The organism is Saccharopolyspora sp. NPDC002578 (genome assembly GCF_053592695.1).
In genome coordinates this window covers 1-50,464 of the sequence record NZ_JBSFWJ010000049.1, presented here as the reverse complement: position 1 = coordinate 50,464, position 50,464 = coordinate 1, and the positions used below count along the sequence as shown (strand labels likewise).

General features: G+C 72.8%; 41 protein-coding genes. 23 read left to right on the top strand and 18 right to left on the bottom strand.

What is annotated here, in order from left to right:
- Nucleotides 1–267: 267 nt before the first annotated feature.
- From ACWD38_RS21580 to ACWD38_RS21565, 4 genes are all read right to left on the bottom strand, one after another.
- Nucleotides 268–537, bottom strand: a complete 270-nt coding sequence (locus tag ACWD38_RS21580; protein WP_221315931.1) for a lasso peptide biosynthesis PqqD family chaperone — start codon at nt 535–537, stop codon at nt 268–270.
- Nucleotides 515–2,359, bottom strand: a complete 1,845-nt coding sequence (locus tag ACWD38_RS21575) for an asparagine synthase-related protein (protein WP_450124765.1) — start codon at nt 2,357–2,359, stop codon at nt 515–517. Before ACWD38_RS21575 ends, ACWD38_RS21580 begins: the two co-directional genes overlap by 23 nt.
- Nucleotides 2,360–2,361: 2 nt before the next feature.
- Nucleotides 2,362–2,493, bottom strand: coding sequence for a hypothetical protein (locus ACWD38_RS21570; RefSeq protein WP_450124764.1), 132 nt, complete (start codon nt 2,491–2,493; stop codon nt 2,362–2,364).
- Nucleotides 2,494–2,695: 202 nt separating this feature from the next.
- Nucleotides 2,696–3,478 (bottom strand): thioesterase family protein, encoded by a 783-nt coding sequence (locus ACWD38_RS21565; protein WP_450124763.1) that lies wholly within the window; start codon nt 3,476–3,478, stop codon nt 2,696–2,698.
- 192 nt (nt 3,479–3,670) lie between these two features.
- Here ACWD38_RS21565 and ACWD38_RS21560 point away from each other — a divergent pair, with 192 nt between their 5' ends.
- Nucleotides 3,671–4,105 carry a DoxX family protein gene (locus ACWD38_RS21560; RefSeq protein WP_184482378.1) on the top strand — a complete coding sequence of 145 codons (435 nt, stop codon included), beginning with the start codon at nt 3,671–3,673 and terminating at the stop codon, nt 4,103–4,105.
- A gap of 337 nt (nt 4,106–4,442) precedes the next feature.
- Here the strand turns inward: ACWD38_RS21560 and ACWD38_RS21555 are convergent, their stop codons facing one another.
- From ACWD38_RS21555 to ACWD38_RS21545, 3 genes are all read right to left on the bottom strand, one after another.
- The gene (locus tag ACWD38_RS21555) at nt 4,443–5,156 is read right to left on the bottom strand and encodes a TIGR03089 family protein (protein ID WP_184482375.1); all 714 of its coding nucleotides are present in this window, start codon (nt 5,154–5,156) and stop codon (nt 4,443–4,445) included.
- Nucleotides 5,157–5,310: 154 nt separating this feature from the next.
- Nucleotides 5,311–6,546: an LCP family protein gene (locus tag ACWD38_RS21550; protein ID WP_450124762.1), complete on the bottom strand. Its 1,236-nt coding sequence runs from the start codon at nt 6,544–6,546 to the stop codon at nt 5,311–5,313.
- Nucleotides 6,547–6,693: 147 nt separating this feature from the next.
- On the bottom strand, nt 6,694–8,142 hold the full coding sequence (locus ACWD38_RS21545) for an LCP family protein (RefSeq protein ID WP_450124761.1): 1,449 nt from the start codon (nt 8,140–8,142) through the stop codon (nt 6,694–6,696).
- Nucleotides 8,143–8,746: 604 nt separating this feature from the next.
- Between ACWD38_RS21545 and rfbB the strand changes: the two genes are divergently transcribed.
- The 6 genes from rfbB to ACWD38_RS21515 all read left to right on the top strand — a co-directional run bounded on the left by rfbB (nt 8,747) and on the right by ACWD38_RS21515 (nt 17,717).
- Nucleotides 8,747–9,736, top strand: a complete 990-nt coding sequence (gene rfbB, locus ACWD38_RS21540; protein ID WP_450124760.1) for a dTDP-glucose 4,6-dehydratase — start codon at nt 8,747–8,749, stop codon at nt 9,734–9,736.
- Nucleotides 9,733–10,665: a dTDP-4-dehydrorhamnose reductase gene (rfbD, locus tag ACWD38_RS21535; RefSeq protein WP_450124759.1), complete on the top strand. Its 933-nt coding sequence runs from the start codon at nt 9,733–9,735 to the stop codon at nt 10,663–10,665. The genes rfbB and rfbD overlap by 4 nt, the downstream gene beginning before the upstream one ends.
- A gap of 428 nt (nt 10,666–11,093) precedes the next feature.
- Complete coding sequence (lanKC, locus tag ACWD38_RS21530) at nt 11,094–13,655, top strand: class III lanthionine synthetase LanKC (RefSeq protein ID WP_450124758.1); 2,562 nt, start codon at nt 11,094–11,096, stop codon at nt 13,653–13,655.
- Nucleotides 13,656–13,742: 87 nt separating this feature from the next.
- Nucleotides 13,743–13,889: a SapB/AmfS family lanthipeptide gene (locus ACWD38_RS21525; RefSeq protein WP_184482360.1), complete on the top strand. Its 147-nt coding sequence runs from the start codon at nt 13,743–13,745 to the stop codon at nt 13,887–13,889.
- A 463-nt stretch (nt 13,890–14,352) separates the two neighbouring features.
- Nucleotides 14,353–16,017 (top strand): ABC transporter ATP-binding protein, encoded by a 1,665-nt coding sequence (locus ACWD38_RS21520; RefSeq protein WP_450124757.1) that lies wholly within the window; start codon nt 14,353–14,355, stop codon nt 16,015–16,017.
- Nucleotides 16,014–17,717 (top strand): ABC transporter ATP-binding protein, encoded by a 1,704-nt coding sequence (locus ACWD38_RS21515; protein ID WP_450124756.1) that lies wholly within the window; start codon nt 16,014–16,016, stop codon nt 17,715–17,717. The genes ACWD38_RS21520 and ACWD38_RS21515 overlap by 4 nt, the downstream gene beginning before the upstream one ends.
- A 164-nt stretch (nt 17,718–17,881) precedes the next feature.
- On the opposite strand, the gene sigK is transcribed toward ACWD38_RS21515, so the two are convergent.
- The 5 genes from sigK to ACWD38_RS21490 form a co-directional block, all read right to left on the bottom strand.
- Nucleotides 17,882–18,460, bottom strand: a complete 579-nt coding sequence (sigK, locus tag ACWD38_RS21510) for an ECF RNA polymerase sigma factor SigK (protein ID WP_450124755.1) — start codon at nt 18,458–18,460, stop codon at nt 17,882–17,884.
- A 194-nt stretch (nt 18,461–18,654) separates the two neighbouring features.
- Complete coding sequence (locus tag ACWD38_RS21505; RefSeq protein WP_184482348.1) at nt 18,655–19,527, bottom strand: hypothetical protein; 873 nt, start codon at nt 19,525–19,527, stop codon at nt 18,655–18,657.
- Nucleotides 19,528–20,025: 498 nt separating this feature from the next.
- Complete coding sequence (locus tag ACWD38_RS21500) at nt 20,026–21,081, bottom strand: glycosyltransferase (protein ID WP_184482345.1); 1,056 nt, start codon at nt 21,079–21,081, stop codon at nt 20,026–20,028.
- The gene (locus ACWD38_RS21495; RefSeq protein ID WP_450124754.1) at nt 21,078–23,591 is read right to left on the bottom strand and encodes a glycosyltransferase; all 2,514 of its coding nucleotides are present in this window, start codon (nt 23,589–23,591) and stop codon (nt 21,078–21,080) included. The genes ACWD38_RS21500 and ACWD38_RS21495 overlap by 4 nt, the downstream gene beginning before the upstream one ends.
- Nucleotides 23,592–24,136: 545 nt before the next feature.
- The gene (locus tag ACWD38_RS21490; RefSeq protein ID WP_184482339.1) at nt 24,137–25,072 is read right to left on the bottom strand and encodes a glycosyltransferase family 2 protein; all 936 of its coding nucleotides are present in this window, start codon (nt 25,070–25,072) and stop codon (nt 24,137–24,139) included.
- A 692-nt stretch (nt 25,073–25,764) separates the two neighbouring features.
- Between ACWD38_RS21490 and ACWD38_RS21485 the strand changes: the two genes are divergently transcribed.
- From ACWD38_RS21485 to ACWD38_RS21475, 3 genes are all read left to right on the top strand, one after another.
- Nucleotides 25,765–26,868: a glycosyltransferase gene (locus ACWD38_RS21485; RefSeq protein WP_184482336.1), complete on the top strand. Its 1,104-nt coding sequence runs from the start codon at nt 25,765–25,767 to the stop codon at nt 26,866–26,868.
- Nucleotides 26,869–26,944: 76 nt separating this feature from the next.
- The gene (locus ACWD38_RS21480) at nt 26,945–28,075 is read left to right on the top strand and encodes a glycosyltransferase family 4 protein (RefSeq protein WP_184485731.1); all 1,131 of its coding nucleotides are present in this window, start codon (nt 26,945–26,947) and stop codon (nt 28,073–28,075) included.
- Nucleotides 28,076–28,128: 53 nt separating this feature from the next.
- Nucleotides 28,129–29,004, top strand: coding sequence for a glycosyltransferase (locus ACWD38_RS21475; RefSeq protein WP_184482333.1), 876 nt, complete (start codon nt 28,129–28,131; stop codon nt 29,002–29,004).
- Between the two features lie 98 nt (nt 29,005–29,102).
- Here ACWD38_RS21475 and ACWD38_RS21470 read toward each other — a convergent pair whose 3' ends face one another.
- Nucleotides 29,103–29,564, bottom strand: coding sequence for a hypothetical protein (locus tag ACWD38_RS21470; RefSeq protein ID WP_450124753.1), 462 nt, complete (start codon nt 29,562–29,564; stop codon nt 29,103–29,105).
- An 820-nt stretch (nt 29,565–30,384) separates the two neighbouring features.
- Between ACWD38_RS21470 and ACWD38_RS21465 the strand changes: the two genes are divergently transcribed.
- From ACWD38_RS21465 to ACWD38_RS21450, 4 genes are all read left to right on the top strand, one after another.
- Nucleotides 30,385–31,491: a mannose-1-phosphate guanylyltransferase gene (locus ACWD38_RS21465; protein WP_184482328.1), complete on the top strand. Its 1,107-nt coding sequence runs from the start codon at nt 30,385–30,387 to the stop codon at nt 31,489–31,491.
- A gap of 7 nt (nt 31,492–31,498) precedes the next feature.
- Nucleotides 31,499–32,401 carry a DNA-3-methyladenine glycosylase family protein gene (locus ACWD38_RS21460; protein WP_184482326.1) on the top strand — a complete coding sequence of 301 codons (903 nt, stop codon included), beginning with the start codon at nt 31,499–31,501 and terminating at the stop codon, nt 32,399–32,401.
- Nucleotides 32,402–32,441: 40 nt separating this feature from the next.
- The gene (locus ACWD38_RS21455) at nt 32,442–32,675 is read left to right on the top strand and encodes a FitA-like ribbon-helix-helix domain-containing protein (RefSeq protein ID WP_184482324.1); all 234 of its coding nucleotides are present in this window, start codon (nt 32,442–32,444) and stop codon (nt 32,673–32,675) included.
- A gap of 148 nt (nt 32,676–32,823) precedes the next feature.
- On the top strand, nt 32,824–33,093 hold the full coding sequence (locus tag ACWD38_RS21450) for a PIN domain-containing protein (RefSeq protein WP_184482322.1): 270 nt from the start codon (nt 32,824–32,826) through the stop codon (nt 33,091–33,093).
- Nucleotides 33,094–33,103: 10 nt separating this feature from the next.
- Here ACWD38_RS21450 and ACWD38_RS21445 read toward each other — a convergent pair whose 3' ends face one another.
- The 4 genes from ACWD38_RS21445 to ACWD38_RS21430 all read right to left on the bottom strand — a co-directional run bounded on the left by ACWD38_RS21445 (nt 33,104) and on the right by ACWD38_RS21430 (nt 36,974).
- Nucleotides 33,104–33,688: an NUDIX hydrolase gene (locus ACWD38_RS21445; RefSeq protein ID WP_425503576.1), complete on the bottom strand. Its 585-nt coding sequence runs from the start codon at nt 33,686–33,688 to the stop codon at nt 33,104–33,106.
- A gap of 85 nt (nt 33,689–33,773) precedes the next feature.
- Entirely contained in the window at nt 33,774–35,117 is a 1,344-nt protein-coding gene (locus ACWD38_RS21440; protein ID WP_184482320.1) for a coenzyme F420-0:L-glutamate ligase, read from the bottom strand.
- Complete coding sequence (gene cofD, locus ACWD38_RS21435) at nt 35,114–36,121, bottom strand: 2-phospho-L-lactate transferase (RefSeq protein ID WP_184482317.1); 1,008 nt, start codon at nt 36,119–36,121, stop codon at nt 35,114–35,116. Before cofD ends, ACWD38_RS21440 begins: the two co-directional genes overlap by 4 nt.
- Before the next feature lie 67 nt (nt 36,122–36,188).
- Nucleotides 36,189–36,974 carry a site-2 protease family protein gene (locus ACWD38_RS21430; RefSeq protein WP_450124752.1) on the bottom strand — a complete coding sequence of 262 codons (786 nt, stop codon included), beginning with the start codon at nt 36,972–36,974 and terminating at the stop codon, nt 36,189–36,191.
- Between the two features lie 602 nt (nt 36,975–37,576).
- Between ACWD38_RS21430 and ACWD38_RS21425 the strand changes: the two genes are divergently transcribed.
- On the top strand, nt 37,577–37,873 hold the full coding sequence (locus ACWD38_RS21425) for a WhiB family transcriptional regulator (RefSeq protein WP_243795517.1): 297 nt from the start codon (nt 37,577–37,579) through the stop codon (nt 37,871–37,873).
- A gap of 222 nt (nt 37,874–38,095) precedes the next feature.
- Nucleotides 38,096–41,659: a glycosyltransferase gene (locus ACWD38_RS21420; RefSeq protein ID WP_450124751.1), complete on the top strand. Its 3,564-nt coding sequence runs from the start codon at nt 38,096–38,098 to the stop codon at nt 41,657–41,659.
- A gap of 430 nt (nt 41,660–42,089) precedes the next feature.
- Here ACWD38_RS21420 and ACWD38_RS21415 read toward each other — a convergent pair whose 3' ends face one another.
- On the bottom strand, nt 42,090–42,563 hold the full coding sequence (locus ACWD38_RS21415; RefSeq protein ID WP_184482313.1) for a metallopeptidase family protein: 474 nt from the start codon (nt 42,561–42,563) through the stop codon (nt 42,090–42,092).
- A 253-nt stretch (nt 42,564–42,816) separates the two neighbouring features.
- Here ACWD38_RS21415 and ACWD38_RS21410 point away from each other — a divergent pair, with 253 nt between their 5' ends.
- The 7 genes from ACWD38_RS21410 to ACWD38_RS21380 all read left to right on the top strand — a co-directional run bounded on the left by ACWD38_RS21410 (nt 42,817) and on the right by ACWD38_RS21380 (nt 50,296).
- Entirely contained in the window at nt 42,817–43,167 is a 351-nt protein-coding gene (locus tag ACWD38_RS21410; protein WP_184485725.1) for a DUF3499 family protein, read from the top strand.
- Between the two features lie 118 nt (nt 43,168–43,285).
- Complete coding sequence (locus tag ACWD38_RS21405) at nt 43,286–44,635, top strand: phosphomannomutase/phosphoglucomutase (protein WP_184482311.1); 1,350 nt, start codon at nt 43,286–43,288, stop codon at nt 44,633–44,635.
- A 52-nt stretch (nt 44,636–44,687) separates the two neighbouring features.
- Nucleotides 44,688–44,906 carry a Trm112 family protein gene (locus ACWD38_RS21400; RefSeq protein WP_184482309.1) on the top strand — a complete coding sequence of 73 codons (219 nt, stop codon included), beginning with the start codon at nt 44,688–44,690 and terminating at the stop codon, nt 44,904–44,906.
- A gap of 6 nt (nt 44,907–44,912) precedes the next feature.
- On the top strand, nt 44,913–45,986 hold the full coding sequence (locus ACWD38_RS21395) for a hypothetical protein (RefSeq protein ID WP_450124750.1): 1,074 nt from the start codon (nt 44,913–44,915) through the stop codon (nt 45,984–45,986).
- 198 nt (nt 45,987–46,184) lie between these two features.
- On the top strand, nt 46,185–47,423 hold the full coding sequence (gene manA / locus ACWD38_RS21390) for a mannose-6-phosphate isomerase, class I (RefSeq protein ID WP_184482305.1): 1,239 nt from the start codon (nt 46,185–46,187) through the stop codon (nt 47,421–47,423).
- 125 nt (nt 47,424–47,548) lie between these two features.
- Nucleotides 47,549–48,502, top strand: coding sequence for a cation diffusion facilitator family transporter (locus ACWD38_RS21385; protein WP_184482303.1), 954 nt, complete (start codon nt 47,549–47,551; stop codon nt 48,500–48,502).
- Nucleotides 48,503–48,781: 279 nt separating this feature from the next.
- Nucleotides 48,782–50,296: an amino acid permease gene (locus ACWD38_RS21380; RefSeq protein ID WP_184482301.1), complete on the top strand. Its 1,515-nt coding sequence runs from the start codon at nt 48,782–48,784 to the stop codon at nt 50,294–50,296.
- Nucleotides 50,297–50,464 lie beyond the last annotated feature (168 nt).

Genomic DNA, 50,464 nt, shown 5'->3' with positions numbered 1-50,464 from the left:
TCCTCGCTGCGGGATCTTTTTTCCAAGTGGCTCCGCCACGAGGAAAAAAGCTGTCCTCGCGAGGAAGCCGCTGAGAACCCGCCGGTGGTCGGCTTGCTCAAGCTGGTCACTGCTCAGCGGCTTCGCCGCTGACAGGACAACGACCAACGACGTCGCTCAAGACAGGCAGTGCGGTCCCGTCTTCGGTCTCGGCCCGTGCAGCACGCGCTGGACGGGAGCCCGACGACCAGGTGAGCGCCCGTGTTCGCGGGCGCTCACCCGGCCCCGTCAGCCCTGGCCGGTGGATTCCAGCAGGGTGGCGGTGCGCAGCCGTTCGACGATCGCGGTCACGTCGTGCCTGGCGACGTGGGCCGGGATGCGGTGCCGATCGGCGAGTTCGCTGGCGATGCGGTCGGCGTCCTGGCCGATCAGCACGCCGCGCAGCACCTGAGTGCCGGTCCGGTTGAGCCGCCAGCGGCGGCCGGTGCGTTCGTCGAGCAGCACGGTCCCGTCGGTGACGTCGGTGGGGTCGACGTCAGGACGCAGTCGCAGGTGCATCGGTCCTCCCAGCGGAGCCTCGGGTGACACCGCGCAACCAGGTCTCGCAGCCCAGCAGGTGCTCCAGGGCGACCAGGGTGCTCGGTTCGACGTGCGGCGCCAGCAGGTGCCTGCGCAGCACACCGGTGTCGATGAGGCCGTGCACCGCGAGTTCGGAGTCGGCGAACAGCGCCAGGATCGCGTTGCGGTTGCGGCGGAAACCGATGTGCACGTCCGCGCCGACCCCCGATTCCGGTGCGCCCGCCTTCGCCGAGCGGTGCAGCACCGCGTCCGGTGCGGTGCCGCGCACGGCCTCGGCCAGCAGTGGCTTGTACCGCCAGGGTGACGCCCGCTCGTCGGGGCGTACGGCGATCGCCGCCTCCACCACCCGGTCGTCGTAGTACGGCAGTTCCAGCCGCACCCCGGATTCCGCGTAGCACCGGGCGAGCTGGCGGTGCGCGGGTGCCGCCGTGCGCAGCGCCGCCAGCAGCTGGTGCTGCCCGCGATGCGCGGACAGCGGTTCGGCGGCCAGCGCCGCGCCGCGCAACGCCGAACGGGCCGCGGCGACGGTCTCCGCGCTCGCCCAGGGGGCCGCGCGCAGCGGTACAGCTCCCCAGTCGAGCGCGGGCGGCAGCGCCGCGCGCGGCGCTGCGGTGAGGTGGTCGGCCTGCTCCCGCCACCAGTGCGACACGTCGTGCGCGGCGAACAGCGCCGACACCGTCGGCAGCAGCGGCCAGCGGTGCCGCGCGCGATAACCGCGCAGCTGCCGAATCGTTTTCACCGGCCGGTTCCGCAGCAGCGAATGCAGATATCCGGGCGGCCCGTGGAAAAGTTCGTCGCCGCCGAAACCGGCGAGCTGGCGGTGCACGCCGTGCTCGGCCAAGAACTCCCCGGACCGGTGAATTCGGGCGAGGCCGCGGAAAAGCGGCGACGGCTGCTCCTGGTCCATCGCGATGCCGGGGTCGTCGAATGCGGACGGCATCTCCCGGGGCTCCAGCACGAGGTGTTCGGCGGCGGTCAATTGTTCGGCGGATTCGGCGGCGAGCCTGCCGTGCTCGTTTTCGGCGTCGGATTCCCGGCGGTTCAACGTGACCAGTTCCGGATTCCGCTCGGCGGCGAGGAAGCACAGCGAGGTCGAATCCATTCCGCCGGAGAGATCCGCGCCGGAACGGCCCTCGGCGCGGTGGCCCACCGCCGCGTCGAGCGCCTCCCTGGTGATCCGCGCGCCGCGCCGCAGCGGGACGTCCGGTTCCGGCGGGCGCCACCAGAGCACCTGGTGCGCGCGGTCGGCCTCGATCCGCAGGTACGAACCGGGCGGCACGGCCCGCACCCCGGACCACGCGGTGCGCTCGTCCAGCGGTGGCCCGACGGGGCCGGCTGCCACCCGCAGCGCCAGCGCGTGCTCGTCGATGCCCGTGCCGGCCAGCTCCGCGAGCAGGTCGGCGCGGTCACCGGCGATCGGCACGCCGTCGACCCGGGTGTGGAACACCTGCCGCAGCCCGGAGATCCCGCCCTGCACGCGCACGGCACCGCCGACCGAGGCGGCGAGGTGCACGCCGCCCGGCAGCCGGTGCAGCACCGAGTCCAGGTCGGTGATCGAACGCAGCCCGCGCACGAGGGCCGCGAGCCTGGTGGCGTCGATCGGGCAGTGCCCCAGCAGCGCCACCCGGACCGGGCCGAGCGACGCGGGCACCAGGTCGTCGAGGGGGAAATGGCCTACCAGCCACGGATTTCCCGAGTCGTGCGGGAGCACGATGCGGCCTTGCGGGGAGAATCGGTCGACCACCTTGTGCAGGCCCGGCACGTCGGGCAGGGTGATCCACCCTGATTGATGGTGGCGCATGCTCATTCCATTCTTGGGTCGGTTCGGTTCACCGAGCACGTCGGGAATGAATTAACCGAGGAGCTCTCGGGTAATTCCACGATTTCCACCAGGGTGGGCGTTTCGTAGTTCTCCGAGGTGAGCTGCTCGTCCATCAATGCCTCCGCAGCGGGTTCGTCGGCATGGATTCATGCCGACGATCACACTGCTAGGTGGCCGAAGGGGGCACAATGCCTCCGGCTCCAGGATGACCCCATTCGGTGAAATAAGTACTAGTCACGTAACGAATGCGCGGGGTGAAATGCGATCTGCAACGGGAGGACCGTCTCGTTCCCGGATCGCGCGGGCCGTGCGAGCTCAGCCCAGCCGGTGCGCGAGGACGGCTTCGTGCGCGGTGCCGATCGGCCCGTGCTCGTCGAACAGCCGGGCGCGGGTCACGCCGATGCCGGTGGTTTCGACGGTGCGGTCCATCTCCATGCCGAGCCACTCGCCGTCGGGTTCGCGGTGCAGGTACAGGGTGATGTCGCTGTTGATCCACGGCCCGAACAGCGTGCCGATGGGGCTGCCCGCGCTGATGCAGTCCACCAGGATCGCGACCTGCGACAGCGGGCTCGTCCGCTCGCCGGTGATCAGCGGCAGCGGCATCCGCATCCAGGCCTGGGCGGGGGAGCCGGAGAACTGGTCGCGCACCCAGCGGACCTGCACCACGTCGTGCACGCCCCACCGCAGGCCGAGGCCGCTCGGCAGCAGCGAGGTCTCGGTGAGGTCGCCGGGCCCGGCGAACGGCGTGCGCTCGACCTCGGGTTCGCCGTCGGCTTCGCTGCGCCGCAGCACGTGCGCCGTGGCGTGGGTGACGTCGGTACCGCCTTGGCTGAGGGTGATCTCGACGATCCGCAGCCGCTTGCCGCTGCGGATGGTGCGGGTGGCCACGGCGATGCCGTTGCGCGGCACCGGTCGGTGCAGGTCGACGGTGAGCCGGGCGACGAAGAGGTCGGGTTCGTCGAGGGTCTGCTCGACCGCGCGCGCCACCAGTCCGGCGACCGGGCCGCCGCCGGTGAGCTCGCCCCACGGGTTGCCCGCGGCCTCGGTGGGCACGAAGAGGTCGCCGTCGCGGTGGAACAAGGTCTCGTCTGCACGCACGCCCCGATGCTACTCATCAGTATCTTACTTTGGGTAGGTGCGGTGAGCTGCGGCGTTCGGGTGATCTCGTCGACCGGCGTCCGGGCGAACTTGGGGCGCAGGCGGGGTGAGCGACGTCTCGCGGGCTTTTATTTGAAGGTTCACGTATATGCTGGAGCGCCGATACCCCGAGCGTTTGTGAAAGGTGAGCTGATGCAGCACCGTCTCCGCGACGTCACGATCCTGCTGGCCAGGTTGGTCGTCGGCGTGACCTTCGTCTTGCACGCGTACCAGAAGTTCGTGCTCAACGGCATCTCCGGTGTCGGCGCGGGCTTCGAGCAGATGGGCATCCCGCTGCCCGCCGCAGCGGCCTGGTTCACCGCGCTGGTCGAGCTGCTCGGCGGCCTCGCGCTGATCCTCGGAGTGCTGATGCCCGTCGCGGGCGTGCTGCTCGCCGCCGTCATGCTCGGAGCGCTGGTCACCGCGCATCTCGGCAGCGGATTCTTCGCCACCGACGGCGGATTCGAATACGTGCTGGTGCTCGCCGCGACGAGCCTCGCCCTCGGCTTCAGCGGAACGAAGTACACGCTGCAGGGCCTGTTCCAGAACCGCGACGCCGCACCGCACCGGGAGACCGTCGACGCGTGAGGTGAGCCCCCGCGGCGGCCGAGCCCCGCGGCCGGGCCCACTCCGCGCAGGCGGCGACCCGGCTCGACCGGTCCGCTCTCCGGCCAGGTGGCAGCCGGAGACCGGACCGATCGAGGACCGGCCGTGTCGGCGAGCCTTCTTAGCATTGTCTTGTCAGCGACGAAGTCGCTGAGCAGCGACCACGCACGCAACCGGACCACCCGCGGGTTCTCAGCGTTCTTCTCGCGAGGACGGCTTTTTCCCTCGTGGCGGAGCCACTTGGGAAAAAGATCCCGCAGCGAGAAGAACGCTGAGGTTCCGCCACCCGGCCCCCAAGCAGGCCGAGCTCGGAGGGAATTCAGGCGTCCAAGACGAAGGTCGTCTTTTCGTTTGAGTTGCGTTGTTCTGCCTTCGCCGGGTCCGGGTTGCTGACCTGCACCAGCGAGCCCTGCACCGACAGCACCGACAGCAGCCCGTCGAGCACGCCGCCCGGCAACGTCCAGTCCATCGTGGACAGAACGCGCGCCCCGGGGCCGATGCCCAGTTCGGTCGCGCGCGCGGCGGCCGTCCCGAGCACTTCGTCGACCGTGGCGCCCAGCAACGCCGGTGCGCTGCCCGGGATCGCGCTGCGCGGCGCGAAGTCGTCGCCGTGCACCCGGACGTCCGAGACGTAGTCCACGACCTCGGTGGGCAGCCCGCGCACCGGCCCGCCCATCGCGTCCAGCCCCACCGCGGCCACCACGTGCGCGCCCGCGCCCGACTCGATCGCCGATCCAGGCACGAACGCCACCTCGGCGCCCTTCGGCGCGTCGACCACGTGCGCTCCGCACCACCACGAACCCAGCAGCACGCCCAGCGTCTGCCAGTGCGCGGGCAGCGCCACCGACACTGGCGCTCCCGGCTCCAGGTCGAACTCGTCGACCAGCCAGTTCGCCGTCTTCGCCGCCCAGTTCGCGACGGTGGCCCTGGAGAGTTCGACGCGGGCGCCGGTGGCGTCGTCGTAGTGCGTGATCAACGGTCGGGGCGATCCCGCGGCGACCATCGGTGCGAGCAATGCCTGCGTAACGCTCATGCCCGCACCCTATGCGCGGGTCCGGACGGGCGGCTCAGGAGTCCTTTCAGAATGATCTTTTGCTCCGCGTCCTGTCAGCGGCGAAGCCGCTGGGGTTCCGCTGAGCGACCACCTACGAAGGCCATGCTGAAAGGACACCTTGGGGACGGTGCGGTCAGTTCACGCAGGGGATGCCGGTGGAGGTGATGGCCGCGGACGGTGCAGGAGCCGCGTTCTGGCGCCGGGCGGTGCCGTCTAGGTCCAGCGCCTGCCGCCCGCCGACACCGGCGGTGGGGACGAGGCCCGCGATGAAGTCGCGCACCTGCGCCGGATCCACCTTGACCACGCTCTGCCCGTGCTCGTCGCGGTCGCCGACCGAGCGCACCGGCAGCGTCATGAACCGCACGCTGCCCGAGGCCAATCCCTGCATCTGCGCGGCGAAAGCGGTGATGTCCCAGCTCTGGTCGAGCACCACCGAGCGCCGCGCCGCGTCCTGCAGCCCGGCGAGCTTCGCCGGGTCGGTGAGCGTCCCGGTGGACAGCAGCTTGTTCGTCACCGCCGCCATGAAAACCTGCTGGCGCACGATCCGATCCAGGTCGCCGCGGGGCAGGCCGTGGCGCTGGCGCACGAACGCGAGCGCGTCGCCGCCGGAGATGGTCTGGCGCCCGGCGGCGAAGTCCGCGCCGGAGTCCTTGTCGGAGGTCGCCTGCTTCAGGCACACCTCGACACCGCCGAGCGCGTCGGTGACCTCGTAGAACCCGAGCAGGTTCACCTCGGCGTACCGGTCCACCCGGATACCGGCGAGGCCCTGCACGCTCTGCACCAGCGCGCGCTGGCCCGCGAGCTGCGCGCGCCGCTCGGCGTCGGCCCCCGAATCGGAGTCGCGCCGCGCCGCGGCGGCCTTCGCCAGGCCGTACACGGCGTTGATCTTCTGGGTGCCACCGCCGGGCATCGCCACCGAGGTGTCGCGCGGCAGCGACACCGCTGTCGGCTGCGCTCCGTCGTGCGGGACGCGCAGCAGGATCAGCGTGTCGGTGTTGAGCCCGCTGGTGCTCTCGGTCCGCAGCTCCTTCAGGACGTCCAGCGGCAGCGGTTCGCCTTGCGCGTCGGTGCGGCTGTCGTTGCCGACCAGCAGCAGATCGGTGGCGCCGTCGTCGGCGGGCGGCGCGTCCGGCGTCTCGGTGAGCACTTCGGCGCTGCCGACCTCGCCGCTGAGCCGGTCCAGCGCGGTCCACCCGGCGGCCGTGATCACCAGCACGCCCGCCGACAGCAGCGCGAACAGCGTCCGACCGGTGATCCGCGCGAGTCGCCGTCCCCGGCGCCGGCGGGTGGGTCTTCCGGGTGGCCCGGAGGTGTCCGAGGCCGGTTCGGCCGGCCGGTCCGCGTCCCGCGGAACCTGTTCGTCGGCCACGCTTCCTCCCCCGATGCAGCGGCCCGTCCGCGACGGCCCACCCCGACAGCGGGCCGATCACGAGGTTGATCCAGCTTAACCGGATCACCCCGCCGCTCGGGCGGCGTTGCGCCCGGTTCGGCGGGGTGATCGGTCGTGCGGTTGCGGTCAGTTCACGCAGGGAACTCCACCGGCGTTGATCGGCTGGTCCGGTCCGCCCGGCTGCTGCTGAGCGGGGCGCGGAGCGGCCTGCCTGCCGCCGTCGAGCCGGATCTGCTTGCCGCCCGCGAAGTTCTGCGTCCCGGGACCGGCGTAATCGCTGCCCAGGTACACCTCGACGGAACCGGCGGAGAGGTTGCTGCTCTCCTTCAGCGGCAGCCCGCCGAGCGAGTCGGCGACCTGCTGGGCGACGGCCTCGTCGCCCGCCGCGTGGTAGACCAGCGAGCTCGGCATGGAGTCGGCGTTGGAGCTGCCGCCCTGCGAGAAGCCCTCCTGGCTGAGGGTGCTGAGCACCTCGCTCGCCAAACCGGTCTTGCCGGAGGCGTTGAACACGCTGACGCTGGTGCCGCTGCGCTGCTCCTCGGCGGCCTTCGCGGCCTGCTCCTTGGCCTGGCGCTCCTCCGGGGGCAGCAGCAGGTTGTCCACGAACTGCTTGACCTCGCGGGGGTTCGCCTCGACGTCCTCGGCGCCCGATTCGCCGACGAGCTCGATGGGGATCGTCTGGAAGTCGATGTCGCCACCGGCGATGCCGGACATCTGCTGGGCGAAGTCGACCACGTCCCAGCCCTGGTCGAGCACCACGGACTTCTTCAGCGCCTCCATCAGCCCGCTGAGCTTGGTGGGGTTGCTCAAGGTCCCGCTGGAGAGCATCTTGCCCGCCAGGCCGGACATGAACACCTGCTGGCGCACCACGCGGTCCAGGTCGCCGCGGGGCAGGCCGTGGCGCTGGCGCACGAACGCCAGCGCGTCGGCGCCCGCGATGGTCTGCGGGCCCGCGTTGAACACCGCGCCGGAGTAGTCGCTGTCGTCCACGTCGTCGAGCAGGCACACGTCGACGCCGCCGACGGCCGTGGTGATGTCGTGGAAGCCGAGCAGGTTGACCTCGGCGTAGTGGTCGATGCTCGCCCCGGACAGCTCCTCGATGGTCTTGATCAGGAACTTCTGGCCTTCGGCCTTGGACTGCAGCTCCAGCTGCTTGGGGTCGGTGACGCCTTCGGATTCGAGGCGGGCGCGGGCGTCGCTCTTCGCGCGGCCCATCGCCGAGTTGAGCTTCTGCTCCCCGTAGCCGTTGCCGAGCTGCACCATCGTGTCGCGCGGGAAGGACACGGCGCTGGCGCGCTGACCCCCGTTGGGGATGCGCATCAGGATCATCGTGTCGGTGAGGTCGCCGCCCTCGTCATCGGTGGTGCGTAGCGACTCCAGCACGTCCTTCGGCAGCGGGTTGCCGTCGGCGTCGGTGCGGCTGTCGTTGCCGATGAGCAGCACGTCGGTGGCGCCGTCGGGTGAGTTGAACCCGCTGCCGATGACGTCGCTGCCGGAGAGGCCGTTGTTCAGGTTGCGCAGCGCGCCCCACGCGTAGCCGGTGGTGCCGAGCACCAGGACCGACAGCAGCGCCACCACGGTGCGGCCGATGGTGCTGGCGCGGCGGGATGACCCGGGGCCGTCGGAGTCGTCCGGCGGCGGCGGTGCCGGGGGCGCCGCGGGGTTGCGCGGCCCGTCGCCCGCGGAGCGCCGCGATGCCGAGCGGCCCGCCGGGGCGGGGCCTTCGGGCTGTGCGGGCCGATCGGGGGGTGCGGGGCGGCGCGGTTCGCCGCCGCTCGGCCGTCCCGCGGATGCGGGTCCGCCCGGCCGGGGCCTGCCCGGAGGGGCGGGTTGGCCGCCCTGCGGCCCGCGCGGGGGGACGGGCCTGCCCGGCTGCCCTGGTGGGCCACCTGGCCGTCGCGACCGGTCGTCCACGCCGAATCCTCCTTGGGCCTGCCTGCGAGCGTTACACCTCGCCGGGGTGATTTTCGGCGGGGTCACCGTGCAGGCTAACGGTGATCTACCGATGGGGTTGCGCGCGGGAGGGACCATCGGCGTCACTCGATCGCTGGACACGTCTGATCACCGAGTGTGGTTCGGTACCGTGCTTTCCCCTGTTTCCCACGTGGCAGACTGCTCGGCGAAGACCCCGCCCCGGGGCCGGATCCGCTGGTCCGGCCCACCACTTGCGGAAGGTGTCATGCGAGTTCTGATCACCGGTGGTGCCGGTTTCATCGGGTCGCACTACGCGCGGCAGCTGCTCGGCGGCGCCTACCCGGAGTTCGCCGACGCCGAGGTCGTGGTGCTGGACAAGCTCACCTACGCGGGCAACAGGGCGAACCTGAGCACCGTCGCCGACGATCCCCGGCTGCGCTTCGTGCAGGGCGACATCTGCGACGCCGCGCTGGTCGGGGAGCTGATGCGCGGTGTGGACGTGGTCGTGCACTTCGCCGCCGAGTCCCACGTGGACAGGTCGATCCTCGGCGCGTCGGACTTCGTGCTCACCAACGTCGTCGGCACCGACACCCTGCTGCAGGCCGCGCTGGCCGCGGAAGTGGGCAAGTTCGTGCACGTCTCCACCGACGAGGTCTACGGCTCCATCGACGAGGGCTCCTGGCCGGAGGAGCACCCGCTGGAGCCGAACTCGCCGTACTCGGCGGCGAAGGCGGGCTCCGACCTGCTGGCCCGCGCGTACTTCCGCACCCACGGGCTGCCGGTCTGCGTGACCCGCTGCTCCAACAACTACGGCCCGTACCAGTTCCCCGAGAAGATGCTGCCGCTGTTCATCACGAACCTGCTCGACGGCAAGCAGGTGCCGCTCTACGGCGACGGCGGCAACGTGCGGGACTGGCTGCACGTGACCGACCACTGCCGCGGCATCCAGCTCGTCGCCGAATCGGGGCGGCCGGGTGAGATGTACAACATCGGCGGCGGCACCGAGCTGACGAACCGGGAGCTGACCGAGCGGTTGCTGACCGAGCTCGGCGCGGACGCCTCGATGGTGCGGCCCGTGGCGGACCGCAAGGGCCACGACCGCCGCTACTCGGTCGACCACGCGAAGATCAGCGCGGAACTGGGCTACCGGCCGACGGTCGACTTCGACGAGGGCCTGGCCGACACGATCCGCTGGTACCGGGAGAACCGGGCCTGGTGGGAGCCGCTGAAGCCGGGCGCGCTGGTCACCGGATGAGCACGGCGGACCGCGGCGAGCTCGCGCTGCTGGTGCCGGGTGGCCGGGGCCAGTTGGGCCGCGAGCTGCAGCGCCGGGCGAAGGGCGTCGCCGGGCTGGTGCACGCGCCCGGCTCGGCCGAGCTGGACATCCGCGACGCGCAGGACGTCTCGGACGAGGTGGACTCCTTCGCCGAGGCCGCGAGGGACAACAACCTGCGCCCGGTGGTGCTCAACGCGGCCGCGCACACGGCGGTGGACGCCGCGGAGGGCGAACCGGAGCTGGCCGCGGCGATCAACGTGGACGGGGCGGCGGCGCTGGCGCGGGCCTGCGCGCGGCGGCGGGTTCCGCTGGTGCACCTGTCCACGGACTACGTCTTCGACGGCACCGCGACCGTCCCGTACGAGCCGACCGATCCGACGGGGCCGCGCGCGGTGTACGGGCGCACGAAGCTCGCGGGCGAGCAGGAGGTGCTCGCGGCCGCCGAGCGCGCCTGGGTGGTGCGCACGGCGTGGGTGTACGGCGCCGGGGGAGCGAACTTCGTCAAGACGATGGTCCGGCTGGCGGGGGAGCGGGACACCGTGACCGTGGTCGACGACCAGATCGGGGCGCCGACCTGGACGGGTGATCTCGCCGACGGGCTGCTGGAGCTGGCCGGCCTGCTGGCCGCGCGCCGCGATCCGGCGCAGCGGGTGCTGCACTGCACCAACGGCGGGCGGGCGAGCTGGTTCGAGTTCGCGCGCGCGGTGTTCGCGGAGATCGGGGCCGATCCGGAGCGGGTGCTGCCGTGCACCACGGCCGATTTCCCCCGTCCCGCGCCGCGGCCGGGCTATTCGGTGCTGTCGCCGCGGGCGTGGGCCGAGGCGGGGCTGAGCCCGTTGCGGGACTGGCGCAGTGCGCTGGCCGATGCCTTCGTGCAGGACGGTCCGGCGTTGCGCGGAGAGGCCTGACGGCGTCGATCGACGCCGGACGGGCGGCACGCGCGTTGCACTGATGCACGGATGTGCAGCTTCGTGGTGACTCGTGCACTTCTGGGGTGTGCGATCCGCTTTCTCGTGCACGCATTTTCGCGGGTTCGGTGTTTCCCGGTATTCGTGCATTCGATTCGGCCGGGGGAGTTCCGGTCGCACCGTTTCGCCTGGGAAGACGGCCGTTACAGGCGAACGAGTGATTGGCGATGCCGTCCGATTCGGCGCTTCGCGTTCTACTTTGCGGTAACGAGACCTAAGTAGTCACTCGTTGAGTCTAGTGTGATCACTGGTTCGGCGGGTTGGCATTTTCCAGTGGCCATGAGGAAATTTCACGGCGACCGGCGAAGTGTCGTGCCGACTGGGTTGTCGCGGAAAAGTCATGATCGTTGCTCGGTGAAAGGTCTGCCATGGATCTCCGGTACGAAGCGTTCTGCTTCGCCGATCCGCTCTTCTACGATGAGCAGAACGGCTCTTCCGGTGAATCCGACGGCCGGGACGAATACGTGCGGCTGCTGGCGGTTCCCGACGGTTCGGACTGGCGGGACGGCTCGCTCGGGATCTGGCGAATGCTGCGACCGGACGGCGTCGAGCTGCCGAAACAGGGTTGGAAGGTGCACGTTTCGGCGACGCTGGACAACGCGGAACGAGTGCTGCGCGTCGTCGGTGATTACTGCCTGCGCAATCGGGTCGCGTTCAAGCACCTGCGCGATCAGGCCGTGCTGCTGGTGCGGAACTCGAAATACGCGCCGCGTTCCGGGAGCGGCAAGTTCATCACCGCCTACCCGGTGGACGAGGAGCACTTGCGGACCATTCTGGTCGAACTCTCCGCGGCGCTGGACGGTGAAGCAGGCCCTTACGTGCTGAGCGATCTGCGCTACGGCGGCGGTCCCCTCTACGTTCGATTCGGCGGATTCGAGCAGCGGTGGGCGGAACTCGGCGGAAGCAGGGTTCCCGCCGTGCAACGCCCGGACGGCGTGCTCGTTCCCGACGTGCGCGGGCCGGGATTCTCCGTGCCGGACTGGGTGCGGTTGCCGGAGTTCCTCGAACCCCACTCGGCGGCGCGCAAGAACGGCGACCCGGCGCAATTGCCGTACCGGGTGACCTCCTCGCTGCACTTCTCCAACGGCGGCGGCGTCTACCGCGCGACCAGGGAATCCGACGGTGCCGACGTGGTGCTCAAGGAGGCCCGCCCGCACGCCGGGCTGGACCGCGACGGCACCGACGCGCCGGCCCGGCTGCGCCGCGAGCACGAGGTGCTGCGGCACCTCAGCGGCATCGACGGCGTTCCCGAGGCGCACGAGCTGTTCCCGGTGTGGGAGCACACCTTCCTGGCGATGGAGCCGATGCCCGGCCGGTCGCTCGGCTCGTGGCTGGCCCGGAACTACCCGCTGACCCGGCGGCACGTCACCGCCGACGACCGCACCCGCTACGCGAACCGCGCGCTGGCGCTGCTGGACCGGGTCCGGAACCTGATCGACCAAGTGCACCGGCGCGGCGTGGTCTTCGGCGACCTGCACCCGCTGAACGTGCTGGTCGACGAGGACGACTCGGTCGCGCTGGTGGACTTCGAGATGGCCGCGCTCGGCCTGGACTCGCCGCGACCCGCGCTCGGCGCCCCCGGTTTCCGCGCGCCGCCCGGCGTCACCGGAGCCGACGTCGACCGGCACGCGCTGGCCGCGCTCGCGCTGTGGGTGTTCCTGCCGCTGAACCCGCTGCTGGAACTGGCTCCCGGCAAGCTCGACGCGCTCATCACCGTCGTGCGCCGGTGCTTCGAGCTGCCCGCCGAGTACGGCGACGCGCTGCGCGAACGGCTGCTGCCCGACGGCGTCGCGCCCGCGACCACCGAACTGGACCAGCGCGAACCGGACTGGGGCATCGTCCGCAAAGGACTCGCCGAGGGAGTGCTCGGCACCGCCACTCCCGAGCGCGCCGACCGGCTCTTCCCCGGCGACATCGAACAATTCCGGGTCGGCGGCACCGGATTCGCCTACGGCGCGGCCGGCGTGCTGCACGCGCTGGACGTGGCCGGTGCCGGGCGCTACCCGGAGCACGAGCAGTGGCTGCTCGACGCGGTGCGGCGCACGCCACCGCAACGCCCCGGCCTGCTCGACGGCGCGCACGGCACCGCCCACGTGCTGGAGAACCTGGGGCACGGGGACGCCGCGCTGGACCTGCTCGACGCCGCCGCGGGGCTCGCCGAACGCACCGAGGACCACGGCTACGCCGGAGGTCTCGCCGGGATCGCGCTGAACCTGCTGCACTTCGCGCACCGGCGCGAAGACGGCGAATTCCTGCGCCGCGCGGTGAACATCGGCGACCGGCTCGCGACGGCGCTGCCCGCGGCACCGCCGCCGGGCGAGGTCGGGCGGGCCGGGCTGCTCGACGGCTGGGCGGGACCGGCGCTGCTGTTCACCCACCTCCACGACGCCACCGGTGAGCGGAGCTGGCTGGAGCTCGCCGACCAGGCCCTGCTGCGGGACCTCGACGAATGCGTGCGGGCCGACGACGGCGGCCTGCAGGTCCGCGACGGCGGAGTCCGCACGCTGCCCTACGCGGGCGTGGGCAGCGCGGGCATCGCCCTGGTGGCGGAGGAACTCGCGCGGCGCCACCCCGCGGCGGAATGCCTGCGGTGGCAGGGAGATCTGCTCTCCGCCTGCCTCGGCGAGTTCGTCATCCACCCCGGCCTGCTGTTCGGCCGCTGCGGCCTGCTCGCGGCGCTGGCGGCCGCGCACCGGCGCAGCCCCGACCCCGGCTGGGCCGACGCGATCGGCGTCCACCTGGCGGCGCTGGGCGTCCACGCGCTGCCGATCGGCGACGGCGGCATCGCGATGCCCGGCAACCAGCTGCTGCGGCTCTCGACGGACGTCGCCACCGGCGGGGCCGGGGTGCTCGGCACCGTCGCGGCCGTGCTCGACGGGCACGGCCGGGTGCTGCCGTTCTTCGGCGCCGAGCCGGGAACGGCGCACTGAGAACCGTGCCGCGCGGCTGGCGCGGCACCCACGAACGCCGGGCGGAACACCGTCCGGACAGCGAGGTAAACGAGGAAGGGAACGACCATGGAGATGGTTCTTCAGCTGCAGGAGCTCGACGCGCACCAGGACGCCTCGTTCGGCGGCGGCGACGGCGGCGGCGACAACGGCAGCAACCTGAGCCTGCTGGCGGCCTGTGCGAACAGCACGGTCAGCGTGCTCACCTGCAACTGAGCCCGAGCGTGGGAGCGGCGCAGTCCAAGTGCGCCGCTCCCACGTGGAGCTTGGCACGGCATCGTGCTCCCGCCCAGGGGGCGGTGGCGCAAATCCCGAGCCCGCCCACGATCCGGGACACCTGCGGACGAATCCGTGCGTTGTGGACAACTCACGAGATTTCTCGCGAAATCGCACACCCCGGGTGACGGGTGATCCCCGATGCGCCCGGTGCTGCCCGTGCGCACCGCCACGATCGTGAACCCGTTTCCGCTGGTGTGCGGCCATTTCCCGCGGAATTGCTCCGGGGTCGGGTGAAGTTCCGAAGCAGGAGGTGGGTGCGGAGAGTGGTCGTGGACGAGCCCGGTGAGGGGAACCAGACCGTGAGCGGGAATCCGGTGACGGCGGCCGTGACGCGTTCGCCTCCGGCGCGTTCCGGCGGTGCGGTGCACGCGTCGGACGCGCGGGTCGGGAGGAACTCCCGATGGTGAACGAGGACCGCGTGCTGCTCGTGGCCGTGCGGGCGCGGCGCTGGTCGGTGGTGCTGCTCGCGCTGACCGCGCTGGCGGCCACCGGGTGCGCGCTGCTGGTGCCGGAGGCGCTGGCGCGGGCCGTCGACGCCGTCGTCTCGGGGGGCGGCGGCGCCGTCGGCCCGGTGCTGGTGCTGCTGGCGCTGGGCGGCGGCGGAGTGCTCGCCAGGGTGGCCGCGACGCTGCTGTCGGCGCGGATCACCGCCGCCACCACGGCCCGGCTGCGGGCGGGCCTCGCCGACCACTTGGTGCGCGTCGGCCACCGCGGCCCGTTCGCGGCGGGCGACTCGGTCAGCCGCATCACCGGCGATTGCGCGGGCGCGGGCCAGATCACCGCGACCCTCGTGGAGATCAGCACCGCCGCGCTGCTGTCGGCGGGCGCCCTCGTCGCGCTCGCGCTGCTGGACTGGCGGATCGCGCTGGTCTACCTGCTGACGCTGCCGCCCGCGCTGCTGCTGGCCCGGTCGCACGTGCGCAGCACCGCCGCCGACCTGCTCGCCTACCAGGAGGCTTCCGGAGAGCTCGGCGCGCGGCTGCTCGACGCCGTCACGGGGCTGCGCACCATCGCCGCCACCGGAGTCGCCGAGCAGGAGGTGCACCGGGTGCTGCGCCCGCTGGACCGGCTGGGCGCGGCCGGTACCGGGACGTGGCGCACGCAGGCCCGGATGATGTGGCGCGCCGGACTGCTGCTGCCGCTGGTGCAGATCGCGGTGCTCGGCACCGCGGGCGTCGGCGTCCTCGCCGGCCGGCTCAGCGTCGGCGACGTGCTCGCCGCGCTCGGCTACGCCGGCGCAGGCATGGGGATCCTCCGGCAGTCCGCGCTGTTCACCGCCCTGTCGCGGGCCCGCTCCTGCGCGGTGCGGATCGCCGAAGTGCACCGGACGACGCCGGAGCCGGTCGGCGTGCGGCCGTTGCCGCCCGGTCCGGGCGAAGTGCGGGTGAGCGGCGTCGCGGTGCGCGGCGCGCTCACCGGGATCGACCTGCTCGTGCCCGCGGGCACCGTCGTGGCCGTGGCCGGGCGTTCCGGATCCGGCAAGTCCACGTTCGCCGCGGTGCTCGGCGGGCTGCGCCCGCCCGACCGGGGCCGGGTGCTGCTCGACGGGGTGCCGCTGCCGGAACTCGCTCCGGCCGCGCTGCGCGGAGCCGTCGGCATCGCCTTCGCCCGGCCGGTGCTGCTCGGCCGCACCGTGGCGACCGCGGTGTCCTACGGCGCCGACGAGGTCGACGTGGCCGCGGCCTGCCGCGCCGCGCAGGTGCACGACCTGGTGACCCGGTTGCCGGACGGCTACCTCACCCGGCTCGCCGACGCGCCGCTGTCCGGCGGTGAGGCGCAACGCCTCGGGCTGGCCCGCGCGCTGGCCCGGCAGCCGCGGCTGCTGGTGCTCGACGACGCGACGGCCGGCCTCGACACCGTCACCGAAGCCCGCGCGGAACGCGCGATGGCCGCCGCGCTGCCCGGCCGGACCCGGATCGTCGTCACCAACCGGGCGGGCACCGCCCGTCGCGCGGACCTCGTGGTGTGGCTCGACGACGGCCGGATCCGCGGCACCGCCCCGCACGACGAGCTGTGGGCGGACCCGGACTACCGCGCGGTGTTCGCGGAAGGAGCAACGTGGTGAGCGTCGCCGCCGACTACCGGCGCGCCCTCGCCGGGCACTGGCGCGGCTGGGCGGTGCTGCTGGCCTGCTCCGCGCTGGAGGCGCTGCCCGCGCTGCTGTCCGGCACGTTCGTGCGCAACGCCGTCGACGACGGGTTCGGCGCGGGCAGGCTCGACGTCGGCGCGGCCTGGCTGCTCGCGTTCGCCGCCGCCGCCGTGCTCGGCGCCGCCGGAGTCCGGTTCGTGTGGCGCCGCATCGGCGTCATCGTGGAACCGCTGCGGGATTCGCTGGTGCGGCGGGTGGTGCGCGACGTGCTGCACGAGACCGCGCCGCCGCGCGGCGGACCGGACGCGGCGGGCGTCGCCCGGATCACCCAGCACGTCGAGATCGTGCGGGACGCGACGGCGGGCCTGCTGGTCCAGGCCCGCGGACTGCTCGTCACCGTCGCCGCCGCGCTCGCCGGTGTCGCCGCGCTGGACCCGCTGCTGCTGTGGCCGGTGGCCCCGCCGGTGCTGCTGGCGGTGCTGCTGTTCTGCGGGCTGCTGCCCGCGCTCGCCCGCAGCCAGCGGGAGCTCGCCCTCGCCGACGAGCGCACCGCGACCGAGGCGGGCGCGGTGCTCACCGGGCTGCGCGACGTCGTCGCCTGCGGCGCGCAGGACGCCGCGACCGGTGCCGTGCGCGCCGCGATCGACGAGCAGGCGCGGGCCGCCGTCCGGATGTCCACGGCGACCGCGCTGCGCACCCTGATCATCGGGGGCGGCGGGCTGCTGCCCGTGGTGCTGGTGCTGGCGATCACCCCGGCGGCGGTCGCGGACGGGCGCCTCACCGCGGGCACCGTGCTGGGGGCGCTGGTGTACGTGACCGCGACCTTGCAGCCCGCGCTGCACGGACTCGCCGCGACCACCGGATCGGTGCTGTTGCGGCTGATGGTGGCGCTCAACCGGCTCGGCGAGATCAGCTCCGGCGCCGAACCGGACCGGCCTCGCGGCGAACCGCGCGGCGGGGACGTCGAAGCGCGCGGGCTGACGCACCGCTGGGGCGACCACGCCGAACCGGTGCTGCGGAACCTCGACCTCGACCTGCGGCCGGGCGACCACCTCGCCGTGATCGGCCCGAGCGGCATCGGCAAGTCCACGCTCGCCGGGCTGCTCACCGGCACCACCGAGCCGACCGGGGGCGAGGTGCGCGTCGGCGGCGTCCCCGTCGCCGAGCTCGACCCGGCGCGGCGGCACCGGCTCATCGCCTTCACCCCGCAGGAGACGTACCTGTTCGCGGGGACGGTGCGGGAGAACCTGGCGCTGCTCGCCCCGGCCGCCCCCGACGAGCACCTGCTGGCGGCGGCCACCGCCGTCGGCGCCGGAGAGCTCGTGCGCGACCTCGGCGGCCTGGACGGGGCGGTCCGGCACGGCGGGGAGGGGCTGTCCGCGGGCGGGCGGCAGCTGCTGGCCCTGGCCCGGGTCCACGTGAGCGAGGCGCGGATCGTGGTGCTCGACGAGGCCACCGCGCACCTCGACGGCCCGTCGGAGGCCCGCGCCGAACGCGCCTTCGCCGCGCGCGGCGGGGTGCTGGTGGTGATCGCGCACCGGCTCGCCTCGGCGCGGCGCGCGGACCGGGTGCTGCTGCTCGACGGCGACGGCACCCGGCTCGGCACCCACGCCGAGCTGCTGGCCGATTCGCCGTCCTACGCCGAACTCATGCTGGCATGGGAGGGCGGGACGTGACCGTCCGCTGCGGCTCGTGCCGTGCAGTCTTCTCGTTGCGGGATCGAGGAAATCGCGAGCATACCGGTGTCCACCGACCGGACGGTCCCCGAGATCGAACGGGAGCGCCCCCCCCGCGAGAACCCGCCGGTGATCGGCTCGGCCGCACCTTCGCCGATCGAAGATCAGCGCTGGGCGTTCAGGCAGTCCCGGAGCCGGATCAGGCCGTCGCGCAGGCGGGTCTTCACCGTGGACGCCGGGGCCGTCAGGCGCTGCGCCGCTTCCCGGTAGGTCAGCCCGCAGTAGTAGGTCAGCGCGACCGCCTCCAGCTGCAGCGCCGTCAGCGTGGACAGGCAGCGTCGCACCTGGCGGTACTCGCCGCGGGTGAGCACCGCCTCCACGACGGAGTCGTGCGCCGTCTCGTGCGACCGCGCGGCGAACCGCGCCTCCCGCTCCCGCGCGGAGCGCACCGAGCGCAGCCGGTCCACCGCGCGCCGGTGCGCCACGGTGAGCAGCCAGGGCACGGCGCCACCGCGCTCCGGCCGGTAGCGGGCGGCGGTGCGCCACACCTCGACCAGCGCCTCCTGGGTGACCTCCTCCGCCTGCTGCTCGTCGTCGAGCACGTCGCGGGCCACCGAGTGCACCAGCGCCGCCGTCCGGTCGTAGAGCAGCTCGAAGGCGCGCAGCTCGCCCGCGCCCACCCTCAGCAGCAGGTCGTCGAGGTCGTCCACCTGCCGTCCCCCGGTGTGCCGGGGCTGCCGCATGCACCCTCCCGTCCGGCCGGTCATCGCACCGGCTGCCACGAACCCGCTCATTCCCCTCCTGGTGTTCGGTGCCGACCGGCCGCGCGATGGGTGAAAACGCCGATTCGCTCAGGAACAGTGCAAATCGGGCACTCGCGAAAAAGGCCACCGGGCGACGGCGCGCGCCGCCCGGTGGCCTCCCGGTGTCGCCGGGATCAGATGCCGAGGCCGCCGGTCAGGTCGCTGACGGTGCCCTCGACGCCGCCGACCGGGCCGTCGGCGCCGGTCAGCGGGGCCGTCAGGTCCGCCATCGGGGCCACGCCGCCGACTCCGCCGACGAGGTCGTCCACCGGCAGCGAGCCGGTGACGTCCTCGAGCTGCCCGGTGACGTCGCCGCCGTTCACGCCGCCGAGGTCCTGCAGGCCACCGGTCAGGTCGCCGGCGCCGGTGAGGTCCGAGAGCTGCCCGGTCAGGTCGCCGCCCTGGACGCCGCCGACGGTGTCCTCCAGGCCGCCGACGACGTCGGTGACGCCGTTGCCCGCGACGTTGCCCGCGTTCAGGTCACCGGTCAGGCCGCTGATGTCGCCGGTGTTGATGTCGCCCACCAGGCCGACCTCGTTGCCGTTGCCGACGGGGGCGCCGACCTGGTTGTCCGAGGCGGTGGTGTCCTCGCTGCGCGACATCTCGGTGCTGTTGCCGCTGTTGTCCGCGGACTCCGCGTCGGTGGTGCGCGCGGTCGGGGTCAGCATGTCCTCGACGTCGCCGAGCGAGGTGAAGATCTCCGGGGTTGCCATGTTCGACTCCATGTCGTCGGGGCCGTTCGGGAGGAACGGCATCAGGTCGGAGAGGGGCACGCCGTGGCCTTCGGCGGCGAGCTCGACCAGGCCCGGGGGCAGGGCCTTGGTGAACTCGTCGACGATCTCGACCGGCGCGTGGTCGAGCGCCAAGGAGGCGGCGTGCACCACGTCCGCATTGCTGAGCTCGTGCAGTCCCGCCTGATCCAGGAAGGCCCGCGGTTCCGCGGTGAACTCCGCGCGAGACTGCGCGCTGGTCACCACCAGGCGCAGGAATTCGTACACCGTCACCACGGTTCGCACCATCCGTTCAGGGATTTCGCACGAGCGGGCCGGAACAGTTCCGGCAAGGTCATCGGAACTCCGCCGCACAGCCACCACCGAGACCGTCGAGCCTCGATTTCCGGAGTCCGATCGCGCCGGGACCTTCGCGTCGCCGTTCTGTTCCGTCCGTGGTCATCACGCTAGGGGCGTGGTCGCCGGCTGGACACGGGGGTGTTCCCCCAACGGCTTTTTCGCTATTAGGGGATTCCCGTCGAAAGCGTCGGAAAACGACACTTCAGGAACGTGGGGCGGAAACGATTGGTCGTTCCGCTGTGGGATGTGGCACCGATTTCCGAGAGGCTTCCATATCGATCGGAAAAATGATTCGACGCGGACCAATCGGAATGCCCTGCGGCTACGAATGCCTGCTGCGTCGGGCGGTGAGGGGCTGCTTACCGAGGGGTAACCATGGCACTGCTAGTGACTCCGGTGGTCACGGTCCGGAAAATCCGCGGCACCGGCCGCGCATCACCGGGCGCGTTCGTAGGCCCGCAGCGTCGCCTCCGCGCAGCCGCGCCAGGTGAAGCCCGCCGCGTGCGCCCGGCGGGCGGCGACCGCGTCCGGGCCCCCGGTCTCGGCGCGCTCCAGCGCGGCGCGCAGCGCGTCCGCGTCGCCGTAGGGCACGAACTCGGCCAATCCGCCCGTGACCTCCCGCAGCACCGGCAGGTCCGAGCACACCACCGGAACGCCGCAGGCCAGCGCCTCCAACGCGGGCAGGCCGAAGCCCTCGTCGCGCGACGGCAGCACCAGCGCCCGCGCCCCGGCCACCACGCTGCGCAGCTCCCGCTCCGGCAGGTACCCGGTGCGCAGCACGTTGCGCACCTGCCGCGCCTCCCCGGGGCCGGCGATCACCAGCGGCGGCAGCCGTCGATCGTGGCCGCGCAGCAGCACGTCGACGCCCTTGCGGGGGCCTTGGGCGCCGACGAAGACGAAGTAGTCGTCCGGCAGGCCCAGCCGGTGCAGGTCAGCGCCCGGCGGGGTCGCCTCGAACCACTCCGGATCCACCCCGAGCGGGGTGACGACGATGTCCTCGCGGGCCACGCCGAACCGGTCCGCGACCCTGTCGGCCACCGCCGCGCTAGGAGTGCACACCACCGCCGCCCGCCGCGCCGAAGACCGCGCCAGCTCGGCGAAACCCGGTTCGGCGACCTCCTCCGGCGCGTCCAGGAACGCCAGGTCGTGCACCGTGACGACGCCGCCCGCGCGCACCGCGGGCGGCAGCGCGAAGTTCGTGCCGTGCACCACGTCGCACCCGCCGGCCAGCAACTCCACCGGCGGGAACGGCAGCCGCGACCACGCCGCCCGCACCGCCCGCGCCGGCACCGGAAGCCCCGCGGCCCGCACACCCGGCGGCACCGCGCCGCGCAATGCCCGCCAGCCCCGCGCGGTGAACCCGATCGCGCGCACGTCCACATCGGACATCCGCCCGAGCTCGGCGCTCAACGAGGCCGTGTAGCGGCCGATCCCGGTTCGCCTGCCCAACAGCGGAGTGCCGTCGAGCAGGACCCGCAGCGGGGTGCTCACCGCTTGCGCAGCCGATCGCCCGCCAGCCTGCGCAACCGGCCGCCCGCCCGCTTCGCGACCTCGATCGGGCCGCCCGCGTCCAAGTACTCCCGCAGCAGCGCCACGTCGCGGCGCACCGCCTCCACCCGGTCCGGCGTCTGCGTCCGGGTCAGCGGGCTCGCGGCGCTGAGCCGGTCCGCCGCGGGACGCGGATCGCGGCAGAACTCCGTGAGCGGCGCCAGCACCGACTCCCAGGTGAACCGCTCCCGCACCACCTCGATGCGCTCCCGGCAGGACGCGGCGAACTCCGCGTCGTAGAGCACCTTCTCCAACGCCGCCGCCAGCGCCTCCGGATCCTCCGCGGGCACGACCACGCCCAAGCCCTCCTGGAGCACCAGGTCGGCGAAGGAATCGCCGTCGGTGGTCACCACCGGCAGCCCCGACCACAGGTAGTCCAGCACCCGGGTGCGGAACGCGAACGTCGTCTCCACGTGCTCGAAGTGCGAGGTGACGCCGCAATCGGCGTCGAGCAGGTAGTTCTGCCGCTGCGCGTAGGGAACCCACGTCTCGTTGAAGAAGACGTGCTTGCCGGTCAAGCCCAACCGGCTCGACAGGTGCCGGGTCCGGTCGGCCATGCCCATCTCCGGCACGTCCGGATTCGGATGCTTCATGCCCAGGAAGAACAACCGGATGTCGTGGTGGCGCTGCGCCACCTGCGACACCGCGTGCAGCAGCGTCAGCGGATCGAACCAGCTGTAGACGCCACCGGCCCACAGCACGACCTTGTCGTCGGCGTCGATCCCCGGCTGCGCGCCCTTGATCGCCGGACCGGTGCGGCGCGGCGCCACCGACGACAAGCCGAACGGCACCACCTCCAGCAACGACCGCACCGTCGGATCCGTGTCGTAGAGCCCCGGCGTCAACCGGCCCAGCGAAGCCAGATGCCCCAGCCAGAAGTGCCGCTGCCGCTCCGAGGCGCACAGGAAGAAGTCACCGCGGCGCAACTGGGTGTTCAGCACCTTCGTCACGCCCCGCAGATCGGCGGCGCGGCGCTCGTCGTCGGTGTCGCGGCCCTGCTCCAGCAGCTCCAGGTGCATCGGGTCGTACACGTCGCAGACCACGATCTTCGTCGAGTCCGCGTGCTTGAGCGCGGGCACCAACTCCAGCACGTGCCCCTGCACGATCACGACGTCCGCCCAGTCCACGTGCCCGCCGAGCTCCCGCGGTTTCGCCGCCACCACCGGGAACGCCGACTCCGGCGGGTTCACGTGCGCGTTCACGCTCACCAGCCGCACGTCGTGCTCGGCGCTGAGCACCTCCGCCATGTGCCAGGCGCGGATCGCCGGGCCCGCCATCCGCTCCGCCACCGAGTCCCCGGTGAGCACCGCGATCCTGCGGGGCCGCCCGAACACCTCGTCCAAGCCGAACGCCTCGACCAGCACCTCGTGCGCCGCCAGGTAGCGCGGCAACGGGTAGGCGGGCTCCATCGCCTTGCGCATCAGCGGAACCAGGTCGGCGTCGGTGCGCACCCGGGCCGCCTGCTCGACCTCGCGGGCCTCCTTCAGCTGCGGCAGCAGCTCCACGAACTGGTCGATCGCCAGCATCCCCGCCAGCGCGTCCCGCGAGATCGGCACGTCGTCGTCGAAGTCCGGGCCCTCCGGTCGCCGCGCCATCTCCAGCTGCCGCGCGTCGACGTCGCCGCGCGCCGTGGCCCGGCGGATCGCCAGCGCCATCGCCGCGGGCAGCACCTTCGCCAGCGTCTCGTCCGAGACGTTCTTGTAGAGCGCGGCCAGCGCGTTGCGCTCCAGCAAGAAGTTCTCCCGCGCCGAGGACACCTCCGACATCGAGGCGTGGTGGCGGTGGAAGGTCAGCGACCGCGGCTCGTAGCGCACCCGCCAGCCGCGCAGGTTCAGCCGCCAGCCCAGGTCCACGTCCTCGTAGAACATGAAGAAGCGCTCGTCGAACCCGCCCAGCGCCGCGAACAGCTCCGCGCGCACGAACAACGCCGAGCCGGTGCCGAACAGCACGTCCCGCGGCGCGTCGTGCCCGCCGTCGTCCGGTTCGCCCGCGTGCCGCTTGTAGCCCATGCCGAACCAGGTGAGCCCGCCGTCGACGAAGTCGACGAGCTCGCCCTCCCAGTCCAGGACCTTGCTGGCCACCGCGCCCACCGTCGGTTCCGCGCGCAGCACCGCCACCGCCGCCCGCACCCAGTCGCGGGCGGGCCGGGCGTCGTTGTTCAAGAACGCCAGCACCTGGCCGGACGCGGACCGCGAACCCAGGTTGCACCCCTCGGCGAAACCCAGGTTGGAGCCCGGATCCAGGACGGTGACCTGCGGGAGCTCCTGGCGGATGCGAGCAGCCTCGTCGTCGCCGGGGGAGTTGTCGACGCAGATCAGTTCCAGCCGGTCCGCCGGGTAGTCCAGCTCGTCGCGCACCGCGCGCAGGCAGGTGATCGTGTCGTCCGCGCCGCGGTAGTTGACCACGATCACGGAAACGGCGGGCAGTGCAGCGGACTCGGAGGTAACAGCCACCCCCTAAGCGTGCCCTATCCCCGCGCGCCGAACGCACACAGTCCGCGAATCCGCCCAATCCCGGCACCCGGGCGAACCCCGCCGGAGTGAACGGCCCGTTCGTCCAATCCCGTTGGACGAACGATCCGTTCACTCCGACCGGCTCGCCGATCAGAGCGGAACAGGGGTGAGTGAACGGACCGTCTGTCCAGTCCCGCTGGGCGAACGGGCCGTTCACCTCACCGGCCATGTCGAGTGAACGGCCCGTTTGTCCGATCCCGTTGGTCGAACGGTCCGTTCACCTGTCTCGGACGGCCGTGCGTCGGCTCCTGCGGAGTGAGTGAACGGACCGTTCGTCCAATCCCGTTGGGCAAAGGGTCCGTTCACCTCGATCGGCTCGTCGATCGGTGGGGCAGGGGTGGAGTGGGTGAACGGCCTGTTCGTCCAATCCGGTTGGTCGGACGGTCCGTTCACTCCGTTCCGGAAGGCGTGCGGGGTGGGTGAACGGCTCGTTCGTCCGGTCTCGTCGGGCGAACGGCCCGTTGGCTCGGGTTCGGCTCCGGTGGTCAGCGGCCGGACCAGCGGGTCCACAGCGCGGTTCGGTCGAGCACCGTCGGTGCGCGGCGGGCGCGCAACGCTGCCGGGGTCATCGCCGCGACCTCCGCGAGCACCCGCAGCCGCAGCGGGAGCCGGAAGTTGACCGGCGGGACCGGGGCTCCGCGCAGGCGGCGCAGCGGCAGCACCGCGGTCAGCGCGGCGAAGCGGGCCAGCTCGGCCGCCGCGACCCGAGCCGGGGCGCAGCGCAGCAGCGCCAGCAGCCGGTTGCGCTCGTTCCACCGGTGGAAGCGCGGCGAGCCGGGCCGAGTGCTGGCGCCGTGCAGGTGCACGACTTCCGCTGCGGGCACGAACACCACCCGGCCGCCGCCGAGCCGCAGCCGCCACGCGGTGTCGGTGTCCTCGTAGTAGCAGAAGAACTCTTCCGGGACGCCGCCCGCGGCGCGGAGTTCCGCGGTCCGCAGCAGCGCCGCGCCGCCGCAGAACCCGAACACCTCCTCGGCCGCTCCCGGAGGATCGGTGATGTCCGCACCGTGCCCGTCCGCGGTGAGGCGCACCCCGGCGGACTGGAGTGCGCCGTCCGGCGTGCGCATCGCGGAGGCCGCCGCCCACGCGCCGCGATCCGCGTCGAGCGCGTCCTCCAGCGCGGCGAGCCAGCCCGGATCCGGCGCGGCGTCGTCGTTGAGCCAGGCCACGAACGGCGTCTCGACCCGGCGCAGCGCCGCCGCGATGCCGCCGGCGTAGCCGACGTTGCGGGGCAGCCGCAGCACGTCCGGTTCCGACGGGTGCCGGGCGAGCAGCTCGGCGCTGCCGTCGTCGGAGGCGTTGTCCACCACCAGTGTCCGATGTGGATGATCGAGAGCGGCGACCGCGTCCAGGCAGGCGGTGAGGTGCGCTCGTCCGCGCCACGTCACCACCACGACCGTGCTGCGCACACCGCCCCGCATCCGAACCACCCCCTCGAAGAGCACCGTCGCGCCCGCCCCCGGCATCACCAGAGCCCGGGCACCGCCCGGCCCCGGCATCACCAGAGACCGGGCACCGCCCGGCCCGGGCACCGCCCGAGACCGGCATCTCCCGAACCCGACAGCGCCCGAGATCGACAGCGCCCGAGATCGGCATCGCCCGAACCCGACAGCGCCCGAGATCGACAGCGCCCGAGATCGACAGCGACCGAGACCGACACCGTCCGAGACCGGCGCGGCGACTTCGCCGGAACCCTAGCCCGCGCCACGCCGAGACCGTCCCGCTGTCCACACCCGGCGACTCCCGGCGCCACCTGGCGACGGGAGTGAACGGACCGTTCGTCCGATCCGGCTGGACGAACGGTCCGTTCACTCCCTCCCCGCTCCCTCCGCAGCGGCGGAACGGTCCACATCCCACCCGGCGACCCCGCAGTTGTGGATGGATCGCGCCGCTGTGGACAACTCGCGCAATTTCGCGAGAAATCGCGAAGCGCATACCAGCGGAACGTCCCCGGAAATAGCGCCTGAGCTGGTAAAACGCCCCGCTCCGTCCGAGGGCGTGCCTTGCAATTTCTCGCGAAATCGCGCTCAGGCGGGAGTCGAGTGGATCTTGAAGGGAGCGCAGGGGTGCTGACCTGGTGAGAAGGGCACGAGCCGGTGGTTAAGGTGAGCACGTGCCTGAACTGGTGGTGATCGCGGAGCAGCTCGTCGCCGCAGTGCCCGGCGGAGCGGGCCGCTACACCCGCGAACTGCTGGCGGCGCTGGCCGCGACCGCCCCCGACGGCTGGGAGGTCACCGCCGCGATCAGCCGCACCGGTGACCCCGACCGAGCCGCCGTCGACGGCGTCGGCGCCCCGAAAGTCCTGCCGCTGCCGCGCAAAGCCCTGATCACGGCGTGGGAGCACGGCCTGCCGCTGTGGCCCGGCGGCGACTCGGTGCACGCCATGACCCCGCTCGCCCCGCCGCGCAAACGAGGTCGCGGACTCGTGGTCACGGTGCACGACACCGTCCCGTGGACGCACCCGGAGACGCTCACCCCGCGCGGAGTCGCCTGGCACCGCCGCGCCATCGGCCGCGCGACGCGCGACGCGGACACGATCGTCGTGCCGACCGAGGCCGTGGCCGCCGACCTCGCGAACCGGACCTCGGTGCGCGCCGCGGTCCAGGTCGTCGGGGAAGGGGTGTCCCCGGCGCTGCTGGCGGAGCCCGAACCGGACCACGCGCGGATCGTCGCCGCGACGCTGCCGCCGCGCTTCCTGCTGATCATCGGCACCCTCGAACCGCGCAAGGGCCACGAGCACCTCATCGAGGCGCTGGCCCGGCCCGAAGCGCCCGCGATCCCGCTGGTGATCGTCGGCGAACCGGGCTGGGGCGACGTGGACCCGCTGCGCCTCGCCGAGCGGTGCGGACTGCCCGCCGAGCGGGTGCGCGTGCTGCGCCAGGTCGGCGACGCCGAACTCGCGGTGCTGCTGCGCCTCGCCACCGCCCTGGTCGCGCCCAGCCTCGCCGAGGGTTTCGGATTGCCGCTGATCGAGGCGATGGCCGTCGGCACCCCCGTGGTGCACTCCGACGTCCCCGCGCTGGTGGAGGTCGCGGGAACGGCGGGCCTCGCGGTGCGGCGGGCCGACCCGCGTGCGCTCGCCCGCGCCCTGCGCCTCGTCGTCGACGACCCGGATCAGCGGGCGAAGCTCGCCGAGGCCGGACCTCGCCGCGCGGAGCACTTCAGCTGGGACCGCGCCGCCCGCGACGTGTGGCGAGCGCACCTCGGCCGAACGTGAACCGGATTTGCGGAACCCACCACGATCGGCTCCGGCACCCCCGTACGCTGCACGCGTGCACAGGGGTGAGCCGCAGCTGCTCGTCGACGCCACCGCCGTTCCCGCGGACCGCGGTGGCGTCGGTCGCTACGTCGATTCGCTGCTGGCCGCCCTCGACCAGGACGGCGCGCACCTGAGCGTGGCCTGCCAGCCGCGGGACGCGGCGCTGTACGGGCGGCTCGCTCCGAACAGCCGGATCATCCCGGCCGCGGAGGCGGTGGCGACGCGCACGGCCCGGCTCACCTGGGAGCAGACCACGCTGCCGAGGCTGGTGCGCAGGCTCGGAGCGCAGGTGCTGCACTCGCCGCACTACACGACGCCGCTGGCGAACCCGGCCGCGTCCGTGGTCACGCTGCACGACGCGACCTTCTTCACCGACGCCGCGCTGCACTCGCCGGTGAAGGCCCGCTTCTTCCGAGCCTGGACGAAGGCCGCGCTGCGCCGCGCCACGCTGTGCGTGGTGCCCAGCGAGGCGACCGCCGACGAGCTGGCGCGCAGCGCCGGAGCCGACCGCGACGCCGTGCACGTCATGCACCACGGCGTCGACCCGGACCACTTCCACCCGCCGTCGCCCGCGGAGGTCCGCGCCGTGCGGGACCGGTTGGGCCTGCGCGACCAGCCGTACGTGGCGTTCCTCGGCGCCCTCGAACCGCGCAAGAACGTGCCCGCGCTGATCAAGGGCTTCACCACGGCGGCTCGCGGTCGCGCGGACGACCCGGCGCTGGTGCTGGCCGGGCAACCGGGCTGGGACACCCGGGTGGAGCGGGCGCTGGAGGCGGTGCCGCACCGCATCCGCGTCATCCGCGCCGGGTACGTGCCGTTCCCGGAGTTGCCCGGATTCCTCGGCGGGGCGCAGGTGGTCGCCTACCCGAGCATCGGCGAGGGCTTCGGGCTGCCGGTGCTGGAGGCGATGGCCTGCGGCGCGGCGGTGCTCACGACCGGGCGGTTGAGCCTGCCGGAGGTCGGCGGCGACGCCGTCGCCTACTGCGGCGTGGGGCCCGCCGAGATCGCGGGCGGGCTCACCGAACTGCTCGACGACCCCGCCCGGCGCTCGGCCCTGTCGACCGCCGCGCAACGCCGCGCGAAGGAGTTCACCTGGGCCGCGTGCGCGGCCGAGCACCGCGAGGCCTACTCCCGTGCGCACCACGTGCACCGCCGCACCCGCTGACACGGGCTCACCGCCCCGAGGCCGCCGAACGCCGTTCGGCAGAATGTCCGGGCGTGACCGCCTCCTCCCGCAGCCAAGGCGACGAGCTCGCCATCGTCATCGTGACCTACTCGCCCGGCGAGACCCTGGACCGCAACCTCGACTCGATCAAGGCGGCGACCGACCGCCCGGTGCGGGTGATCCTCGCGGACAACGGGTCGACCGACGGGACGCCGGAACAGGCCGCCGAGACCCGCGCCGACGTCGAATTCCTCCCGACCGGGGCGAACCTCGGCTTCGGCGGGGGAGCGAACCGCGGCGTGGCCGCGCTCGGACCCGAGGTCGGCTGGGTGGTGATCAGCAACGCGGACATCGAATGGGCACCGGGCGCGTTGGACGAGCTGCTGGCCGCGGCCGCCCGCTGGCCGCGCGGCGGCGCTTTCGGCCCGCTGATCACGGAACCGAACGGCGACGTCTACCCGTCGGCCCGGCTGCTGCCCTCGCTGGGCCGCGGCGCCGGGCACGCCGCGTTCGGCCGGGTGTGGCCGAGCAACCCGTGGACGCGCGCCTACCGGCAGTCCGAAGCGGAGGTCGCCGAGCGCACCGCGGGCTGGCTGTCCGGTTCGTGCCTGCTGGTGCGGCGCGAGGCCTTCGACGGCATCGACGGGTTCGACCCGCGCTACTTCATGTACTTCGAGGACGTCGACCTGGGCGACCGGCTGGCCCGCAAGGGCTGGCTCAACGTGTACGTGCCGAGCGCCCGGATCACGCACGTCGGCGGGCACGCCACGTCGAAGACGCCCGGCAGGATGCTGGTGGAGCACCACCGCAGCGCCTACCGCTACCTCGCCGACCGGCACCGGGGCGCGGTGTGGGCGCCGCTGCGCCTCGCGCTGCGGGCCGCGCTGGCGGTCCGGGCGCGGCTGGAAGTGCGCGCGAAGGCGAAGTAACGGGTCGGGGCGCCGCGCGGTCCGCGGCGCCCGAACCGGCTTCCCGCGAGCAGGCGGGCGCGGCGACGAATCCCGGCGGTGCCGGTGCGCGCCGCGGGCTAGTACTGCTGGTTCTGCCGAGCCGCTCGCGAACCGAGCGGGCCGAACTGGCCCTCGCCGCGCTGCGCCTGGTACGGGTTCGGCGGCAGCTGCCCGTAGTCCTCCGCCGGCCAGCTGTACCCGTCGTTGTGCTGCTGCTGCGAAGACGGCTGCTGGCCCTGCTGCCGGCCGCCGTACTGCCCCGCCTGCTGCGGCGCGGGCTGCTGCTGTCCCGAGTACTGCTGCCCGGTCTGCTGTTGCGCCTGTCCGGACTGCGCCTGCTGCTGCCCGGTCTGCGATTGCGACTGCGGCTGTCCCGCCTGCGCCTGCTGCTGCCCGGTCTGCGATTGCTGCCGCTGCTCAGGGCGCTGCTGCTGCCGGGCGGACTGCGGGATGGCCATGGTCGAGTCGGTGTCGGCCGGGGCTTGATCGGCGGCGGCGACCACGGTGCGCGGGATCCGCACGGTCGTCGAAGCGTCCATCGGCGAGCTGGCGTTGTCCGGTGTGACGACGAACGTGCCCCGTGCCCGCGCACGAGCAAGTGTTTCGTCGGCTCGGTCCCGCGGGTCCATAGCGGTGCCTCTCCATGCTTTCGCCGTCGGGTTCTCGGCCGCGTCGCGACCGTTGCGCTACCGCGGTGCGACGCTGAGGTGCTCGCTGCGCCGCGGTCCCTTCGTGTTCTCGCCGTCTCGCGGCAAGGTATGCGTGCCCCGTCCGCGTCGCGGCACGGGGTTCGACTTCGATCCGCGCCGCGGCGCGGTTTCCGGTACCGGTCCGCGTCGTCGCACTGTATCCGCCGCCCCCGGCCCGCGGCCGGAATTGGTGTGGGTGATCTGCCCGGTGTTCTCGTCACGTGCCGCGGGGTGGTGCCCCGCCGCGACGCGACGATCATGGTGCCACCACGGTGCGGGTCGTCGCGACGCCGAGGCAGTGGTGTCGTGACGCCGCTCGTGGCGTTCGTGCTCGGAGCGATCCGGGACGGCCGGACGGGTCCGGCGCCTCGAACTCGCTGCCGCGGTGCCGCCGTGCCGTCCGGCGCACGACGTCGTGTCGTGCTCCGGGAGGGTCCTGCGGTGCCGTGGCGGGGTGCGGTGATCAGGCATGGAGGTGACCGATTCCACTGAGCCGGAGCCCGGCCTCCATTATGCCGCCACCATTGTCACAGTATTCCCCCCAACGGGTTTTCGTCAGGATCTACTGGGCACGCCCGGTGCGCGTTCGGGGGAGAACCCCCTCGGCGGGCATCACGGCGACCCGTACCGGAGGCCGGGGCGAACCCCGGCGCGAGGAAGGAGGTCCGGCATGACCGCCGGTCCCGATGGTCCGCCCGGCCCGCTGCGCGACGCGGAGGCGGTGGTGCTGGTCGGTGGCCAGGGCGTGCGGCTTCGCCCGCTGACGCTCTCGGCGCCGAAACCGATGCTGCCCACCGCCGGAGTGCCTTTCCTGAGCCACCTGCTGGCGCGGATCAGGGCGGCGGGCATCGAGCACGTGGTGCTCGGCACCTCCTACAAGGCGGAGGTGTTCGCGGAGCACTTCGGCGACGGCTCCGCGTTCGGGTTGGAGCTGGAGTACGTCGTCGAGGACGAGCCGCTGGACACGGCGGGCGCCATCCGCAACGTCTCGCACCTGCTGCGGGAGCGCGACGTGCTGGTGTTCAACGGGGACATCCTCTCCGGCCTCGACCTGCGGTCCTTGGTCGACACGCACCGCAGCAGCGCGGCGGAGGTGACGTTGCACCTGGTCAAGGTGGACGATCCGCGCCAGTTCGGTTGCGTTCCGACCGACGCCGACGGCCGGGTGACCGCGTTCCTGGAGAAGACCGAGGATCCGCCGGTCGACCAGATCAACGCCGGTTGCTACGTGTTCCGCCGGCCCGTGATCGAGGACATCCCGGCGGGGCGCCGGGTGTCGGTGGAGCGGGAGACCTTCCCCGGCCTGCTGGCCGACGGCAAGCGGCTGCAGGGCCACGTGGACTCCTCGTACTGGCTGGACATGGGGACCCCGGCCGCGTACGTGCGGGGCTCGGCGGACCTGGTGCGCGGTGAGCTGCCGTCGGCGGCGCTGCCGGGACGGCCGGGGGAGGCGCTGGTCCTGCCGGGAGCTCGGGTGGCCGAGGACGCCGTGGTCGACGGCGGCAGCACCGTCGGAGCCGACGCCGTCGTCGCCGCGGGAGCGCAGGTCACCGGCTCGATGCTGTTCGACGGCGCGCACGTCGGCGCCGGTTCCGAGGTGCGGGGCTGCGTGATCGGCGCGGGCGCCCGCGTCGGCTCCGGCGTGACGCTGCGCGGCGCGGTGATCGGCGACGGCGCGGTGGTCGGCGACGGCTGCGAACTGCTCGACGGCGCCCGCGTGTGGCCGTCGGTGGAGATCCCCGCCGGTGGCGTGCGGTTCTCGGCGGACCGGAGATGACGAGCTGATGCGCACGACCTGGTCGCCCTCGGGCCCGTTCGACCTGGCGCGGGTGCTCTCGCCGCTGCGCAGGGGCAGCGGCGATCCGACGAGTTCGGTGGCGGACTCCGGCGCGTGGTGGCTGGCGACGACCACCGCGCGCGGTGCCGCGACGCTGCGGATCGCGGTCGACCCGGCGGGCGAGGTCACCGCCGAGGCCTGGGGCGACGGTGCGGAGGTCGTGCTCGCGCGCGTGCCGGAGCTGCTCGGTGCCGCCGACGACGACGGTGGCTTCGTCGCCGCGCACGAAATGGTCCGGCGCGGCAGGCGGGCCGCGCCGGGGATGCGGCTGTGCTCGTCCGGCCGGGTGTGGGACGTGCTCGTGGCGGCGGTGCTGGAGCAGAAGGTCACCAACCGGGAGGCGTGGCGCTCCTGGCGGGAGCTGTGCCGCCGGTTCGGCACTCCCGCGCCGGGGCCCGCGCCGCGCGGGCTGTGCGCGCCGCCGACTCCGCGCCAGGTGCGGGAGATCCGCGACTGGGAGTGGCACAAGGCGGGCGTCGACGGTGCCCGTCGGCGCACCCTGATCGCCGCGGCGGGCGTCGCGCACCGGTTGGAGCGGGCCGTGGACCTCGGTGGCGCGGAGGGCCGCGCGCTGCTGGAGCACGTGCCGGGCATCGGCCCGTGGACGTCGGCGGAGGTGGCGCAGCGGGCCTGGGGCGATCCGGACGCGGTCAGCGTCGGCGATTACCACCTGCCGACGATCGTGGGCCTCGCGCTGGCGGGCCGGCCGATGGACGACGCGGAGATGCTCGACGCGCTCGCCCCCTACGCGGGCCACCGCCACCGCGCCGTGCGCTACTTGAGCGCCGCCGGAGCCACCCGCCCCCGCTTCGGCCCCCGCCTGCCCGCCCGCGACTACCGCGACAGCTGACCCGCCACGCTGACGCCCGCGATGCCAGCACAATGACCGCATGACGGCCATAACGGTTCGGAACGTGCCGGACGAGGTCAAAGAGCTGCTCGGTCGCGCTGCTGAGCGCAGCGGGCAGTCGATGCAGAACTACCTGCTCCTCGTCCTCGAACGGGAGGCGAAGTTCGCGCGCAACGCGGAAATCGCCGAGATGGAACCGGTCGGCGGCGGGCCGCTCAGCATGGACGAGATCGTGGATGCCGTGCGAACGGCGCGTGGTGCGGCGCCCGGCTAGCCGGAGGAGACGGGCGCCGCGTGATCGTTGTCGACACTTCGACCCTGGTGGCGTTCTTCCTGGGAGGAGATCACAGCGGCCCGCAGATCAGGACGACGCCGGGGGCAGACCCGGCTGGGCTGCCCCGCCACATCCGTCCGTTGAGCCGATGAACGTCCTTCGCGGGCTGGTACCGGGGCGCAAGATCACCCAGGAGAACGCCGAAGTCGTGCTCCGCCGTTTGAAGGCCACCTACATCACGAATCCACCGCTCACGCCGCCGGTGTCGGATCGGATCCGGGATCTCCGCGGCAGCATCACCGCCTACGACGCGGCGTACGTGGCGGTCGCCGAGGCGCACGGGATGGCGTTGGTGACGGGGGATCGGCGGCCGGCTCGGACGGAGCGGATCCGGTGCGAGCTCCGGCTCGTCGGGTGAGCCTTCCCGATCACCGCAGGTGCGGGCGGGCGGCGTCGAGCAGCGGGCCGAGGTCGGAGTCCGCGGGCAGCGCGTCGATCGGCCACCAGCGCAGGTCCAGGGACTCGTCGCTGCGCACCGGCTGCGCGCCCGCGGGCGCCCGCACGACGTAGCGCACGTCGAAGTGCCGCGTCGGCACCCCGAGCGAGCAGGTGATCGGGTGCACGTCCACGTGCACCGGCTCCGGCGCCACCACCAGCCCGTCGACCCCGGACTCCTCGGTGGCCTCGCGCAGCGCGGCACCGGCCAGCGAAGCGTCCTCCGGTTCGCAGTGCCCGCCGAGCTGCAGCCACTTCCCGACGCGCGGGTGCAAGGTCAGCATCACGTGCTCCCCGGCCGCGTCCACCAGCACGGCGGAGGCCGTCACGTGCCCCGGCGCGCACGCGCGGCGGCACGCGTCCGGGCGCGCGTCGAGCAGCGCGAGGAACGCGTGGCGCAGCGCCTCCTGCGCGGCTTCGGCCGGCGCCCAGTAGCGCAGCGTCCGCACCGCGTCCGCGTGCAGCTCCTCGTCGTGCGCGGTCTCACCGGTCACGTGGTCGCTCTGCTCCGTCGTCACCGCACCAGTGTCCCCGACCACCTCCGGCGGCGAGGGCGCCGTCCGGCGAGGCGTCGCGACGGCGCGGTTCCGGCAGTTCAGGAGCTCACAGCTCCACGAGCCCGTCGTCGAGGTCGCGCGGCGGGCGGGGGCCGTCGACCGGTTCGGCCGGGTGGCCGACGGCGACCGCGCCCAGCGGCTCCCACGACTCCGGCAGCTCCAGGGCGGCCCGCACCACGTCGGGGCAGAACAACGTCGAGGACACCCAGCACGACCCGAGCTCCTCCGCCGCCAGCGACACGAGCAGCCCTTGCACCGCGGCGCCGCCGGCGACGGTGAACATCGCCCGCTCCGCCTCGGACCGCCGCGCGTCCGGGTAGGCGTGCGAACCGTCCCGCACCAGGAACGGCAGCACCAGCTCCGGCGCCGAGTACAGCAGGTCGCCCCGGCCCACCCGGCGCTGCGCGGAGCTCTCCTCGCGGCCGTCGCCGCGCAGGTCGGACAGCCACGCGGTGCGCATCGCGTCGAGCAGCTTCGCGCGCAGCGCCCGGTCCCGAAGCCACACGAACCGGACCGGTTTCGTGTGGTGCGGCGCGGGAGCGGTCAGCGCGGCACCGACCGCGCGCCGCACGGCCTGCTCGTCCACCGGTTCCGCGCTGAACGAGCGCACCGACCGGCGCACCAGCACCGCTTCCCGGCGCCCCTGCGCGAGGGCTTCGTTCGTCCCCATCCGGAACAGGTCGTGCTCCACCGGGCGGGTCAGGTCGCGGGCGGTGGAGCCGTCGTCCTCGGTGCGCAGCCCGCGCACCACCGCGACGGGCACGCCGCCGAGCTTGCCCTTCACCAGGTCCGCCGCCGCCGCGATCTCGTCGGCGATGGCGACCTCGGTGACGGCCAGCTCGTTGCCCTGCGCGTCGACGCTGCCCTCGTAGTGATGCAGCACCCGCAGGCCCGCCGCGCCGATCGCGGCGTCGGTCTGCCCGTTGCGCCAGGTCCGGCCCATCGTGTCGGTGATCACCACGGCGACCTGCACGCCCAGCCGGTCGGCCAGCCCCGCCCGCAACCGGCGAGCGGAGGCGTCCGGGTCCTCCGGCAGCAGCGCGATCCGGTCCAGCGCCACGTTCGAGGCGTCCACCCCGGACGCGGCCTGCACGATGCCCAGCCGGTTGCGGGTGATCAGCGTGTTCCGGAACCGGGCCAGCACCGCCGTCGCCTCGGAGCGCACCAGTTCGCGGCGCAGCTGCTCCCTGGCCTCCGGATCGGCCGGGGTGCGGACCATCCGGTCCTCGGCCTTCGAGATGACCTTGCTGGTGACCACCACGACGTCCCCGTCGGACAGCCACGGCGCGTTCGCGGCGACGGAGGCCGCCACGTCGTCGCCGGGTCCGAACTCCGGCAGTCCGGTCACCGCGAACAGCTGCAGCCCCGCGGTCGCCGCGTGATCCCTCATGACCCCTCCGGAACCGAGAGCCCGGCCGCCGCGAACGCGGCCCGCGCCATCTTCGCCGTCGCGTCCACATCGGACATCAGCAGCGGCACGTCGCGCACGGCAACGCCCGGCACGTCGGCCTTGTCGCCCGTGTGCACCAGCCAGGCGTCGAGCACGCCGTCACCGGACTCCGAGCGGGAACCGTAGAGCCTGCCGACGGCCTCGGCGGAGGTCTCCACGCCGATCGCGGTCAGGCAGGCGTCGGCCATGCCGCGCAGCGGACGGCCGTCGATGATCGGGGACAGGCCCACCACCGGCGCCTTCGTCGAGCGCAGCGCCGCGCGGAATCCCGGAACGGCCAGCAGCGTGCCCACGCTCACCACCGGGTTCGACGGGGCGACCAGCACCACGTCCGCCTCGGCGACCGCCTCGGCCACGCCCGGCGCGAGCGTCGCCTCGTCCGCGCCGACCGGCACGATCGCGTTCGCGACCGGCTCCGCGCGGTGGCGCACCCACCACTCCTGGAAGTGCACCGCGGCGGGCTCGCCGGTGGCCGGGTCCTCGATGGCGACGTGCGTCTCCACCCGGTCGTCGCTGATCGGCAGCAACCGCACGCCGGGCCGCCAGCGATCGCACAGCGCCTCCGTCACGGCCGAGAGCGGATACCCCGCCCGCAGCATGCGGGAGCGCACCAGGTGCGTGGCGATGTCCCGGTCGCCCAGCCCGAACCAGCTCGGTTCGGCACCGTAGGCGGCCAGCTCCTCCTTCACCGACCACGTCTCGTCGACGCGTCCCCAGCCCTTCGCCGAGTCGATGCCGTCGCCGAGCGTGTACATGCAGGTGTCGAGGTCCGGGCAGACCCGCAATCCGTGCATCCACGCGTCGTCGCCGATGTTGACCACGGCGGTCACCTCGTGCGGGGACTCGCGGTCACCTTCGCCGAGCGCGGGCATGCCCAGCGCTGCTTTGACTCCCAGCAGGAACCGCGCCCCGCCCACTCCGCCGACCAGTGCTACGACCTTCACCCCGCGATCCTCGCACGTGGACGGGGCCCTCCGGTCGGGAACCTGGGGGCGGTCGATGTCCGCTGCGTCACCGGATCACGGCGCACATCTCCGGGGTCACGCTGGAGCTGGAGAGCTCCCAGAAGCGGAACGTGAGCTGGCCGACCTGGACCAGGCAGGTGTCGCCGCTGACCGCGCCGAAGATCAGGTAGGCGATCCCGAAGAACGCCTGCGCCACCGGCCGCACCGCGAACAGCAGCAGGAACAGCACCAGCGGCGCCCACATCCGCGCCTTCTCGCCCAGCTCGCGCGCCCGGTACGACAGCCACGGCTCGATCGCCCCGTACCCGTCCAGGCCCGGGATCGGCAGGATGTTCAGCACGAACGCGATCACCTGGAGGAACGCCAGGTACGACAGGCCCGCGCCCAAGTGCCCCGGCATCGGGAACAGCTGCACCACCGCGGTGATCAGCATCCCCAGCACCAGGTTCGTCAGCGGCCCGGCCAGCGACACCATCGACTCGGTGCGCCGGGAGCGCAGCGCGTGGTGGTTGATCCACACCGCGCCACCGGGCAGCGGAATGCCACCGGCGATCACGAACAGCAGTGGCAGCACGATGCTCAGCACCGGATCGGTGTAGCGGCGCGGATCCAGCGTCAGGTAGCCCTTCGCCTGCACCGCGCGGTCGCCACCGCGGAAGGCGGTGATCGCGTGCCCGAACTCGTGCAGGCACAACGACGTCGCCCAACCGCCCAGGACGATCAGCACCACGCCGGTGACGCCGGCGAACGAGTTGTCGAACGTGGCCAGCACACCGCCCAGGACGGTCACGCCGAGCAGGCCGAGGAACAGGGGACTCACGCGCTTGTTCACCCCCTCAGTGTCCCCGCCCCGCGACGGGCGCACGGGACCGGCGGGTGAAAAGCGTCGATCGGCGCTGCGCGACGCCGCCACCTGGAGTATTGGGCTGCGAACAAAAGTGCGCCGAAGTTGCGTCATGCGGCGGGCACCGCGGGGTCCCTCAACGGGTTGGCTCCGCTTGACCGAGTGGAGCTACACCGGTGTAATCACAGCGGTGTCATTCTCCGCTGAAATGATTGCTCGGCGGCGGGTTCGTCCGGCGGTGCTCCGCTAGGCAGACCGGTCGTCAGCGGCGAATCGCGACGAATCGTCCGGATCGGTTTTCCACCTCGTGGATTTTCCGCGGCGGATTCGAAGCGGTGGCCGGGGAAAGGGAGCCCTGGTGGTGACCATGGTCGAACGGGCGGTCGCGGTGAGAGGGCCGGTGCCCTGCCCGGGCGGCGACGCGGGACGCTGCGCGCCTCGCGTCCGGAGTGCATCCCGAACGGTCCTGGGGAGGACCGCGGGGAACGGGAGCGATCGGGGGAGGACCAATGTGGGAGACAGGTCAAGCCCACCTGATGGAACAGGGCCGCTTGATGGAACAGAGTCATCCGCTGCAGCAGGGGAACCTGATGCAATGGGGGGATCCGCAGGAATCCGAGACCACGGATGCCGATGTGCTCGCCCAGCTCTTCGAACTGGGTGAGCCGGAACAGGAGTGGCAGGAACGCGCATTGTGCGCGCAAACCGATCCGGAAGCGTTCTTCCCGGAGAAGGGCGGCTCCACTCGCGAGGCCAAACGCATCTGCGCGGGCTGCGAGGTGCGGCCGGAATGCCTGGAGTACGCGCTGGAACACGACGAGCGCTTCGGGATCTGGGGCGGGCTGTCCGAACGGGAGCGCCGCCGCCTCAAGCGACAGGCGGTGTGAGGCCGGGCCCGGCCCCGCCGGTCCGAGCGCGGACCGGCGCCTCGCCGGGCCCGGCCTCCCACCGGCCGTTCCCCGTCCGCGCCCGACCTGATCGGCCCGGCCGCAACCGGGATCACCGGCATCGCCCCTTCCACGAGGCGCCTTCGTGAGACAGGCTCTGAGCTGCCGGGCCTCGGTCCACTACCGTCGTGCGGTGATCGCACCACGGCAGGGGAGGACACAGTGGTCGGGACCGCGCCGCGCTTGAACACCGCGCCGGTAGTGGCGGTGCTGGTGTGCCACGACGGCGACCGCAGGTTGCCGGAGGTGCTGGCCGCGCTGCGCGAGCTCACCGTCCGGCCGCGGCACCTGCTCGCCGTCGACACCGGTTCCGCCGACGACACCGCTCGGCTGCTGGCCGAGGCGGAGGACCTGGTCGACGGGGTGCTGGAACTGCCGCCGGACACCGGTTTCGGCGCCGCGGTGTCGGCCGCGGCGGAGCACGCGGTGTCGCGGTGGGGCGATCCGGGCCGGTGGCTGTGGCTGCTGCACGACGACTCCGCGCCCGCCCCGGACTGCCTGCGGCAACTGCTCGGCGTCGCCGAGCTGGACTCGACGGCCGCGGTGCTGGGGCCGTTGGGCCTCGACTGGGACGATCCGCGGCTGGTGGTCGACGCCGGGTTGTCCACGGACGCCTCGGGCAATCGCCAGACCGGGATCGGGTCGGCCGAGGCCGATCCGGAACTCGACTGGGGGCTCTCCGGGCAGAGCTCGCCGACCACGAGCGCATCCCCTGAGGACGCCGAAGCCGGTGCGGACTCCACCGATCCCGGCGACGCCGCCGATCCGGCCGAAGCGACTGGAGCGGACGAAGCAGCTGAAGCGGACGAGACCGGGGGAGCGGAGCACGACTCCGGTGCGCAGGACGACGCCGAGCTCGACGGCACCGGCGAGATCGCCGCTTCCCAGGACGCGAGCGGGCCCGGGACCACCGACCTGCTGGCCGTGTCCGAGGTGCTGGCGGTGTCCACCGCCGGCGCGCTGATCCGGCGGGACGTCTTCGAACGCCTCGACGGTTTCGACGCGGCGCTGCCGCTGGGCTTCGACGACATCGACTTCGGCTGGCGGGCCAACTCCGACGGGCACCTGGTGCTGTGCGTGCCCAGCGCCCGGATGCGCCACGCCGGTGATCTGCGCCGCGGGGACCGGGTTCCGGACGCGGCGCAGCAGCGCTCCTTACGGGCCGCCGAGCGGGTCGGTGGTGTGCGCACCTTCCTGGTCAACGCCTCGTTCTGGTCGTTCCTGCTGGGCGTGCCGCGGTTGCTGGCGCTGTCGCTGCTGCGGGCCGCGGGCTACGCCCTGCTGTGGCGCCGCCGGGACGTGTCGGCCGAGGCGGCGGTGGTGGCCGCGCTGGTCGGCGGTCGCATGGACCTGCGTTCGGCGCGCGCGCTGCGGCGCGCCACCACACCGACCCCGTCCGAGGTTCGCGGGCTGCTGACCAGCCGGTTGACCCGTTTGCGCAACGGGATCAGAGCCGCGTTCGCGGGACTCGTCCGGGAGCGGGTGCGGCGCGAGGTCGTGCTCGGCCGCACTCCGGGCGCGCTCGGGCCGGGCCGCGTCACCGCCATCGACGACTCGGCCGTGCCCCGTTCCGTCGGACCCGCCGCGCTCCCCGCGGGCGCGCTCGCCAAGCCCGGTGGCCGCCGGCGCAGCGTCGGCGGGTTGCGCCGCCCCGCGGGCCCGGTGGTGGTGCCCGTCGAAGCGGTGCCCGTGGAGGAGTCGAAGCCGCGCCCCTCACCCGTTCCCCGCGACGCCCGGAACGCGCCGGAACCGGACCGGCAGCTGCTGCTGGTGCAGGTGGACCGGCGGCGCGTGCTGCGGGAACTGCTGCTCACGCCGCCCGTGGTGCTGACCGCCGCGCTGATCGCGTTCGCGCTGATCGCGCACGGGCTCGTCGCCGAGCACGCCCGCTTCGGCGTGGAGCTGCAGGGCGGCAGGCTGCTGCCCGCCGTGGACCTGGGCACGACCTGGCGGGACTACCTCGCTTCCTGGCATCCCGTGAACGGCGGTACCGGCGCGCCCGCGTCGGCTTCGCTGCTGGTGCTCGCGATGCTGGGCACGGTCCTCGCGCCGCTGGGCGGACCGCCCGCGGTGGTGGCGGTGCTGCTGCTGTTCGGCGTTCCGCTGGCCGGGCTCACCGCCTACGCCGCGACCCGGTCGTTGCCGATGCGCGCCGCGCACCGGGCGCTGGCCGCGGGTGCGTACGCGTTGCTGCCGGTGGCGACGGCTTCGGCGGGGCAGGGGCGTCTCGACGTCGTCGTGGCGCACGTCCTGGTGCCGCCGTTGCTGGCGGGCATCGCCTCGGTGATCGGGTTGTCCCGGCTGGCGATGCTGGCCCAGTCGCGGCACTGGCTGGGCACGGCGTGCGCGACGGCGCTCGGCCTGGCCGTGCTCGGGGCGTTCGCGCCGCTGGTGCAGGCGTTGCTGGTCCTGCTGGCGCTGGTCGGTTTCGTGGCGGTGCCGGGGGAGGCGCGCCGGGCGCAGCGCCGGATGGCGGGCCTGGCGGCGCTGGTGCTGCTGCCCATCGCCTGCCTGCTGCCGTGGCCGGTGGTGCTGCTGCGGCACCCGGAGCTGCTGCTGCACGGCCTCGGCGCGCGCTTCTCCGAGGTGCCCGCGGGCGGTTGGCTGGCGGCGCTGAGCGCCGACGGGTCGCCCGCGACCTGGGCGGGCGCGCTGCTGGTGCTCGCGGTGCTGCTGGCGGTGGCCCTCGCGCCGAGCCGGGCGATGGTGCCGGGGGCGGTCACGGCGGTCGCCGGGTGGTCGGCGGCCGTGGTGGTGGACGTCGTCGCGGCGGAACCCCTCGCCGGCGGTCCGGCGAGCACCGGTGGAACCGGTGCGCCGTTGATCGTCGCCGCGGCGGGCCTGATGTGGATGGTGCTGGCGTCGGGGCCGTTGCCCGAGCAGGTGCCGCGCCGGGCGCTCGCCGCAGCGCTGACCGGAGCGCTGCTGGTCACCGGGGTGAGCGCGGTGCTCGCCGGGCGGGGTCCGCTGCGCGGTGAACCGGCGGGCGGGACCGCGGCGCTGGTCGCGGAACTCGACGGCCCGGGTGGCCTGCTGGTGATCGAGCCGGGTTCGGCGCCCGCACGGGTGGTCGAGGGGCGTGCTCCGCACTTCGGCGACGACGACCTCGTTCCGGTGCCGGGAGCGGTGCGGTGGTTGCGGGAGGCGGAGGCGGAGCTGCTCTCCGGCGATCCGCAGCGGGTGCGCACCGCGCTCGCTGCCGCGGCGGCGCGCGGCGTCGGCCACGTCGCGGTGCCGGACGAGGCGACGGCGAACCGGGTGCGGACGGCGGCCGGTGACCTGGTCGCCGATCACGGCACGCTCGGCGACGGCTCACCGGTGCTGCGGGTGCTGCTGCCCGCCGGCCCGGTCCAGCTGCTCGGCCCCGACCTCGCCCGGCAGGCGAGGCTGGAGGGCGTTCCTTCCCCGCAGGCCCGCCCGCTGCGCGTGCCCGCGACGCTGCCGGAGGTGGCGGTGCGGGTCTCGGACGGCGGCATCGGCCGGGTGCTGCTGCTGGCCGCCGAGCACGAGCCGGGCTGGCACGCGGAGATCAACGGCGAGGAGGCACCGCTGGCCGAAGCCTGGGGCCACCAGGTCGCGGTCCCGATGCCGGACTCCGCCAGCGAGGTCCGCATCGGCTACGGAGACTCCTCCCGCACAGCCCTCCTGGTCCTCCAAGCAGCCGCAATCCTGTTCACAGCCATCGGAGCCCTCCCCTCCCGCCGCCGAACAGGAACGCGGAACTGACCGGAGCCACCCCCCCGCCCGACCCGCGAAACGCGCCGACCTGCAACCTCACCGCCTGTCTTTGATCTCGGCTTGGAGCAGTGGGTCGGGTGGCGGAAGCCGCTGGGAACCCGCCGGTGGTCGTCTAGCTCTAGCTGGTCATCAGCGGCTCCGCCGCTGACCAGGCAACGACCACGAACCCCGCCCACCTGCAACAACAAACATCAAGACCCTCTTGCGGCGAAGCCGTGCCTCGCGGCCGAAGGCCGTGCTCGGATGCGCGTCAGCGCATAGCCCACGTCGAAAAGCCGGTCACCGGCGGGTTCTCAGCGTTCTTCTCGCGAGGACGGCTTTTTCCCTCGTGGCGGAGCCACTTGGGAAAAAGATCCCGCAGCGAGGAAGGCACTGAGGTTCCGCCACCCGACCACACGAGCAAAACGAGCCGCCGGGGTCACTGGCCTTCGATTACGTCTGGGTCTAGGCCTAGGTAGGTCGCCACCTGTTCGATGAGCACGTCGTGGAGCAGGTCGGCCATGTCCTGGCCGTCGCGGGCGCGGGCTTCCAGCGGGCGGCGGTAGAGCACGATGCGGGCGCGGGTCGGCAGGCCGCGGCGGTCGACCCCGGCGGGCACCAGGCGTGCCAGCGGCACGTTCGCGTCGACGACGACGTCGTCGTCCCAGACGACTTTTTCGGGAGCGGTGACCTGGACCTCCGGGACCTCGTCGACCGCCACGTCGAGCTCGGTCAGCTCGGCGTGCCAGCGCTGCTCGATCGGTTCCAGGGCTTCCAGGACGATCGCGTCGAACCGCTGCGAACGGCTGCGCGCCACCGGGACCGACGACGGGTACAGGGGGCCGCGAAGGCCGCGTCCTCGACGATCCCGCCGGGCCAGCGTGCGGCGGCGATATCCACGTGCGGTCACCACGGGCTGAGGGTACGCCCTCGGGCTCCCCACGGGGATGCCCGTTCGGGTCCCCTTGCGGCACCGGATGCGAGCACTCGGTGTCACCGGATCGCCGGGCGCGACTTCAGCGCAGCGCGAACAAACCCGTCGACCAGTGCGAACGTCCCGGTGAGCGGCTTGCGGCGGCCGTGCCCGGGGAGGGTGGGCGAGGACGTTTCCGCGTGCCTCCGGCACGGGCTGGACGGAGGGCGCTATCGTGCCAGTCGTGCGGAGCGTGAGGCGGTGCTCGCGGACCGGGTGTACCAACCCGGCCGTTGCGACGCTTACGTATGCCTATGCGGACTCCACCGCGGTGGTCGGACCGCTGGCCACGTACGCGGAACCCCACAGCTACGACCTGTGCGAAGAGCACGCGCTGCGGCTCACGGTGCCGAAGGGCTGGGAGGTCGTCCGCTACGAGGGCGAGTTCGCGTTGCCCGACCGGTCCGTGGACGACCTGACGGCGCTCGCCGAGGCGGTCCGCGAGGCGGGGCGTTCCGACCTGCCGGTGGAGTCATCGGATTTCTCCGTGGGCGGCGGCAGGCGCGGCCATCTGCGCGCGCTGCCCGACCCCCGCGACGAGTGAGCCGGCGCGCGGAACGTGACGTGCCGCTCGTGGCCGTCGGGAGCTCTCCGCAAGATCACCGATCGCCGGTAGGCTCGGACCGCACCGAGGTTGGCCGGACTACGTAGGGATGTGCAGCGTGCGGGACCTGTCGGAGATCGTCAAGGCGTACGACATCCGCGGGGTGGTGGATGAGCAGCTCGACGCCGACGTGGTTCGGGAGATCGGCGCCGCGTTCACCAGGCTCGTCGGCGGTCCCGCCGTCGTCGTCGGCCACGACATGCGCGACTCCTCGCCCGGCCTCGCCGCCGCGTTCGCCGAGGGCATCACCGGCCAGGGCGTGAACGTGATCTCCATCGGGCTGGCCAGCACGGACCTGCTCTACTTCGCCTCCGGCACGCTGGAGCTGCCGGGCGCCATGTTCACCGCCAGCCACAATCCCGCGCAGTACAACGGCATCAAGCTGTGCCGGTCGGGCGCGGCGCCGGTCGGCCAGGACAGCGGCCTGTCCGAGATCCAGGAGCTCGTCTCGCACGGCGTGCCGGAGTTCCTGGGCGCGAAGGGCACCGTTTCCGAGCGCGACATGGCCGCCGACTACGCGCGCTTCCTGCGCGATCTGGTGGACCTGCGGGAGATCCGGCCGCTGAAGGTCGTCGTCGACGCGGGCAACGGCATGGCCGGGCACACCGTGCCCACCGTGTTCGAGGGCCTGCCGGTCGAGCTGGTGCCGATGTACTTCGAGCTGGACGGCACGTTCCCCAACCACGAGGCGAATCCGCTGGACCCGGCGAACCTGGTGGACCTGCAGGCGAAGGTGCGCGAGGTCGGCGCGGACGCGGGCCTGGCCTTCGACGGCGATGCCGACCGCTGCTTCGTGGTGGACGAGAACGCCGACCCGGTGGCGCCGAGCGCGATCACCGCGCTGGTCGCGGCCCGCGAGCTCGCTAAGGAACCGGGCGCCACGGTGATCCACAACCTGATCACGTCGCACGCCGTGCCCGAGATCGTCGCCGAGCGCGGCGGCAAGCCGGTGCGCACCCGCGTCGGGCACTCGTTCATCAAGCAGACGATGGCCGAGACCGGGGCGATCTTCGGCGGCGAGCACTCGGCGCACTACTACTTCCGGGACTTCTGGAAGGCCGACTCCGGCATGCTGGCCGCGCTGCACGTGCTGGCCGCGCTGGGCGGCCAGGCCGGTCCGCTGTCCGGACTGATGGCCGAGTACTCCCGCTACGCCGCCTCCGGTGAGATCAACTCGACGGTGGACGACCAGGCAGGGCGGATGCGCGCCGTGGCCGAAACCTACCGGGACCGTCCGGGCTCTCGAATCGACGAGCTCGACGGGCTTACCGTGGAGCTGTCGGACGGTTCCTGGTTCAACCTGCGGCCCTCGAACACCGAGCCGCTGCTGCGGTTGAACGTGGAGGCGCCGGACGCCACCGCGGTCGCCGCGTTGCGCGACGAGGTGCTCGCAGTGGTGCGGGGCTGAACGCGTGATGCCGCCCGCTGGGCGTGGACCGGGTGTGGACTCAGGAGGGAACGTGGCCGTGGCTCTGGAACCGACATTGCTGGAGATCCTCGCCTGCCCGGCGCCGGACCACGGCGCGTTGCGCGCCGCGGACGCCGGTGCCGCGCAGGACGAGTTCTTGACGTGCACTTCGTGCGGCCGCGGCTATCCCGTCCGGGACGGGATTCCGGTGCTGCTGCTGGAGGAGGCCGTCGGCGGCCCCGACGATCCTGGCGCGACCGGGGAGAGGTGACCTCCGGTGCTCGACGACAGCCTTTTGGACGACCCTGACCGGCTCACCGAAGCCGATTCGCGCGGGCTGTTGCGGTCGGCCGCGCTCGCGGGCGCGCAGGTGCGCGCGGCCGCGGAGAACGTGCGGGACGCCGGGTTCGACGACCTCGCCGACGGCAGGCCGCGCTCGCTGGTGCTGGTCTCGCGGCCCGGTCTCGGCCCGGGGGTGTGCGAGGTGCTCGCCGCGCTGGCCGGGCCGTCGTGCCCCGTCCCGGTGATCGTGGCGGAGACCGTCCCGGTGTGGGTCGGACCGCTGGACGTGGTCTTCGCGCACACTCCCGACCCGGGGGACCCGGTGCTCGCCGACGGCGTGGCCACCGCGACCCGGCGGGGCGCCTCGGTGGTGCTGGCCGTGCCCGAGGACGGGCCGGTGGCCGCATCCGGCGCGGGCCGCGCGAAGGTCGTGGCCCCGCGCATCCCGGTGCCCGACGAGCTGACCTTCGCGCACGTGTTCACCGTGGGGCTCAGCGTGCTCGTCGCGCTGGGGCTCACCCGCTGCGACACCGATCAGCTCGCCGACGAGCTGGACCGGGAGGCGGAACGCGCGCACCCCGGCCAGGAACCGCTGATGAACCCGGCGAAGGCGTTGGCGCTGCGGCTGGCCGACCACGAACCGCTGCTGTGGGGCGTGGACCGGCTGGCCACCGCCGTCGCGGGCCACGGCGCGTACGCGCTCGGCGTGCACGCGGGGCTGGCCTGCGACGTCACGAACCACGCGCAGGCGACGACCCGGCACGCCCTGTACCGCTCGGTGCGCGAATCCGGCTCGGACCTGTTCGCCGACCCCGACCTGGACCAGGGCGCGACACCGCGGGTCTTCCTGATCGGCACCCGGCACGACGCGCGCGCCGAGAACGAGGAACGCGCCGCGACCGGGTCGCTGCCGAGCGCCGACCTGATCGTTCCCGGCGAGTCGGCCCACGCGGACGCGGTGCTGCGGGTGGCGCTGCTCGCATTGCGGTTCGATCTCGCCGCGGTCTACCTGGGCCTCGCGGCGGGCACGCTCGGAGGTCCGGGCAGGCAGGCACTGGCCGTGCGCTGAACGGGCGGGGCGAAAACCTTGGGCAATTACCAGGGGCGCCCCTGATGCACTGGTGGCGGAGAGGCGATGTCCTGGTCCAGGGCCGACGCCGACGATGCTGGTCGAAGCTGACGCCGAGGTAGGCGTCGTGGCGTGCGCGGTGAGCCCGGCACGCCGCAGCGGCATGCCTGACCAGCGGTGAAGAGAGCGAGAAGGACTGTGGAGTTACTGCGGAACGCGGTGCGCCCCTACGCGTGGGGCTCGCGTACCGCTATCGCGGATCTGCTCGGCCGGCCGGTTCCCACTCCGCACCCCGAGGCCGAGCTGTGGATGGGCGCGCACCCCGGCGACCCGTCGAAGCTGGTGCGCCCGGACGGGTCCGAGGAGTCGTTGCTGCACCTGCTCGACGCCGACCCGGCGCACCACCTGGGTCCGGTGTGCACCGAGCGCTGGGGCAGCCGGTTGCCGTTCCTGCTCAAGGTGCTCGCCGCGAACGAGCCGCTGAGCCTGCAGGCGCACCCGTCGGCGGAGCAGGCCGCGGAGGGCTTCGCGCGGGAGGAGCGCGCGGGCATCCCGCGCAACGCGCCGAACCGCAACTACCCGGATCCCACGGCGAAACCGGAGCTGGTCTGCGCGCTCACCGAGTTCCACGCGCTGGCCGGTTTCCGCGAGGCGCACCGCACGGTGCGGCTGCTGGGGGAGCTGGACGTGCCGAGCCTGCGCCCGCACACCGGGCTGCTGGCGGCGCAACCGGACGCGGACGGGTTGCGGGCGCTGTTCACGACGTGGATCACGCTGCCGCAGCACTACCTGCGCGACCTGCTGCCGGAGCTGCTGGACGCGTGCGTGCGCCACGTGCGCGAGCACGGCGAGTTCGCGCTGGAGTGCCGCACCGTGCTGGAGCTGGGGGAGGCCTACCCGAACGACGCGGGGGTGCTGGCGAGCCTGCTGCTGAACCGGCTGGTGCTGCAGCCGGGCGAGGCGATCTACCTGCCCGCGGGCAACCTGCACGCCTACCTGCAGGGCACCGGGGTGGAGATCCTCGCGAACTCCGACAACATCCTGCGCTGCGGGCTCACCCCGAAGCACGTGGACGTGCCCGAGCTGCTGCGGGTGCTGGACTTCACCTGCGCCGACATGCGGGTGCACAAGGGGGAGTCGCTGGACGGGAACCTCACCGTCTACCAGACGCCCGCGGAGGAGTTCCGGCTCTCCAGGGTGGACTGGTCGCCCGCGAACTCGACGGCGGTGCGGCTCGACTCGCACGGCCCGCAGATCCTGCTGTGCACCAAGGGCGGCGTGCGGTTGTCCACGGAGGGCCCCGGTGGGCAGCGGGTGGAGCTGGACGTGGTGAAGGGCCAGTCGGTGTGGCTGGCGGCGTCCGATCCGGCGGTGCTGGCCCACCCGGCGTGCCAGGACGGGACGGCGCAGTTGTTCCGCGCCGCCGCGGGGGCGTAGCCGCCGCTCGGGCGCGGTGATCGCGCCGCCGGTGGTCGCGAGTTGTCCGGTATCGCCCTGGGCGGGCCGATCATGCCGGTACATTCCCCGAGGACTTTTCGACCATCGGACTCGGGAGCGACATCGTGTCAGCAGGCGGCGGTACCAAGGCGATCCTGGCGGCTCTGACCGCGAACGCGGGCATCGCGGTGGCCAAGTTCGGCGGGTTCCTGTTCACCGGGTCCTCGTCGATGCTCGCGGAGTCCGTGCACTCGGTCGCAGACACCTCCAACCAGGGGCTGCTGCTGCTCGGCCAGAAGACCTCGGTGCGCAAGCCCACCGAGGAGCACCCGTTCGGCTACGGGCGGGACCGCTACTTCTACTCGTTCGTCGTGGCGCTGCTGCTGTTCAGCCTGGGGTCGGTGTTCGCGCTCTACGAGGGCATCCACAAGATCCAGCACCCCGAGCAGCTGACCTCGCCGCTGGTGGCCGTGGTGATCCTGGTGGTCGCCATCGCGCTGGAGTCCTACAGCTTCGCGACCGCCATCAAGGAGTCGCGCACCATCAAGGGCGGGCTCGGCTGGTGGCAGTTCATCCGCCAGGCCAAGACGCCGGAGCTGCCGGTGGTGCTGCTGGAGGACGCGGGGGCGCTGCTGGGCCTGGTGCTCGCGCTCGGCGGCGTCGGACTGTCGGTGCTCACCGGTGACCCGGTGTTCGACGGCATCGGCACCGCGTGCATCGGCGTGCTGCTGGGCGTCATCGCGGTCGTGCTCATCGTCGAGACGAAGAGCCTGCTCATCGGTGAGGGCGCGACCCGGTCGGTGCTCGACGACATCGTGGGCGAGCTGCGCGGCGGCAAGGTGCAGAAGGTCATCCACATCCGCACCCAGTACCTCGGCCCGGACGAGCTGCTGATCGCGGCGAAGATCGGACTGGCCCCGTCGATCACCGCCGCCGAGGTGGCCGAAGCGATCGACGACGCGGAGGCCAGGGTCCGGGCGAAGGTCCCCGCGGCCCGGCTGATCTACCTCGAACCCGACCTGGACCGGGGCGTGGACCCGGCCGAGGAGAACGCGCCCGCGGTCCCGGGACAGGACTGAATCTTCGGCGATTTATCCGCTTGTGCAGGCTTTCCCGATGATCTGGGGAAAACCGGGAAATTGTCTTGTTAGCGGGCCTTCTACCTGCGGTGACACGTGCTATGTGCACGGACGGTGATCGATCCGATGCATTCGGAGGATCACGATGTCCGCCGGGTGGACGGAGCGGTCACAGAGCATTAACGAATTCCTCCGGCCACACTGTTTTCCAGCGAATCCGGTGCAACACTCCCCCGCTAGGGTGCGTTCCACCATTCGGGTTGGAAGAGGAGGGCGACAGTGCCAGGGACCGGGCTGTGGCGAACAAAGTCGGTCGAGCAATCGATCAAAGATACCGATGAGCCGGACACGAAGCTCCGGAAGAACCTCGGTGCCTGGGACCTGATGGTCTTCGGCGTCTCGGTCGTCATCGGCGCAGGCATCTTCACGCTCGCCGCCTCCACGGCCGGCGACACGACGGGGCCGTCGGTGTCGTTGTCCTTCGTCATCGCGGCGATCGCCTGTGGCCTCGCCGCGGTCTGCTACGCGGAGTTCGCCTCGACCGTTCCGGTCGCGGGCAGCGCTTACACGTATTCGTACGCGACCTTCGGCGAGTTCATCGCCTGGATCATCGGCTGGGACCTGATCCTGGAGTTCGCCGTCGCCGCCGCCGCGGTGAGCAAGGGCTGGTCGAGCTACCTGCAGCAGGTGCTCGAACTCGTCGGGATCAGCGGCGTGCCCACCAAGTTCGAACTCGGGCCGCTGCAGTTCGACTGGGGCGCCCTGCTGCTGATCGGCGCGCTGACCACCGTGCTCGCGGTCGGCACCAAGCTCTCGGCGCGCGTCAGCCTCGTCATCAGCGCCATCAAGGTGTTCGTGGTGCTGCTCGTCGTCGTGGTGGGCCTGTCCTACATCAACGCCGACAACTACAAGCCGTTCATCCCGCCGGCCGAGTCCGGTGCGGAGGACGCCTCCAAGCTCGACCAGTCGCTGCTGTCGCTGCTGCTGGGCGGCGAGACGAGCAGCTTCGGCGTGTTCGGCCTGCTCGCCGGTGCCTCGCTGGTGTTCTTCGCGTTCATCGGCTTCGACGTCGTCGCCACCACCGCCGAAGAGACCCGCAACCCGCAGCGCGACGCGCCGCGCGGCATCTTCGGCTCGCTGGCGATCGTCACCGTGCTGTACGTGGCCGTCGCCGTCGTGGTGACCGGCATGGTCAACTACAAGCAGCTGGGCACCACCCCGGACGGGGAGAAGGCCACGCTGGCCACCGCGTTCCAGCTCAACGGCATCACCTGGGCGGCCGGGGTCATCACGGTCGGCGCGCTGGCCGGGCTCACGACGGTCGTCATGGTCATGTTCCTCGGCCAGGTGCGCATCCTGTTCGCGATGTCCCGCGACGGCCTGCTGCCGCGCTCGCTCGCCAAGACCAACAGCGAGAACGGCACCCCGGTGCGCGCGACGCTGATCGTCGGCGGGGTCGTGGCGCTCGCCGCGGCGTTCTTCCCGGCGGACAAGCTGGAAGAGATGGTCAACGTCGGCACGCTGTTCGCGTTCATCCTGGTCTCGGCCGGTGTGATCATCCTGCGGCGGTCGCGGCCGGACCTGCCGCGCGGGTTCAAGGCGCCGCTGGTGCCGCTGATCCCGATCCTCGCGATCATCGCGTGCATCTGGCTGATGCTGAACCTGACCGCCCTGACCTGGGTCCGGTTCATCGTGTGGATGATCGCGGGTGTGGTGGTGTACTTCCTCTACAGCCGCAACCACTCCCGCCTCGGCCAGCAGCAGCGCGACGTCGCCTCCGGCGGCTCCGTCTAAACAACCGCCCGAACGCCCCGCTTCCCTGGTTTGGGGGAGCGGGGCGTTTTGCGTTGGTGGTCGGGTGGCGGAACCTCAGTCGTCTTCTCGCTGCGGGATCTTTTTCCCGAGTGGCTCCGCCACGAGGGAAAAAGCTGTCAGATCGGAAGAGCGTCGGGGTGGGTAAGA

Excerpts from the sequence above, each read along its gene's own strand:
- ACWD38_RS21580 (WP_221315931.1), bottom strand. The coding sequence starts at position 537 with ATGCACCTGCGACTGCGTCCTGACGTCGACCCCACCGACGTCACCGAC.
- rfbD (WP_450124759.1), top strand. The coding sequence starts at position 9,733 with ATGAGCACGGCGGACCGCGGCGAGCTCGCGCTGCTGGTGCCGGGTGGC.
- sigK (WP_450124755.1), bottom strand. The coding sequence starts at position 18,460 with ATGCGGCAGCCCCGGCACACCGGGGGACGGCAGGTGGACGACCTCGAC.
- ACWD38_RS21520 (WP_450124757.1), top strand. The coding sequence starts at position 14,353 with ATGGTGAACGAGGACCGCGTGCTGCTCGTGGCCGTGCGGGCGCGGCGC.
- ACWD38_RS21455 (WP_184482324.1), top strand. The coding sequence starts at position 32,442 with ATGACGGCCATAACGGTTCGGAACGTGCCGGACGAGGTCAAAGAGCTG.
- ACWD38_RS21460 (WP_184482326.1), top strand. The coding sequence starts at position 31,499 with ATGCGCACGACCTGGTCGCCCTCGGGCCCGTTCGACCTGGCGCGGGTG.
- ACWD38_RS21440 (WP_184482320.1), bottom strand. The coding sequence starts at position 35,117 with ATGAGGGATCACGCGGCGACCGCGGGGCTGCAGCTGTTCGCGGTGACC.
- rfbB (WP_450124760.1), top strand. The coding sequence starts at position 8,747 with ATGCGAGTTCTGATCACCGGTGGTGCCGGTTTCATCGGGTCGCACTAC.
- lanKC (WP_450124758.1), top strand. The coding sequence starts at position 11,094 with ATGGATCTCCGGTACGAAGCGTTCTGCTTCGCCGATCCGCTCTTCTAC.
- ACWD38_RS21575 (WP_450124765.1), bottom strand. The coding sequence starts at position 2,359 with ATGCGCCACCATCAATCAGGGTGGATCACCCTGCCCGACGTGCCGGGC.
- ACWD38_RS21490 (WP_184482339.1), bottom strand. The coding sequence starts at position 25,072 with ATGCGGGGCGGTGTGCGCAGCACGGTCGTGGTGGTGACGTGGCGCGGA.
- ACWD38_RS21450 (WP_184482322.1), top strand. The coding sequence starts at position 32,824 with ATGAACGTCCTTCGCGGGCTGGTACCGGGGCGCAAGATCACCCAGGAG.
- ACWD38_RS21525 (WP_184482360.1), top strand. The coding sequence starts at position 13,743 with ATGGAGATGGTTCTTCAGCTGCAGGAGCTCGACGCGCACCAGGACGCC.
- ACWD38_RS21560 (WP_184482378.1), top strand. The coding sequence starts at position 3,671 with ATGCAGCACCGTCTCCGCGACGTCACGATCCTGCTGGCCAGGTTGGTC.
- ACWD38_RS21425 (WP_243795517.1), top strand. The coding sequence starts at position 37,577 with ATGCAATGGGGGGATCCGCAGGAATCCGAGACCACGGATGCCGATGTG.
- ACWD38_RS21465 (WP_184482328.1), top strand. The coding sequence starts at position 30,385 with ATGACCGCCGGTCCCGATGGTCCGCCCGGCCCGCTGCGCGACGCGGAG.
- ACWD38_RS21470 (WP_450124753.1), bottom strand. The coding sequence starts at position 29,564 with ATGGACGCTTCGACGACCGTGCGGATCCCGCGCACCGTGGTCGCCGCC.
- ACWD38_RS21570 (WP_450124764.1), bottom strand. The coding sequence starts at position 2,493 with ATGGACGAGCAGCTCACCTCGGAGAACTACGAAACGCCCACCCTGGTG.
- ACWD38_RS21555 (WP_184482375.1), bottom strand. The coding sequence starts at position 5,156 with ATGAGCGTTACGCAGGCATTGCTCGCACCGATGGTCGCCGCGGGATCG.